Origin of the sequence: Bacillus sp. SRB_331 (genome assembly GCF_003264175.1) — a bacterium.
Lineage (GTDB): Bacteria > Bacillota > Bacilli > Bacillales > Bacillaceae_G > Bacillus_A > Bacillus_A mycoides.
This window is the reverse complement of record NZ_NADV01000007.1, coordinates 1-57,671: the sequence shown is the minus strand read 5'-3', so window position 1 is coordinate 57,671 and position 57,671 is coordinate 1. Positions and strand designations below refer to the sequence as shown.

General features: G+C 35.2%; 53 protein-coding genes and 4 tRNA genes (1 of these 57 running past the window's edge). 15 read left to right on the top strand and 42 right to left on the bottom strand.

Annotated elements, in window-relative coordinates; genetic code table 11:
* Positions 1-200, bottom strand: the beginning of a protein-coding gene (locus B5P42_RS03995; protein WP_113733698.1) for a BCCT family transporter. The gene continues 1,369 nt to the left of window position 1, outside the view; 200 of the gene's 1,569 nt are visible here — the first part of the coding sequence; its start codon is at positions 198-200; the stop codon falls past the left edge of the window.
* Positions 201-562: 362 nt separating this feature from the next.
* Positions 563-1,633, bottom strand: coding sequence for a nitric oxide synthase oxygenase (locus B5P42_RS03990; protein ID WP_113733697.1), 1,071 nt, complete (start codon positions 1,631-1,633; stop codon positions 563-565).
* 218 nt (positions 1,634-1,851) lie between these two features.
* Here B5P42_RS03990 and sodA point away from each other — a divergent pair, with 218 nt between their 5' ends.
* Positions 1,852-2,478: a superoxide dismutase [Mn] gene (gene sodA, locus B5P42_RS03980; protein ID WP_002068665.1), complete on the top strand. Its 627-nt coding sequence runs from the start codon at positions 1,852-1,854 to the stop codon at positions 2,476-2,478.
* Between the two features lie 88 nt (positions 2,479-2,566).
* On the opposite strand, the gene B5P42_RS03975 is transcribed toward sodA, so the two are convergent.
* Together B5P42_RS03975 and B5P42_RS03970 are read right to left on the bottom strand one after the other, a co-directional pair.
* A complete protein-coding gene (locus B5P42_RS03975) occupies positions 2,567-3,511 on the bottom strand; it encodes an NAD-dependent epimerase/dehydratase family protein (protein ID WP_181458778.1) in 945 nt (314 codons plus the stop codon).
* Between the two features lie 43 nt (positions 3,512-3,554).
* A complete protein-coding gene (locus B5P42_RS03970) occupies positions 3,555-4,145 on the bottom strand; it encodes an AmiS/UreI family transporter (RefSeq protein WP_113733695.1) in 591 nt (196 codons plus the stop codon).
* 523 nt (positions 4,146-4,668) lie between these two features.
* On the opposite strand from B5P42_RS03970, the gene B5P42_RS03965 reads away from it, so the two are divergent.
* From B5P42_RS03965 to pelG, 4 genes are read left to right on the top strand one after another with little or no spacing between them, the layout of a single operon-like run.
* Positions 4,669-5,682 carry a tetratricopeptide repeat protein gene (locus B5P42_RS03965; protein ID WP_113733694.1) on the top strand — a complete coding sequence of 338 codons (1,014 nt, stop codon included), beginning with the start codon at positions 4,669-4,671 and terminating at the stop codon, positions 5,680-5,682.
* Positions 5,666-7,498: a DUF2194 domain-containing protein gene (locus B5P42_RS03960; protein WP_113733693.1), complete on the top strand. Its 1,833-nt coding sequence runs from the start codon at positions 5,666-5,668 to the stop codon at positions 7,496-7,498. Before B5P42_RS03965 ends, B5P42_RS03960 begins: the two co-directional genes overlap by 17 nt.
* A 3-nt stretch (positions 7,499-7,501) precedes the next feature.
* Positions 7,502-8,923, top strand: a complete 1,422-nt coding sequence (pelF, locus tag B5P42_RS03955; RefSeq protein ID WP_113733692.1) for a GT4 family glycosyltransferase PelF — start codon at positions 7,502-7,504, stop codon at positions 8,921-8,923.
* A complete protein-coding gene (gene pelG, locus B5P42_RS03950) occupies positions 8,911-10,368 on the top strand; it encodes an exopolysaccharide Pel transporter PelG (RefSeq protein WP_113733691.1) in 1,458 nt (485 codons plus the stop codon). The genes pelF and pelG overlap by 13 nt, the downstream gene beginning before the upstream one ends.
* 49 nt (positions 10,369-10,417) lie before the next feature.
* Here the strand turns inward: pelG and galE are convergent, their stop codons facing one another.
* Positions 10,418-11,434 carry a UDP-glucose 4-epimerase GalE gene (gene galE / locus B5P42_RS03945; RefSeq protein ID WP_113733690.1) on the bottom strand — a complete coding sequence of 339 codons (1,017 nt, stop codon included), beginning with the start codon at positions 11,432-11,434 and terminating at the stop codon, positions 10,418-10,420.
* 183 nt (positions 11,435-11,617) lie between these two features.
* On the bottom strand, positions 11,618-12,265 hold the full coding sequence (gene trhA / locus B5P42_RS03940; RefSeq protein WP_002016441.1) for a PAQR family membrane homeostasis protein TrhA: 648 nt from the start codon (positions 12,263-12,265) through the stop codon (positions 11,618-11,620).
* 164 nt (positions 12,266-12,429) lie between these two features.
* Here trhA and B5P42_RS03935 point away from each other — a divergent pair, with 164 nt between their 5' ends.
* Positions 12,430-12,990, top strand: a complete 561-nt coding sequence (locus B5P42_RS03935; protein ID WP_113733689.1) for a DUF1836 domain-containing protein — start codon at positions 12,430-12,432, stop codon at positions 12,988-12,990.
* A 43-nt stretch (positions 12,991-13,033) separates the two neighbouring features.
* On the opposite strand, the gene B5P42_RS03930 is transcribed toward B5P42_RS03935, so the two are convergent.
* A complete protein-coding gene (locus tag B5P42_RS03930; protein WP_113733688.1) occupies positions 13,034-14,479 on the bottom strand; it encodes a DEAD/DEAH box helicase in 1,446 nt (481 codons plus the stop codon).
* 228 nt (positions 14,480-14,707) lie between these two features.
* Entirely contained in the window at positions 14,708-15,739 is a 1,032-nt protein-coding gene (locus tag B5P42_RS03925) for an acyltransferase (RefSeq protein ID WP_002130174.1), read from the bottom strand.
* A gap of 223 nt (positions 15,740-15,962) precedes the next feature.
* On the opposite strand from B5P42_RS03925, the gene guaC reads away from it, so the two are divergent.
* Positions 15,963-16,946 (top strand): GMP reductase, encoded by a 984-nt coding sequence (guaC, locus tag B5P42_RS03920; protein WP_002068771.1) that lies wholly within the window; start codon positions 15,963-15,965, stop codon positions 16,944-16,946.
* Positions 16,947-17,084: 138 nt separating this feature from the next.
* Positions 17,085-18,902 (top strand): oligoendopeptidase F, encoded by a 1,818-nt coding sequence (pepF, locus tag B5P42_RS03915; protein WP_113733687.1) that lies wholly within the window; start codon positions 17,085-17,087, stop codon positions 18,900-18,902.
* Between the two features lie 36 nt (positions 18,903-18,938).
* Here the strand turns inward: pepF and B5P42_RS03910 are convergent, their stop codons facing one another.
* From B5P42_RS03910 to B5P42_RS03795, 24 genes are all read right to left on the bottom strand, one after another.
* On the bottom strand, positions 18,939-19,817 hold the full coding sequence (locus tag B5P42_RS03910; RefSeq protein ID WP_002016446.1) for a radical SAM/SPASM domain-containing protein: 879 nt from the start codon (positions 19,815-19,817) through the stop codon (positions 18,939-18,941).
* A gap of 180 nt (positions 19,818-19,997) precedes the next feature.
* A complete protein-coding gene (gene rlmH / locus B5P42_RS03905; protein WP_002130178.1) occupies positions 19,998-20,477 on the bottom strand; it encodes a 23S rRNA (pseudouridine(1915)-N(3))-methyltransferase RlmH in 480 nt (159 codons plus the stop codon).
* A gap of 59 nt (positions 20,478-20,536) precedes the next feature.
* Positions 20,537-20,722, bottom strand: coding sequence for a CxxH/CxxC protein (locus tag B5P42_RS03900; protein ID WP_002035001.1), 186 nt, complete (start codon positions 20,720-20,722; stop codon positions 20,537-20,539).
* A gap of 53 nt (positions 20,723-20,775) precedes the next feature.
* Complete coding sequence (locus B5P42_RS03895) at positions 20,776-21,963, bottom strand: S1C family serine protease (protein WP_002035000.1); 1,188 nt, start codon at positions 21,961-21,963, stop codon at positions 20,776-20,778.
* A 63-nt stretch (positions 21,964-22,026) separates the two neighbouring features.
* Positions 22,027-22,821: an MBL fold metallo-hydrolase gene (locus B5P42_RS03890; protein ID WP_002167283.1), complete on the bottom strand. Its 795-nt coding sequence runs from the start codon at positions 22,819-22,821 to the stop codon at positions 22,027-22,029.
* The gene (locus B5P42_RS03885; RefSeq protein ID WP_002130182.1) at positions 22,805-23,641 is read right to left on the bottom strand and encodes a two-component system regulatory protein YycI; all 837 of its coding nucleotides are present in this window, start codon (positions 23,639-23,641) and stop codon (positions 22,805-22,807) included. The genes B5P42_RS03890 and B5P42_RS03885 overlap by 17 nt, the downstream gene beginning before the upstream one ends.
* On the bottom strand, positions 23,622-24,959 hold the full coding sequence (locus B5P42_RS03880; RefSeq protein WP_113733686.1) for a YycH family regulatory protein: 1,338 nt from the start codon (positions 24,957-24,959) through the stop codon (positions 23,622-23,624). The genes B5P42_RS03885 and B5P42_RS03880 overlap by 20 nt, the downstream gene beginning before the upstream one ends.
* A complete protein-coding gene (gene walK / locus B5P42_RS03875; protein ID WP_002130184.1) occupies positions 24,956-26,791 on the bottom strand; it encodes a cell wall metabolism sensor histidine kinase WalK in 1,836 nt (611 codons plus the stop codon). Before walK ends, B5P42_RS03880 begins: the two co-directional genes overlap by 4 nt.
* A gap of 3 nt (positions 26,792-26,794) precedes the next feature.
* Positions 26,795-27,502: a cell wall metabolism DNA-binding response regulator WalR gene (gene walR / locus B5P42_RS03870; RefSeq protein WP_000971867.1), complete on the bottom strand. Its 708-nt coding sequence runs from the start codon at positions 27,500-27,502 to the stop codon at positions 26,795-26,797.
* A gap of 282 nt (positions 27,503-27,784) precedes the next feature.
* Positions 27,785-27,857 (bottom strand) — tRNA-Phe (locus tag B5P42_RS03865).
* Between the two features lie 41 nt (positions 27,858-27,898).
* Positions 27,899-27,974: transfer RNA gene (locus B5P42_RS03860), tRNA-Asp, on the bottom strand.
* A gap of 21 nt (positions 27,975-27,995) precedes the next feature.
* Positions 27,996-28,067 (bottom strand) — tRNA-Glu (locus tag B5P42_RS03855).
* A gap of 13 nt (positions 28,068-28,080) precedes the next feature.
* Positions 28,081-28,156: transfer RNA gene (locus B5P42_RS03850), tRNA-Lys, on the bottom strand.
* Positions 28,157-28,310: 154 nt separating this feature from the next.
* Positions 28,311-29,600 (bottom strand): adenylosuccinate synthase, encoded by a 1,290-nt coding sequence (locus B5P42_RS03845; protein WP_060750783.1) that lies wholly within the window; start codon positions 29,598-29,600, stop codon positions 28,311-28,313.
* A gap of 215 nt (positions 29,601-29,815) precedes the next feature.
* Positions 29,816-31,177 (bottom strand): replicative DNA helicase, encoded by a 1,362-nt coding sequence (gene dnaB / locus B5P42_RS03840; RefSeq protein ID WP_002016457.1) that lies wholly within the window; start codon positions 31,175-31,177, stop codon positions 29,816-29,818.
* Between the two features lie 27 nt (positions 31,178-31,204).
* Positions 31,205-31,651 carry a 50S ribosomal protein L9 gene (gene rplI, locus B5P42_RS03835; protein ID WP_002130186.1) on the bottom strand — a complete coding sequence of 149 codons (447 nt, stop codon included), beginning with the start codon at positions 31,649-31,651 and terminating at the stop codon, positions 31,205-31,207.
* Positions 31,648-33,621, bottom strand: coding sequence for a DHH family phosphoesterase (locus B5P42_RS03830; RefSeq protein ID WP_113733685.1), 1,974 nt, complete (start codon positions 33,619-33,621; stop codon positions 31,648-31,650). The genes rplI and B5P42_RS03830 overlap by 4 nt, the downstream gene beginning before the upstream one ends.
* Before the next feature lie 78 nt (positions 33,622-33,699).
* Complete coding sequence (locus B5P42_RS03825) at positions 33,700-34,635, bottom strand: YybS family protein (protein ID WP_113733684.1); 936 nt, start codon at positions 34,633-34,635, stop codon at positions 33,700-33,702.
* Positions 34,636-34,714: 79 nt separating this feature from the next.
* Complete coding sequence (gene rpsR, locus B5P42_RS03820; protein ID WP_000918874.1) at positions 34,715-34,948, bottom strand: 30S ribosomal protein S18; 234 nt, start codon at positions 34,946-34,948, stop codon at positions 34,715-34,717.
* Positions 34,949-34,992: 44 nt separating this feature from the next.
* Positions 34,993-35,514, bottom strand: a complete 522-nt coding sequence (gene ssb / locus B5P42_RS03815; protein WP_000981963.1) for a single-stranded DNA-binding protein — start codon at positions 35,512-35,514, stop codon at positions 34,993-34,995.
* A 26-nt stretch (positions 35,515-35,540) separates the two neighbouring features.
* Positions 35,541-35,831, bottom strand: a complete 291-nt coding sequence (rpsF, locus tag B5P42_RS03810; protein WP_001233782.1) for a 30S ribosomal protein S6 — start codon at positions 35,829-35,831, stop codon at positions 35,541-35,543.
* 191 nt (positions 35,832-36,022) lie between these two features.
* Positions 36,023-37,123, bottom strand: a complete 1,101-nt coding sequence (ychF, locus tag B5P42_RS03805; RefSeq protein WP_002159666.1) for a redox-regulated ATPase YchF — start codon at positions 37,121-37,123, stop codon at positions 36,023-36,025.
* Positions 37,124-37,238: 115 nt separating this feature from the next.
* The gene (locus B5P42_RS03800; RefSeq protein WP_000436054.1) at positions 37,239-37,436 is read right to left on the bottom strand and encodes a DUF951 domain-containing protein; all 198 of its coding nucleotides are present in this window, start codon (positions 37,434-37,436) and stop codon (positions 37,239-37,241) included.
* 20 nt (positions 37,437-37,456) lie between these two features.
* A complete protein-coding gene (locus B5P42_RS03795; protein WP_002089952.1) occupies positions 37,457-38,314 on the bottom strand; it encodes a mechanosensitive ion channel family protein in 858 nt (285 codons plus the stop codon).
* Between the two features lie 260 nt (positions 38,315-38,574).
* On the opposite strand from B5P42_RS03795, the gene yyaC reads away from it, so the two are divergent.
* Positions 38,575-39,171, top strand: a complete 597-nt coding sequence (gene yyaC, locus B5P42_RS03790) for a spore protease YyaC (protein WP_113733683.1) — start codon at positions 38,575-38,577, stop codon at positions 39,169-39,171.
* Positions 39,172-39,191: 20 nt separating this feature from the next.
* Here yyaC and spo0J read toward each other — a convergent pair whose 3' ends face one another.
* From spo0J to rpmH, 10 genes are all read right to left on the bottom strand, one after another.
* Entirely contained in the window at positions 39,192-40,043 is an 852-nt protein-coding gene (spo0J, locus tag B5P42_RS03785; protein ID WP_171902578.1) for a stage 0 sporulation protein Spo0J, read from the bottom strand.
* The gene (gene soj, locus B5P42_RS03780; protein ID WP_002016469.1) at positions 40,036-40,797 is read right to left on the bottom strand and encodes a sporulation initiation inhibitor protein Soj; all 762 of its coding nucleotides are present in this window, start codon (positions 40,795-40,797) and stop codon (positions 40,036-40,038) included. Before soj ends, spo0J begins: the two co-directional genes overlap by 8 nt.
* 186 nt (positions 40,798-40,983) lie before the next feature.
* On the bottom strand, positions 40,984-41,856 hold the full coding sequence (gene noc, locus B5P42_RS03775; RefSeq protein WP_002016471.1) for a nucleoid occlusion protein: 873 nt from the start codon (positions 41,854-41,856) through the stop codon (positions 40,984-40,986).
* 105 nt (positions 41,857-41,961) lie between these two features.
* Positions 41,962-42,681, bottom strand: coding sequence for a 16S rRNA (guanine(527)-N(7))-methyltransferase RsmG (gene rsmG, locus B5P42_RS03770; protein WP_002016472.1), 720 nt, complete (start codon positions 42,679-42,681; stop codon positions 41,962-41,964).
* A 22-nt stretch (positions 42,682-42,703) separates the two neighbouring features.
* Positions 42,704-44,593, bottom strand: coding sequence for a tRNA uridine-5-carboxymethylaminomethyl(34) synthesis enzyme MnmG (mnmG, locus tag B5P42_RS03765; RefSeq protein ID WP_002089958.1), 1,890 nt, complete (start codon positions 44,591-44,593; stop codon positions 42,704-42,706).
* Between the two features lie 58 nt (positions 44,594-44,651).
* A complete protein-coding gene (gene mnmE / locus B5P42_RS03760) occupies positions 44,652-46,028 on the bottom strand; it encodes a tRNA uridine-5-carboxymethylaminomethyl(34) synthesis GTPase MnmE (RefSeq protein ID WP_113708782.1) in 1,377 nt (458 codons plus the stop codon).
* A gap of 227 nt (positions 46,029-46,255) precedes the next feature.
* Positions 46,256-46,873, bottom strand: a complete 618-nt coding sequence (gene jag, locus B5P42_RS03755) for an RNA-binding cell elongation regulator Jag/EloR (RefSeq protein WP_002166368.1) — start codon at positions 46,871-46,873, stop codon at positions 46,256-46,258.
* Positions 46,870-47,637, bottom strand: a complete 768-nt coding sequence (spoIIIJ, locus tag B5P42_RS03750; RefSeq protein WP_002089960.1) for a YidC family membrane integrase SpoIIIJ — start codon at positions 47,635-47,637, stop codon at positions 46,870-46,872. Before spoIIIJ ends, jag begins: the two co-directional genes overlap by 4 nt.
* 52 nt (positions 47,638-47,689) lie before the next feature.
* Positions 47,690-48,037, bottom strand: coding sequence for a ribonuclease P protein component (rnpA, locus tag B5P42_RS03745; protein ID WP_002089963.1), 348 nt, complete (start codon positions 48,035-48,037; stop codon positions 47,690-47,692).
* Between the two features lie 76 nt (positions 48,038-48,113).
* The gene (gene rpmH, locus B5P42_RS03740) at positions 48,114-48,248 is read right to left on the bottom strand and encodes a 50S ribosomal protein L34 (protein WP_000831901.1); all 135 of its coding nucleotides are present in this window, start codon (positions 48,246-48,248) and stop codon (positions 48,114-48,116) included.
* Between the two features lie 563 nt (positions 48,249-48,811).
* Here rpmH and dnaA point away from each other — a divergent pair.
* The 6 genes from dnaA (at position 48,812) to gyrA (ending at position 57,482) form a co-directional block, all read left to right on the top strand.
* Positions 48,812-50,152, top strand: coding sequence for a chromosomal replication initiator protein DnaA (dnaA, locus tag B5P42_RS03735; RefSeq protein ID WP_002016481.1), 1,341 nt, complete (start codon positions 48,812-48,814; stop codon positions 50,150-50,152).
* A 182-nt stretch (positions 50,153-50,334) separates the two neighbouring features.
* Positions 50,335-51,480, top strand: coding sequence for a DNA polymerase III subunit beta (dnaN, locus tag B5P42_RS03730; protein WP_113733682.1), 1,146 nt, complete (start codon positions 50,335-50,337; stop codon positions 51,478-51,480).
* A 128-nt stretch (positions 51,481-51,608) separates the two neighbouring features.
* Positions 51,609-51,821, top strand: a complete 213-nt coding sequence (gene yaaA / locus B5P42_RS03725) for a S4 domain-containing protein YaaA (protein ID WP_002016484.1) — start codon at positions 51,609-51,611, stop codon at positions 51,819-51,821.
* A 12-nt stretch (positions 51,822-51,833) separates the two neighbouring features.
* Entirely contained in the window at positions 51,834-52,961 is a 1,128-nt protein-coding gene (gene recF, locus B5P42_RS03720; RefSeq protein WP_002034987.1) for a DNA replication/repair protein RecF, read from the top strand.
* 38 nt (positions 52,962-52,999) lie between these two features.
* The gene (gyrB, locus tag B5P42_RS03715; RefSeq protein ID WP_033708486.1) at positions 53,000-54,922 is read left to right on the top strand and encodes a DNA topoisomerase (ATP-hydrolyzing) subunit B; all 1,923 of its coding nucleotides are present in this window, start codon (positions 53,000-53,002) and stop codon (positions 54,920-54,922) included.
* An 88-nt stretch (positions 54,923-55,010) separates the two neighbouring features.
* Positions 55,011-57,482 carry a DNA gyrase subunit A gene (gyrA, locus tag B5P42_RS03710; RefSeq protein WP_002034984.1) on the top strand — a complete coding sequence of 824 codons (2,472 nt, stop codon included), beginning with the start codon at positions 55,011-55,013 and terminating at the stop codon, positions 57,480-57,482.
* The last annotated feature ends 189 nt before the right edge of the window (positions 57,483-57,671 follow it).

The window sequence follows — 57,671 nt, the reverse complement described above, 5'->3', positions numbered from 1 at the left end:
ATACACATTGCAACAACAAATGTACCAATTAATAAAACCTGCCAAAAGGCACCAAAATATTTAATTGAAGCTGCAAAACTGCTATTAATGGCTCCCTCTACGTAACTTTTATTTAAAATAACTGCAATTACAAATAATAAAAGTGAGCCACCACTAATAAGAAATACAGGCCAATCCGTTTTTCGACTCTTCATCCTCATTTACACTTCCTCCTTCCTCAGCAATCTAAAAAAACAACTTTATTATGTTTTCTTGTTTACACCCAAAACACAATGATTATATAAGAATAATAATTCATCAATTTCCTACACACTTATGTTGTCCCTAAAAATATGCTAAATCCCTTATTTAAAAGAAAATTTCTATTCCTATTACATAAAAAAGCAAAACAAAAGACCTTATATTTCTATAAGGTCTTCGAAACAGAAATTTGATTATAACATAAGGAACTCCTTGGTTCAAAAAGCCCTTTCCAAAAATAGCCGATAGTAAAAGCTTCCATTTGCTACGTAACAGTAATTAAAAAAAATTATATTTTGCAGAAAAAAAACTATACTAGCTATTATTTATGGAAGAAATTCGGCTTCAAAATTTCATTTGGATACGGTTTATGATAAATATGAGTGGTAGCTGGCGACAACGGTGGAATGAGCCACACCCAATTACCTGTTACAACCCGTCCACATGCCGCTTCCTGCTTCTCAAATTGTTGAAATTGTTGTGCAGCTGTATGGTGATCCACAATACTAACTCCTTGTTTTTTAAAAGAATGTAAAACAGCCACGTTTAATTCAATTAGCGCCTTGTCTTTCCATAACGTACCGTTTCTCGATGTATCGAGCTTCATCATCTCCGCAACAGCCGGAAGTAAATTATAGCGATCATGATCCGCTAAGTTACGAGCCCCAATCTCTGTTCCCATATACCATCCATTGAACGGGGCTGCCGTATAAGAAATACCGCCAATTTCTAAGCACATATCTGAAATCATTGGAACCCCATACCATTTTGCTCCAAGTGACGAAATCGGGTATTCTGGGTGTTCAATTGGCACTTCTTTTACTTCTTCTCTCGGAATTTCTTTATATATAGGTGCCTTCCCGTTTATAGAAAACACAAGTGGCAATACATCGAAATTCGTACCTTCTCCTTGCCAGCCAAGTTCCTGACAAAAATCTGTAAACGCAGTGGAATGAGAGTCACCAATCACTCCCATTTCTGTTTTATATCCTGCATACCGAATCAATTGGTGATTATAAATTCGTATATTATTTTCTTCACCTTGATATTGCTTAAAAATTGTAATTGTCGGTTTAACTTTCCCATCGTTCGTTGCATATTTAATATGATGAATTAATGCATTGTATACACCTTCCTCATCATTTACTTCACGTGCATCTAATATGTGCATCTTACTCCAAAATAGTCTTCCGATACATCGATTACTATTGCGCCATGCCATTCGTGATCCATGAACAAGTTCTTCAAATGTATGCTCATACGTCCCCGCCTTCTCTATCTCAACTTGAATTTCTTTTATTCTCTCTTCTATGAATTGTTCTTTATTAAGCTCTTTATAGCAAACCGTAATAAAATGACTCGCTTCCTCTATTAATTGTTTCGTTTTACTCATAAACGATCTCCTTCTATTTCAACAAAACGTTACTACTTTACAGTATAAGCAAAAAGAATAAGAGTCACAAATGAAAGTCGAAGTGTTACTTTTATTGTAATATTTTTCAGAAAATTAAAGAGATTACTATTGACTTGTATAAAAAATAGGTGTATTTTTGACTCAGGTAAATTATTTTTACCTAGACCAACTTTTTTAATAAGAAAGGAGGGAATGTTATGTCTTCATTTCAATTGCCAAAGCTTTCATATGACTATGATGAACTAGAGCCATATATCGATAGCAACACGCTTTCTATTCATCATGGAAAGCACCATGCGACATACGTAAATAACTTGAATGCCGCTTTAGAAAACTATACGGAATTACATAATAAATCTTTAGAAGAGTTACTATGTAATTTAGAAACTTTACCAAAAGAAATTGTTACAGCTGTCAGAAATAACGGTGGTGGACATTATTGTCATAGTCTTTTTTGGGAATTAATGAGCCCGCGAGGTGGCGGTGAGCCTAATGGAGACGTTGCAAAAGTAATTGATTATTATTTCAATACCTTTGACAACTTAAAAGATCAACTTTCCAAAGCAGCTATTAGTCGTTTTGGAAGTGGCTATGGATGGCTTGTTCTGGACGGTGAGGAACTTTCCGTTATGAGTACACCCAATCAAGATACACCTTTGCAAGAAGGTAAAATTCCATTACTCGTCATCGATGTATGGGAACACGCCTATTATTTAAAGTATCAAAATCGGCGTCCAGAATTTGTTACCAACTGGTGGCATACGGTGAACTGGGACCGGGTAAATGAAAAGTATTTACAAGCAATTCAATCACAAACACATTAGTCGTGCGTATAAGGTAAATTTGGTAATGTAAAATTAGTATTGTCGAAATCCTCCAGAATCCCCCGGATTGCCACCGGGGGATTTATGATTATTTCATTGTATTTATGTAATAACGTAAAACTTTTTCCGTCTCTAATTTCAACTCTCGGAACGGGAATCCTAATTCACGAGCCTTTCCATTATGTAACGTACAATTAATCACTCCATTATAAGGAGCTATATTATCTCCTACTTCTTGAATGAGCGCTTTTATCCCGGTATTCTCTTCTATGAAACGAATAACTTCTCTGGTAGAAACCACCCCGTTACTACAAGCATTAATTGGCCCTTCTATGTTTTCCATCCCGCACCAAGCTAAAAACTGTCCTGCTTCCTTTTCATGTATAAATGACAACTCTCCATCTACATGATCCACAACGATAGACTCTTGTTTCACAACATGTTCAACGTAAAATTGTAATCTTTTCGTATAATCGTTTTCTCCAATAACGACGGGAAATCTTACCGCAACGACTGGGAATGTTGCATGTTGAAATAAAACTGCTTCAGCTAATCGCTTGCCTTCACTATAATTGAAATCATTCCTCCCTCCATACGTAATTGTATACTCGTACGGATTGAATTTTTCTTCTAATAGGCCTAACCCAGGATCATAGACAGCCATTGAAGATGTCATAATGTATTTCTTCGTTTTTCCTTTTAGTACTTCACATATTATCTTCGCTGCATTCGAGCTATAGCATAAATTATCGTATACGATATCATAACTTTTACCTTCAAAACGCTCTTCTAGTAGCCTCTCATCTTCTCTATCTACAATCAGTCTTTTTACTGCACTTCCAAATGAATCTTCAGTAACTCCCCTCGTCGCAATCGTTACATCGTGTCCAGCTTGCAACAGTACTTCTACTAAATGTTTACCAAAAAATCTTGTTCCCCCTAGCACCAATACTTTTTTCACCTTCATCATCCCCGTTTTTACAAATTGTAAAATACTACCTCTATTATTATAAACGCTAAAATAAAAAAACATGGAATCAGTTTAACGATTCCATGTTTTTTCTACACACGATACATTAACGTACTCGATATTTAAAAATACAATAGCAGCAATATAAAATAGAAATTACTGATACATAAACCCATAGTTCATATATGAATCCCTCGCCCCATACTCCCATAAAATAAAAGAGTGAAGGCAACGTCAATGTTACCCATGATTGTACAAAGGCAATTCTGCCAAGATATTGATTGATATTCTTTTTTTGTGCATTTAATACAAAGAATAAATACCAAAGTAATGCCCACATAAACCATGTTAACGCATTAACAACATCGTGGAATTGAACAAATGAAACAATCATATAGAATAAAGCAATAATTGCTACCCAAATACAGAACCAGCCTAGTCCACTACTATCCATTCCTTTAATAAAAGTAACGCCTACATATAAATAAGTTAAACCAAATAAAAAAGTAGCCGCATATGAATATACCGTCCAATTACTTTGATCAGAAATCATAATCAAATAGAACGGAATGACAATTTGTAATGCCCCCACAAATAAATTAAAGACACCTGCACTTTTCATCTCTACTTTGCCTAATATGACAAGGCTATTTAAAAATAAAGCTGCACCTGAAAGTAATAATCCTACGTAACCCATATATATTCGTGTGAAAATCTTTCCCTTTCACACTTTTAACCTCCCCACAATATAAAGTGATACTTTATCCCGCATTAACGAGCAGTAAAACTCCCACCTCAAAATTCAGCTAGAGCAAAGAAGTTAAGTGGGAAATCAACTGCCCGTAAAGTCCGATTAGTGAAGGCTAATAATCAGTGGGGATGAACAACCCCCACCCACTGATTAAAGTTTCACTTTATTATTTTTCTTCCTATTTAAAACTACATACATAATTTTTAATCTGAATAAGTTAGACTTCCTACCTTAAAAAATAACAAATTTAAAACGCTTTCAATAATAAATAACCCTATCAAAACATGAAATAGGATTCCTTGATTATAAACGTACTCTAACAATGATACAAGTGTTGGAATACTTTTCAATACTACGTTTTGAATTTCTATAAAAAATTAGTAGAATGATACATTTTCCCTATCTCATTCTATTAATTATTTGCATAGAATATCGTACACTCATATTAATTTAGAAAGGTTTGATATTTATGCCTCTTCATTATCCAAATCATTTTGTTTTTCACTCCACAGGTGTATTAACAAGAGAGCCTGCAACTGTTTCAGCAGTAGTAAACATTGTAAATTTAGATGCATATTACACACACCATGTAACTATAGAGGTTTGGGATTGGTCTAACTATTCTAATCCTGTAAAATTACCTGTACTACTTGGTGAAAATACGGAAGTAGCATTCCCATATATTTTACAAGGCAACCACTTAGCAGTTTTTTATGCTGATTTAGATGACTCTATTGATTTGTATGAAATCCGTATTTCTTATCCTGGCCACTCCAATATTGTTGCCTTTCACGTTGATAATTACGAAGATATTTTAGAATCAGCAAAACAAGATATGGACTTAATTTCATTTTCTTCTGGATTAGAACTAGATAAGCCTGAATTACATAAACAACTCATTGTACAGTTAAGCTCCTCCTCTATTGCTAATGAAGGAGGCTTATTGAAAGAAGCCATTCACCATAAAGATCCTGAAACTGTTCATTACGCAGCAACTACTATTAATTTACTAAATGAACGGTACGAAAAACAGATCGAATACTTAAATAAGCAATTTCTACAAAATCCACAAAATGAAATTGCAAAAGAATTGGTTTCTAACTATTTAAGATATATAAACAGTGGTCTTCTTTCTAATCAGCAAAAAGAAAAAATAATCGCTAAATTTATGAATTTTATTACACAAAGTGTAGAACTATTCCCTAACGAACCTCTTTACCCTTTCCATCTTGGAAATCTGTTTCTACACACAAAACAATATGCAAAGTCTGAAGAACAATTTTTAAATCTTATTCATTTCTATCCTGAATCATATTACGGTTACGCTGGTTTACTTGAAATATATTATGAGCAACAGTTATGGGACGAGCTCTATAACTTAATTAATAATCTAACAGATGCAAAAAGAGTTCATATACTACCGCGTAAATATCAATTATTTGTAAGGCAGTTTGGAGGCGCACACATTGAAAAAGGGAATTAATATATATATCGGGATTATTAGTATCATTTTATTTCTCTTAATTTTATCCAGCCTTATGTATCGAACAGAAAATTTTTATCAAAAGTTTTCTGTTCCTAAAACTAAAGAAACAGATACTGTTAAAACACTCAAAGCAAAAGATGTAGCTCAAAATGGACAAAAAATGCAATTATACGTTTTAAAAACGGATAATACATTAGGGCAACAAGTCGAATTTAATACGAAGAAGGCAATGGATTACGCACACCTACACTATAAAGATATTACAGCTAATGAAATTAAGGGACTTACTCCCTCTCCCTATACAGGGATTATTATTACAGGTGAAATAATGGAGCAACTTCCACAAGCTGATATTCAAAATTTTGTACAAATGGGCGGAAGAATTATTATCGCAAACCGACTTGATTCAGATCCTTCCTGGAACACATTATTTGGTATTACCCAAAAAGAAGGTTTCAAAGATGCGAAAGGATTAACCTTTGAAGAAGTTTTATTCCCTGGTTATCCAGATCTCTCAAGTTCTTCTCCATTGTTTACTCATAGCTCAATGAATATTACGCTAGATGAGAATACAACTAATACTTGGATTACAGCGGAAGATACTCCCATCCTTTGGACCAATGACTACGGTGAAGGAAAAGTCTTATATTGGAATACAACAGCATTGAACGATAAATTAGGTAGAGGTATGTTCGTTCAATCACTGGGTACTATTTTCCCGGCTTTCGCTTCAGCACAACTTGGAGCGGAGATTATGTATATCGATGACTTCCCATCTCCGATTCCAAGTGGAGAACTAAAAAACTTAACGAAAGAAAAAATTTCTGTTGAAGAATTTTATAAAAAACATTGGTGGAAAAATATGAAGGATATCTCTGAAGATCTTGATATTAAATATACGGGTGTTGCCATTGGGACGTACCAAAATAAAGTAACGCCACCCTTTGAAGATTTCACAGGTAAAAATAGAAATACCTATTTATTATTTGGGAGAGAATTACTAAGTCACGGCGGGGAAATAGGCATTCATGGCTATAACCATCAACCTTTATTATTACCACCAGATCCAGTAGATAAAGCACTTGAATATGTTCCATGGAATTCAAAAGAGGATATGGAGAGCTCCTTAGATGCTCTGCAAAAACTCGTGTATAACTTCTTTCCAAACGAAAAATTAAAAACCTATGTACCACCATCCAATATTATAAATACAGCTGGATTAAGTGCATTAAACGACGCGGTTCCAACTATGGAAACAGTTGCTTCTCTATATGTGGGAAGTAAAAGTAACGGTAGTTTAATTCAAGAATTTGGACCAGATGAACATAATAAAAACATTTATCACTTCCCGCGCATTACGAGCGGCTATGCTATCACAGATGAAGAGCAATTTATCTTAACTGATGTTACCGCAAATTTAGGGGTTATCTCACATTTCGTCCATCCAGATGATATCCTTGATGAAAAACGCTCAGGTAATTTAACATGGGAAGAATTATTTAAAGCTTATAAAAAGACAATTAAAGAAATACGAGAAAGATATCCTTATATAAAAAGTATGACCCAAAGTGAAGCAACTGCTTCTATGAAAATTTATCAAACTGGTGACCTAGATGTTTCTTATGAAGATGATGCTGTTCACATTGCATATAAAGGGTTACCAAACCATACTTCAACAATTATACGTGTAGAAGAAGGTAAGAAGATACAACCTGGCTCATTCTCTTACGGTACAGTTAAAAAGCTTGATTCCCAAATTTATAGCGTTACGTTAACGAAAGCCAGCGCTACGATTCCAATTAAAGGAGCATAACAGATGAGAATAGGTTTGGTCGTTGAAGGCAGCTATCCATTTGTAAGTGGAGGGGTAGCAAGCTGGGTTCAAATGATTATCCCGCAGTTTAAAGAACATGAATTTACGATTTTCGCGATAGTCCCTCAAGTAAAAACAGAGGATGAATATCAATATGAAATTCCAAGCAATGTAAAAGACATCATTCTGATTCCTTTGCAATCAGAAAATGAAGCAAAACATATAAAAACTAATTTAACTAAACAAGAAGTACAGACACTTCAAAAATGGTTTACATTTCAAGCTAACGATACAACAGCATTACAAATATTAGGAAATAAACAAAAGCTAGGAACACCCCATTCCTTCTTCGAAAGCCGTGAATTTTATGCAATTGTTAAAGAAAGCTATTTATATGAAGAAAGTAGTGGATCCTTCTTAAATTACTTTTGGATGTGGAGATCTATGTTCACACCAATCATTCAAATTTTACAAATTGATTTTCCTGAATTAGATCTTATTCATTCTGTATCGACAGGGTATGGTGGATTGCTTGGTGCTGCAATTAGTGCCAAGTCCGATATACCATTTATTCTAACTGAACACGGTATTTATTCTCGGGAGCGTGAAGAAGAAATACTACAATCTACTTGGATACCAATTGAATATAAAAAAAGATGGGTTTCTTTCTTTCATCACTTGTCTCATCAAGCATATGAACAAGCCGCTGATGTAATTACGTTGTTCGGCCGAAATAGCGCATATCAAAAAGAATTAGGTGCTCCGGCCCATAAACTAAAAATCGTTCCAAATGGCGTTACTTTATCTGACTATAAAGGGTTACGTAAACCAAAATACAATTCGGATAAACTCATCATTTCCGCTATTATACGAGTTGTGCCAATTAAAGATGTAAAAACAATGATTTATGCAGCTAAATTATTATTAGAAAAAGATATTCCATTTATATTTTACTTACTAGGTCCTGATACAGAAGAAGCAGAATATGCTCAGGAATGTCGTGATTTAATTCAACAATTAGGATTAGAAGAGCATGTAATAATGACCGGCAAAGTAAATATTAAAGATTACTTAAAACAAACAGATATTCTCGTATTAACAAGTATATCTGAAGGACAACCATTAGCTATGTTAGAAGGAATGGCAGCAGGATTACCATGGGTTGTTACAGATGTCGGCTCTTGTAAGGAATTAATTTACGGACAAGATGAAGATCCTTACGGACAATGTGGATTTGTTGTACCACCTGTATCTCCTGAACAAGTTGCCATTTATTTAGAGTGGTATTATCGTCACCCTGAATCCATTCAACAATTTGGGGATAACGGGCGCAATCGTATTGAAGCGCACTATCAATTATCAGGTGTCGTTGATAGTTATCGTAAGCTTTACTTAGAAAGAGGTAAAAAAACATGGCAGGGATAGGATTTCGTTTACAAAAATTATTCCAAGAAGACTACTATTCTTCCAGAATAAAAGCGTACGGATTTTCATTATTTGTTACAGCTGGTCCTTGGTTAGTCGTTATTTTAGCAGTAACAGCTATTCGATACATTTTAAGTTTGTTCCATTCTATTTCAATTGAGGAACAGCGCCTTTTCACAATTTCAATTTCATACTGCTTCATTTTTTCTCAAATCATATATGGTGCCTTGCAGCTCATCGTAACTAGATATGTGGCCGACCTTTTATACGAGCAAAAAGCTGATAAAGTATTTTCTTCCTTTTTAGGAATGACGAAAATCACACTTTTTTTAGCTATTATCTTATGGATTTTGTTTGCAATTTTTACACCATTAGCCTTGTATTATAAAATTGTGATGCTATTTTTATTTTTAGCTTTAAACATCATTTGGATTCAATCCATTTATTTAACAGCAGCTAAAGATTATCAGTCCATCGCTCTTGCATTTTTAATTGGTTCTATTTTCTCCTTATCTGGAATTGCACTTATCGCTTACTGGCATCCAACACTTGGAATAGAACACGGATTGGCCCTATTACTTTTAATTTCTTTTACAATCGGGACTTTCATTACATTAGTGTGGTTAAGTATAGTTATTGTACGAATGTTTCCAAATAGTGATGCTACTGAACAATTTACCTTTCTTTCTTATTTAGATAAATATCCAGAACTATTTTGGTCAAGCTTACTTTACAATATTGGCATTTGGGTATATAACTTTGTTATTTGGTTCGGAGAAGGGCGAGGAAATATTGAAAACACGTTTATTTATCATCAAATTTATGATACATCTGTTTTCTGGGCTTATTTAAGCATTATCCCAACCTATATTTTCTTCGTAGTATCCATTGAAACAAGGTTTTATGAACGGTATAAGAAGTTCTTCGGTTCAGTTAAAAATGGGGCGACATTAAATACAATTTTACAATTAAAAGAATCAATGAACTTTGTCCTAAAGCAAGAAATGGAACGAATACTTCGTAATCAAGGTATTTTTTCTTTACTTATTATTTTTATAATATGGATGTTTAGTTCACAATCTGGGAACGTAACACTTGAATACTCTATTTTGCAGCTGACTATAATTGGTGCTTATGCAAACGGGATGGTCCTTGTTATCACGTTACTACTCTTATATTTTGAAGATCGTAAAGGGGCATTTCGAACATCAGCCCTGTTCTTTTTTGCAAACCTGTTATTAAGTCTTCTTCTACTTCCATTTGGATTTAATGGTTACGGTATTAGTTTTGCACTCGGATCTTCTATTACATTCTTATATGCTATTTCTAGACTCTTTACTTACATTAAAGATATTGATTACTATACGTTTTGTCAGTCAAATACTCCTATAAAACGGCGAACTTTCTTTACTAAATTTGCTAATAAACTTAATGGAAATAAATAAATAAAAACGACCTTTTGCTCCCGCAAAAGGTCATTTTTTTATCTGTTTATTAAACTTCTAGATAGCCATTTTTGTTATTTGATTGCCATCTCCAAGAGTCTGCACACATCTCTTCTAATCCGCGTTTTGCTTCCCATCCTAATTCACGCTTCGCTTTCGATGCATCTGCAAAACATACTGCCACATCACCAGGACGACGTTCCGTAATTTTATAAGGAACTTCCTTGCCTGAAACTTTTTCAAATGCTTCAACCATTTCTAATACACTATAACCAGTACCTGTACCGAGATTGTATGCATCTATCCCAGTAGTGCCAAGTACCTTTTCAAGTGCCTTTACATGGCCATTTGCTAAGTCTACAACATGAATATAATCACGGACACCCGTGCCATCTTTTGTTGGATAGTCATTTCCAAATACACTTAATTCCTTTAACTTCCCTACTGCTACTTGTGTTACATATGGCATTAAGTTATTTGGAATTCCGTTTGGATCTTCTCCAATACGTCCACTTTCATGCGCACCAAATGGGTTGAAATAACGAAGTAATGCAATACTCCATTCTGCATCCGCGAATGCTACGTCACGCATAATTTGTTCAATCATTAATTTAGTTTGACCATATGGATTCGTTGCACTTAATGGAAACTCCTCCGTAATTGGTGATGTTTCTGGAATACCATACACTGTTGCAGACGAACTGAAGATCATCTTCTTCACATCATGCTTCTGCATCACTTCACATAGCACTAATGTGCTTGTAATGTTGTTATGATAATACGTTAACGGAATTTCTACTGATTCCCCTACAGCCTTAAAGCCTGCAAAGTGAATAACAGCTTCAATTGTATTTTCTTCAAAAATCGTATCAAGTGCTTCTCGATTTAAAATATCTTCTTTATAAAATTTAAACTGTTTTCCTGTTATCTCTGTCACTCGATTTATAGACTCTACTGAGCTATTCGAAAGATTATCTACTACTATAATTTCGTAACCGTTTTTTAGTAATTCTACGCATGTATGACTACCAATATATCCTGCTCCACCTGTTACAAGTATTGCCATAATTATAGTCCTCCATATTTCATTCATTATAAACTTCTCAAAGTATATCACATATTTCTTATCATATGTTTATTATGCGAACACAGAAACTTACATTTTATCCCATGATTTTTTGTACAATACACGATTCAAATCAGGTAATAAAAAAACGCCACATAACAGACATCGCGTGGCGTTTTTTGATCAAATTACGTAACAATATACACTTAGAAAATGTGCAAGACTACCTAACAATACAAAAACATGAAAAATTTCATGGTGTCCCATATATTTAAACTCCAACCATTTTGGCTTCGCACCGTAAATAAACCCACCAATTGTATAAAAAATGCCTCCAAGTACTAAGAAAATAATACCTCCTGTACTTAGATTCTCAGCTAGCGGTGCAAAGAATAGAACAATTAACCAACCCATCAGAAGATAAATTGCTGTCGATAACCATCTTGGACAATTAAACCAAAACATTTTAAAAGCAATACCACAAATTGCCGTTGCATAAACTAAACAAAATAATAGTAAACCATTTGCCGAATTTAATGTAATTAAGCAAAAGGGTGCATATGTACCTGCAATTAATATGAAAATCATAGAATGATCTAGCTTCCTAAAGAAATAAATAACACGTTCACTGGCTACGACACTATGATACACAGCTGATGCCATATAAAGGACCATCATCCCGATACCGAATAAAATAACAGCTGTAATTGCAGCAACAGATGGCATCTTAACAGAAACTTTCACAAGCATAGCTAATAATGCAATAAATGATAATACAGCTCCTCCTAAGTGAGTAAATGCATTAACCGGTTCTCTTACATAAACATTCATATAAACACCCCTCATATAATTACATGTAGTTTTCATAACTACATGTAATTATATACATATTATCCGTGCGGGTCAACATTTACAATTCATTTGTTTCGTAATACCATATTTAAAGATATACTAAACATTAAGTTCCACTAAGTTATAAAAGTGAGGGGTTCTACGTGGAAAATATAAATAAATTACTTGAATCATTACATTTAGAAAAAAGTATTAAACTTGAGGATATCCCAAATGTCGACTTATATGTAGACCAAGTTGTCCAACTATTTGAGAATACTTATGCGGATACAACGAGAACTGATGATGAAAAAGTATTAACAAAAACAATGATTAACAATTACGCAAAAGGGAAATTATTCATCCCTATCAAAAATAAAAAGTATTCAAAAGAACATATGATTTTAATCAGTTTAATTTATCAATTAAAAGGAGCTCTTTCCATTAATGATATAAAAAGCTCCTTAGAAAATATAAATGCACCGTTAATAAACGATGATACATTCGAATTAAATACTCTATATAAAGATTACCTTTCTCTTACTGACACCAATGTGGAAAGCTTTCAGCAAGACGTGAATAACCGTGTTAAGGAAGTAAACGAGGTTTCTTCCTTAGAAGATCCAAAGCTAGAAAAGTTTTTATTACTAACATCCTTCGTGACTATGAGTAATATGTATAGACGTTTAGCAGAGAAACTAGTTGATGACCTCAAAGAAACTTAAACAAAAAAACTATCCACCTGTTAGAGGTGGATAGTTTTTTTGTTTACTTAATTGCTTCATGAACCTTTAATTGTTTCCCTTTAATCGTTGTGTTTTTCATAATTTTTAAAACAAGTGGTCCTTTTCCATTTAATATTTCAACGTAAGAAACATTGTCTTGTATTGTAATAATTCCTATATCTTCTGCTGTAACACCTTTAATTTTAGCAATTGTACCGACGAAATCTACCGCCCTAATTTTCTTTTTCTTCCCGCCATTAAAGTACAATTTCATAATTCCTTTGTTTAGGTCTGCATTTTTATCTTTCTTTATAATTGGTTTAGCATGTATCTTTTCCTCAAATACTGCTTTCCCTTTCATAACTTCTTCTTTTGAAGGTGCAAGTGCCTTTGGAATTTCAAAGCCAATGTACTCCTCAATCTCTTCTAAAAATCTATTTTCATACGGCGTCATGAATGTAATAGCTTTCCCGTTATTACCAGCTCGTCCCGTTCTTCCCGTACGATGTACATAACTTTCTTTTTCTAATGGAATATCATAGTTAATAACATGTGTAATATTATCAATATCAATTCCTCTAGCTGCTACGTCTGTCGCTACTAAATAACGGAACTTTCCTTTTCTAAAATCGTCCATAACTTCAAAACGATCTTCTTGTACCATACCACCATGTATCTTGTCACAAGGATAGTTAACGCGATCTAACTGTTTAAATACGTGATCTACATTTTCTTGTGTACGGCAAAAAATAATACAGCTATCTGGATTCTCAATCGTTGTTACATCTTTAAGAAGTGAAAGCTTCTCCTCTTCTCTCGTCTCAAAAAGTGTATGTTCAATTTTATCTGTTGTAATCCCAGCGGCCTTAATTTCAATATGCGTTGGCGAATCCATATACGTACGAGATAACTTTTCAACATCTTTTGGAAGTGTTGCTGAAAATAGCATTGTCATTCGTTTTTTAGGTAATTCGTCAATAATTGCCTCTACTTGATCGATAAAACCCATATTCAGCATTTCATCTGCTTCATCAATAACTAAATACTTCAAACACTCTAAAGAAAGGGTACCTTTTTCAATATGATCTAACACACGGCCAGGAGTCCCAACTACAATATGTGTTTTTTGCTTTAACTCTAATTTTTGACGTGCAAATGGAGATTTACCATAAACTGCAGCGGCCTTAATTCTTTTGAAACGACCTATATTCGTAATATCTTCTTTTACTTGCACCGCAAGCTCTCTCGTCGGTGTTAAAACTAAAGCTTGTGGCTTATTCTCTTCCCACTCCACCATTTCACAAAGTGGTATGCCAAATGAAGCGGTTTTTCCACTTCCAGTCTGTGATTTCACGACAAGGTCTTTCTTTTGCAAGGCAACTGGAATAACCTCTCCTTGCACTTCCGTTGGATGTTCATATCCTAAACCAGTAAGTGCTCTTACAATTTCTTTACTTAATGCATAATCGGTAAAACTTCTTTTACTCATGTAATAACCTCATTTTATTCTGTATTTAATAATTATATTTTTTATTCCCCTACATTTAATTATACTAAGAGGATATATCAAACTAATATTTTTAATTCGCTAAAACATCAACTTAACCTAAGTATAACTCTTTTTATATTGTTTTTTAAAACAACATAATAAAGGACAGTCTTAATAATAAGCCTGTCCATCTACATAACGAAAAATATTTTTTTTCAGATTTTCCCTTTACGGAACTAGCCTTTTTACAACCGGTATTCTTTGCAATACTAAAGTTATTAACATACTAAGGACAAGTGTAATAATTACATTTATAGGTATTGCCAATATTGCATGTACATGTGCATTCACCTTTGGAATGACTATGTATAGATAATTATTTAATAAGAAAAAGTGAAGAATATAAATCCCAAGACTTGCCTGGTTTATGCCACGTAATAAAAATGGCAATTGCCTTTCTGAATTTTGGAAAGCATATTTAAAAAAGACAAATAACCCAATTGCCATAAGTACAACACCTGGCGCAAAATATTCATACCAATATTGATCCAGCTGTCCATTTGCTTTCAATGTATAATGGTATGTCATAAAGAATGTACCAATACATCCTACAACTCCCCCAATATAAGAAATATTCCGCCATTTTTTCGCAATATCATAATTTGATAAGTAATAACCAAGTAGAAAATATCCTACATAATTTGTAACATAAAATAATTCAATATTAAAGTTGATAGGATAATAATAGTTTACTAGTTTAACTATTACAGATGCATATAGCCATAAAATTAAAAAATATTCTATCTCTCTCTTCTTAGCATTTTTCACAAATACTTTCAGTAAAGGTGCGATTAAATATATTCCTACAATCATATATAAGAACCATAGATGTAACCCGATACTATTTGTTAAAAAGTACTTTATCCCTTGCTTTAAAGAAGCCGGAAAATATCCTACGCAAGCCCCATAGATGTAAAATATAGCACTCCAACCTATAAAAGGTATAATCACTTTACTTGCACGTTTCTTTAAAAATTCCCCAATAGAAGTATCTTTTGTTCCCTTTAATAATAGGGCTCCACTAATCATTACAAAAATTGGTACACTAGCACGCGAAAGTGAGTCGTAAAAATTACCAGCCAGCCAACGCGACACGTTATTTGAATCTAACGTAGAAACATAACCAGCAGCAACGTGAATTGTAACGACCGCAATTGTCGCTAATACACGTAGCCAATCCATATACACTAATCGTCCCATAAAATCTCCCCTAAATTAATATATTTCTCTATTATTCTACAGTAATCGATTACACATTAAAATACATTGTAGCCATATAAATCCAAAAATATTAAATAAGCTTTATTTTTTAAAATTAAACATTAAAACCTTTGACTTATTACTAAAAATACTGTAAATTATCATTTGGACGAACATTTTTAAGTAAACTATGCAAAATATTCGTATTTTAGGGGTGTAAATGATGGAAAACGTATTTGACTATGAAGACATTCAATTAATTCCTGCAAAATGTATTGTAAATAGCCGATCTGAATGTGATACAACTGTCACTTTAGGAAAACATAAATTTAAATTACCTGTCGTACCTGCAAATATGCAAACGATTATTGATGAAAGAATCGCAACTTATTTAGCTGAAAATAATTACTTCTATATCATGCATCGTTTCCAACCAGAGAAACGAATTTCATTCATTAGAGATATGCAATCACGTGGATTAATTGCTTCAATCAGCGTTGGTGTTAAAGAAGACGAGTACGAATTCGTACAACAATTAGCTGCTGAGCAACTTTCACCTGAATACATTACAATCGATATCGCACATGGTCACTCTAACGCTGTGATCAACATGATTCAACATATTAAAAAACATTTACCAGAAAGCTTCGTTATCGCTGGAAACGTTGGAACTCCAGAAGCGGTAAGAGAATTAGAAAACGCTGGTGCTGATGCAACAAAAGTTGGCATTGGACCTGGTAAAGTTTGTATTACTAAAATTAAAACAGGCTTTGGAACTGGCGGTTGGCAGCTAGCTGCACTTCGCTGGTGTGCAAAAGCCGCAAGTAAGCCAATTATCGCTGACGGTGGTATTCGTACACATGGCGACGTAGCTAAATCAATTCGGTTTGGAGCAACTATGGTTATGGTCGGTTCTCTATTCGCTGGTCATGAAGAGTCTCCAGGGGAAACAATCGAAAAAGATGGCAAACTTTATAAAGAGTACTTCGGCTCAGCTTCTGAATTCCAAAAAGGTGAGAAGAAAAACGTTGAAGGTAAGAAAATGTTCGTTGAGCATAAAGGTTCTTTAGAAGACACTTTAATCGAAATGGAACAAGATCTTCAATCCTCTATTTCTTACGCTGGTGGAACAAAATTAGACGCAATTCGTACTGTAGATTATGTAGTCGTGAAAAACTCTATTTTCAACGGCGATAAAGTATATTAATTCTTAAATTTAACTCGAAGGACAAGCATTTTTTATGCTTGTCCTTCTTTTTCATGTATAAAAATGTAAAATATTTTTATTTTACTGAATTTTCTAGTATCATGTTTTTAGATACTTATAATAAGGGGGATATAACAAATGAAAAATGTAATTGAGAAACGCCTTATTCGCGCGGAAGTCCCTGCTGAATTAACATGGGATCTTTCTAATTTATACGAATCTGATAAAGAGTGGGAAACTGCATTACGTGTATTAACAGACGATATAAAAAAACTTGATGCATTTAAAGGACAATTACACACTGGTCCCGCTACCTTATTAAATTGCCTGCTTTTAGAAGAAGAGCTTTTAATGAAGTTAACAAAACTCGGCACATATGCAAATTTAAAAGAATCCGCTGATCGTACAGATTCAGTTATTCAAGCGAACTCTTCCAAAATTTCCGCTCTAGGAACGAATGTACATACCGCACTATCCTTTATTCATAACGAAATTCTCTCATTTGAGGAGGGAACAATTGAAAAATATTTAACTGAGGAAATAAAACTTGAACCTTTCCGTAAATCATTACTAGAGATACTCAAAAAGAGGCAGCACACTCTCTCTCCTGAAACAGAAGAAGCTCTTGCTGCACTCGGCGAAGTTCATAGTTCACCCTACAAAATTTACGGCATGACTAAATTAGCCGATATGGATTTCCCTTCTATACAAGATGAACAGGGAAATGATTTGCCTGTATCGTTTGCATTATTCGAAAGCAAATATGAATTTTCTCCAAGCGCATATATACGTAAAAAAGCATATTCATCATTTGTTTCCACATTGAAACGATATAAAAATACAGTTGCAACAACATATGCTACTGAAGTAAAAAAACAAGTGGCGCTTTCTCGTTTGCGCAAGTACGAGTCCGTTACCCATATGCTTTTAGAACCTCAAAAAGTTCCACTTGAAATGTATAACAACCAACTAGATATTATTTATAACGAATTAGCGCCTCATATGCGCCGTTTTGCAGATTTAAAAAAGAATGTATTAGGGCTTGATCAAATGCTTTTCTGTGACTTACATGCACCGTTAGATCCTGAATTTAATCCAACAATCACTTACGAAGAAGCTGGCAAACTCATTCAAGATTCTTTAAAAGTATTAGGAAATGAATATAGTTCCATTATCGAAAAGGGCTTCAAAGAAAGATGGGTAGACCTTGCAGATAACGTAGGAAAATCAACAGGTGCCTTCTGCTCTAGCCCATACGGTTCTCACCCTTATATTTTAATTACATGGCAGGGTACGATGCGCGGGTGTTTCACATTAGCTCATGAATTTGGACATGCTGGTCATTTTTATTTAGCAAATAAAAATCAGCGTATTATGAATGTGCGTCCATCTATGTACTTCGTTGAAGCTCCATCAACGATGAATGAATTACTATTAGCCCAGCATTTACTTGCGACTACTGAAGATAAGAGAATGCGCAGATGGGTTATTCTGCAACTACTCGGCACATATTACCACAACTTCGTTACCCATCTACTTGAGGGAGAATATCAAAGAAGAGTATACGCTCTAGCAGAAGAAGGGCAAGCACTCACAGCTACAACTTTAACTGAAATAAAAACGAAGGTCCTTTCGATATTCTGGGGAGATTCCGTAGAAATTGATGAAGGCGCCGGTTTAACATGGATGCGTCAACCTCACTATTATATGGGCTTATATTCTTACACATATTCTGCGGGACTAACTGCTTCTACCGCTGTAGCTCAAATGATTAAAGAAGAGGGACAACCTGCTGTTGATCGCTGGCTTGATGTACTCCGTGCAGGCGGTACAATGAAACCACTTGAATTAATGAAACACGCTGGAGTAGACATGTCAAAACCAGATGCAATCCGTAAAGCCGTTTCTTACGTCGGTTCCTTAATTGATGAATTAGAACGTTCTTATCAAGAATAAAAATAAGCCCTCGCTTTATGAGGGCTTATTCTATATTTACTTTCCAAATCTTTTGCGGTATCCGCACTTTCTACATAGTTCTTCTACTGCAACCCTTTTTGAAAATCCATCTACAATATTGTTCGCTCTTTCGCCTTCAATAATATTAGAGAATGAATCATTATTAATATTTCCAAGATTAATAATTCCCTCACCATCTAGACAACAAGGAATAACCGTTCCGTTCGCTAAGATTCCAGCCTGATTTCGAAGACCATGACAGAATCCTTTTCCATCATCCTCTTCTTCATGCAATGCCGGCCACTGGAATTCATAGTCTTGATTAATAAAGACACGTTCCGCAATTTTTATACCTTTTCCCGGTGTAAGCTTCTCTTCAATTTGATAAGATAGATCAAACTCATTTTCAATTATAGATAATAAATCCCTATTTTTTTGGATTTCAGCATTTGTTTTATTATCCTGAGTTAAATTCCATAATCTTAGTGAAACGATTAAGTCCGATTGACTTGTTGCCTCTCTAATGAAAGAAAGTATACTCCTTACATAGCCCTCTTTATCTTGCGAACCTGGGTGTCCATCAAAACTGTGCAGTGAAAAATTCATTTGTCTTAGAGCTGGCTTATTTAACAGTCTATGCCTTCTCTTATTAATTAACGTTCCGTTCGTTGTAATATTAACTTTAAACCCTTTTTCATGGCTTAAATCTAATAGTTGATCTATTTTCGGATGGAGCAACGGCTCACCCTTCACGTGCAAATAAATGTAGTCTGTGTGAGGTTTAATTTGGTCTAATCTTTTAGCAAAATCCTCTACAGAAATGAATTGCTTCTGCCTTTCCGTCGGCGGACAAAAGCTGCACGCAAGATTACATACACTCGTAATCTCCAAGTAAAACTTCTTAAACTTCTTCACCTTTAATTCCTCACTTCTATGACTACTTATACTTTTTCCCTCTTCATATTACAGCATATTTTTTTAGAAATAGAAACATACTTATTTTAGGAAATCTACATACCATCTATTAATGTTTAAAAGACCATCGGTGATTTTTGTCCAATGGTCTTTTTTACTCTTTATATACAAATGAAAAATTTATTTATGATACGGTTCACCACGATTAATCCGAAACGCTCTATACACCTGCTCAAGCAATACTAATCGCATTAATTGATGTGGTAATGTCATCTTCGAAAAAGAAAGAGATTCGTTTGAACGCTTCATTACTTCAGAACTAAGCCCCAGTGATCCACCAATTACAAATGTGATCTTGCTCTTTCCATATGTAGCAAGGCGATCTATACTTACCGCAAATTCTTCTGATGATTTTTGTTTTCCTTCTATAGCTAACGCAATGACATGCGTATCATCAGAAATTTTATCCAGTATACGAATACCTTCTTTTTCTTTTACAATTAACATTTCTGCTGCACTTAAATTTTCTGGTGCCTTTTCATCTGGCAATTCAATTACTTCTACTTTTGCGTAAGAAGATAATCGTTTTAAGTATTCTGCTATACCTTGTTTTAAGTATTTTTCTTTTAATTTTCCGATTGAAATAATCGAGATATTCACATTTATTCCCCACCTTACAAACACGTTATCCACAGGACTTATCCACATATCCACAAATGTTACCCACATATTGTGTGAGAATCTGTGTTCGATACAACATATGTCGCCTCATTTTGACAAAATTCACATGTTTTTTTCTCTTCTTTAGAGTTATCCACATTGTTAATAACCGGTGCAACTTCACACTCATCCACAATGATATCTAATGCTAATTCAACATGTTCTAAACAACAAGGTAAATTCATATTCTTCACCTCACTTTTCTACAATAGAAAACAGGAGGTAGACCCTCCTGTTTTTAATACTTTTGAATGCCTAATTTCACCGTTGTTGTCGCTCGTTTTGTACCACGATAAAACGTAAGAGTCATTTTATCATTAATTTTTTTATTATATAAGGCCGTGCGGAACCCAATAATATCGTGCACCGCTTTTCCATCTACCGCCACAATAACATCATGTTCTCTAAGACCCGCATCCGTACCTGGCGAAGGACTTTTCACATCTAAAATGCAGACTCCTTCTGTTACGTTACCTGGTAAGTGTAATGTTTTTGACCAATAGTAACTCGGAATCTCATTTAATGATCTTAGTTCAATCCCAACGTAAGGTCTTCTTACTTTACCGTACTTTTCTAGTTCATTCATAATAGGAACAGCTCTCGTAACTGGAATAGCTAGTCCAATTCCTTCTACTTCTTTTGCTGCAATTTTCATTGAGTTAATACCTATTAATTGTCCCGCTACATTTACAAGCGCTCCACCACTATTACCTGGATTAATTGCCGCATCTGTTTGCAATACTTCTACTTGCCAATCGTAATGTCCATCTTGATCTAAATCTACAGGAACAATACGCTCATTAGCCGAAATAATACCTTGTGTGACAGTTCCGGAAAATTGTAACCCCAGTGGATTTCCAATCGCAATAACTGGTTCTCCTCTACGAACGGTATTAGAGTCGCCAATTTCAATCACTTTCTTCACATGCTTCGCATCTATTTCTAGTACAGCTAAGTCCGTGACTACATCGGTTCCTAATACTTTACCTGGAATTTTCTTACCGTCACTTAAGCTCACTTCAATACGATTCGCCCCAGCAACAACGTGGTTATTCGTTACAATATACGCATGTCCATCTGTTCTCTTATAAATCACACCAGAGCCTGTACCAGCTTCCGAATCAGCCTCTGAAAAATTGTCTCGTTGAATATTAATAACACCAACAACAGCCTCTGAAGCACGATCAACAGCGTCTACAAAGCTAATCTGTTTAACAGGAACATTTCCACTTTGAGCTTCAGCCATATTTTTTTCACTTGCTTCAGCTTGCGGAAGCTTACCTGCATGATTTGAAAATAAAGGAGCTCCAAATGCAAATAATGAAGCCCCTACAATTGTCCCCGCTATACTAGAAATGACAATACCTTTATGTTTCTTTTTCCCTGCACGTTTAATACGATATTTTTCTTCATCAATAAAGGACATATTTGTTCACCTATCTTCCTGAAAACAACTATATTCACCTTTATTGTTTACTAAAATGAAGAATTATACGTATTGAATTTTCGTAGGCACTTTTTGATCTGTATCATGTATTTCAAAGGATTTTCCAACCCCAAAACCTTTTTCTTCTAATACTTGTGATACAGACATACGCGCTAATTCTTTCATGTTATTATCTAAGCTTAAATGTGCTAAATAAATGTGTTTTGTCTCATCTGTAATAACATCAGCCATCGCTAATGCAGCGTCCTCATTACAAACGTGGCCAACGTCGCTTAAAATACGTCGCTTAATGCTCCATGGATAGCGTCCCATACGAAGCATTTCCACATCATGATTGCTTTCAAACACAAAAGCATTTGCTCCCTTAATAACACCTTTCATACGGTCACTTACGTAGCCCGTATCTGTAATAAGAGCTAACTTTCTATTATTGTTATGAAAAGCGTAAAACATCGGTTCCGCCGCATCATGAGAAACACCAAATGATTCAACTTCAATATCCCCAAATGTTTTCACGTCTCCTACTGAGAAAATGAATTTTTGATCAGTTGGGATATTACCTATTAAATGTTCCATTGCATTCCATGTTTTCTCGTTCGCATAAACAGGTAAATCATATTTACGCGCCAATACACCTAATCCTTTAATGTGATCACTATGCTCATGTGTTACAAGAATACCTGATATGTCATTTATATTCAGTTCAGCTTGTTTAAATAAAGCCTCTGTCGCTTTACCACTTAAACCTGCATCGACAAGCAGTTTTTTTTCATCTGTTCCTACATATAGCATATTCCCTGTACTTCCACTTGCAAGTACACTAAAATGCATGCTCATTCTTTCTCACTCCATTATGTTCTTCCGGCACTTGAGTTTCCCCTAATTCCATAACTTGTCCTTCAATTGCATTCACAAAAAAATCCTTTTTTTGTTCTGTCTTTAAGTTCCATGTTGGAGCAAGCACTTGTATATTAGAAGAAGACTCCGCAAGAGTCGCATATCCAATCTGCGCCTCTTTCACGTGCGTATTTTCTGCAATTTTATTTTTCAAATATATATTTTCTAAAGCTGTTTGAGCAGTAATAATTTCTTGTTCTTTCGTCTTTTCGCTTTCGCCCATTTCCTTCAAATCCGTTAACATTGTTTGTGTATATGAAATAAGCTCATTTTTTTCATTTAAATCTACAACAATCATCGCACGATTATTGTAGAAGATTGGTTTATCTTTATACTTTTGAAAGAAGTAAATTTTTGAGTCCTTTATTGCTCCAAACTCATATTTTTGTCCATCCAGCACATAATTTTTCAAAAACTCATTATACTTATCTTTTGACAATGATTTTGTATTTAAAAAAGGCTCTTTTAATTTACCCTCTATTTGATATTCGTCTTGCACATGCGCTGTTTGATTTTTTAAAGATTCCACATCTTCTTCTTTGAAACCCTTATTTTTCGCCATTATAAATGACTCTTTTTTCGGTTCTTTAGGAAAATTTCCCATAGTAATTTTTTCAGCTTTTAATTGTTGATCAATTTTCGTTTCCGTCACAAGTTCTAATTGATTACTATCTTGCTTTTGAATGAACTGAAAGATAAGAAAGAGGTCTAAAACAAAAAAGGTCACAATAAATATGGTCTTAATTCGATCCCAATCCATTTAGTCCCCCCTCACTCCACTCATATATTTGTTGCTTACCATCTTCTTCACATTTTACATACCATATCGGCTGTAAGACAGCGATTCTCACATCACTGATGGACGGTTCCAATGACATTTTATAACCAATACCAACATCCTGAATTGATTTTTTATCAATTTCTGGATTATTCTCTAGTGATGTCATCACTGTACGACCTGATGCGAGAGAAGTTGTTTGTTGTTTACTAGGCAAAGTAATACTGAACTCAAAAAAGGGTCTTTCATACTGCATAATTTCACCTGAACCCCATACTTGTTTTAATTCCGCTATTCCATTTGCATTAAATACAGGCAAACCATCCTCATATAAACGGAATGAAGTTTTCCTCCCATTAATATAATCAAAACGATAGGACTTCAAGGATCCACTATGCCCACTTACAAAGTCAAAACTTTTTTGTAAAATTACCGCATTATCCGTAGATTTATCACCATGTACAGCGGAATTTTTATATTTCAACATTGCATCCGACTTATCAATTTCCATAGAACGGATGCCATCTGTAAATGTTTCCTTTGTTTTCTCAGAAATAGGACTTAAATAACGTGGATCACTAAATAAAGCATTTTTAAATGGATCCACTTCTAGTTTAGCTGTAATATACTCTGCCTTACTTAATTCCGTAATCCCCTCTGGTAAAAAAAGTTTTTTTGTATCATTTATTTGATACTCAAAATATGGTCTTGCTACTGTTATAAGTTGATTTTGAGCATTTATAATATCCTTTATATAAGCACCACTCAATGTTGCTTGATATATTTTATGAGGAGTATCATAGGAAACAAAGCTAACTTTAATTTCTTGGTCCTTACTTCTAGAAGGATCAATTATAATACGATTAAAACTCCTGTTACTTTCTATGTTTTTATCTTTAATATTAAACATATTTTTAATCGTATCTAACGGGATATTTGTAGGAAAAACAAATTCAATTTTTTCTTCTCCGTGTACATAAGACAGAAAATCACCTTTAGGGACTGTCCCCGTTATTTCCTCGAAAGTATGTAATTCTCCGTTTTCAAGAATTTTATAGATCGAATCCACATTTTCCTTCTTTTCGCTTACATAATGATTTTTCTCTTTATGAATAACGACAGAGGATGGGCGAACAACCTCCGAAATCTTTATCGTATTTATCTCTTCGTTACCTTGAACGAACTTTGTATTTTGCATAGAAGTAGAATCAGGAACATATGTCCACAAGTTAAAAGTAAGAAATAGACTAATGACAACCAAATTAATTAGAACTATCGTTTTAAAGTTTTCCATACTCATTCCCAATCGTCCTCTTCATCTGTCGCCATTGGCAATGTGAAATAAATAGTTGTCCCTTTTCCTTCCTCACTTTTCGCCCAAACCGAGCCGCCATGTGCCTCAATCATTTCTTTCGCAATGGCTAACCCAAGACCTGTACCACCCATTTGTCTCGAACGCGCTTTATCTACACGATAAAAACGTTCAAATATTTTATCTACATTTTCTTTCGGAATTCCCATTCCTTGATCACTCACACTAATCTCTAATAACTCCCCGCGGTCACGTAGGCGATATGTTACTGTACCACCTTCTGGCGAATATTTTAGTGCATTGGAAATAATGTTATATAAAACTTGTGTAATTTTGTCTGTATCCATATCAATAAATCGAGATTTTTTAGAGAAAGATCGTTTGAAGCTTACATTTTGCTCTTTAGACATTTCAAAACGATCGATAACGTTATTAAAGAAATCAGTAAAGTCGACCCATTCCTTCATTAAGCGATGTTCTGTACTATCTAGTTTAGATAGTTGTAACAATGCATTTACAAGCCTGATCATTCTTTCCGTTTCTTCTTGTGTAACTGTTAAAAATTGCGGTGCAATATTGGGATCTTGCCATGCTCCATCAGTAAGTGCTTCTAAGTAACTGCGCATCGTTGTTAACGGCGTTCTTAACTCATGAGATACGTTCGCAACAAACTCACGGCGCTCTTGTTCTATCCGCTCCTGCTCTGTTACATCATATAATACAGCAATTAAACCATTTGCCTTCCCTGTTTCTTTTTGAATAACAGAGAAACTAGCACGTAAAATATATGGTTCATTTCTCGTACTAAAATCTAATAAAACTGAATCAGGCTCTTCATATAAATGATCCAGTGTAAATTCTTCTTGTATTCCTAGCACTTCTAACACTGATTGATCTAGCGCCGTTTCACGCGAAACATTTAACATCTTTTCCGCAGGATCATTTAATAAAATGATATCCCCTTTTCGATCAGTAGCAATTACTCCATCTGTCATATGTGATAAAACGGATGATAATTTTCGTCTTTCACTTTCTGTGGAGGAACGAGCTTGTTGTAATTTTTTAGATAAATTGTTAAAAGATAATGCTAATTGTCCAATCTCATCGTGACTATGCACCTTTACTTTTCGCGAATAATTTCCTTTCGCCATTTCAATTGCTTGTCTTCGCATATCTGAAATTGGTCTCGTAATTGTTTGAGCCAATAAAATTCCAAGTACAGCTGTTACTAATAAAGCAATTACTGTCCCCGTTGCGAAAATTTGGTTGATGTCCTTCATTTGTTTATACACATCTTCCATAGATGCAACGATATGAATGACACCAAGTACCTCTCCGCCTGGCTCTTTTAGAATAGGGGTAATCATAACTTGAACTCGATGACCTGTATTTCCATCTTTCTCAATCTTTGACTCTGGTTTCTTTTGTACCATTACCCGTTGTACAGCTGTATCTGCTGACGTTCTTCCTACCTTATTTTGCTTAGACCCGTCTGAAATTGCCATTAATTTTTTAGTAGCATCAATTACACTTACTTCTTGAATATCTTTCTTACGATCTGATGCGAATTTTTGAATCGAATCATTAATAGCTTTATCTACTGATTCTGTTTTAGGACGTTCTTTTACAAACTCTTGCTTCAGGTTATAAGAAAGTAGATTTGTTTGCTGCGTTAAGGAATCTTGAAAGCCTTTTACAAGGCTTTTTTCTAATTCCCTGACGAAATATACACCAATTACTTGCATTGCTATTAATATTAACAGCATATATATGAGCACAAATTTTAAATGAATAGATTGAAAAAAACCAACTTTCTTCATATACTATTCCTGTTCTGGGTCACGCAAGTAATACCCTACCCCACGTCTAGTTACAATTAAAGTAGGATGACTTGGATTATCTTCAATTTTTTCGCGTAAACGACGTACTGTTACGTCTACTGTACGTACATCTCCAAAATAATCATAACCCCAAACTGTTTGTAATAAATGTTCACGAGTCATAACTTGACCTAAATGCTTCGCTAAATAATGTAGTAATTCAAATTCACGATGTGTAAGCTCAATGCTTTCTTCACGCTTTGTTACACTATAAGCGTTCGAATTGATAACGATTGGTCCAATAACCATTTCGGTATTTTCTTCTTTCTCTGCAGCACCACCCTGCTGATGGCGACGTAAATTCGCTTTCACACGAGCAAGTAACTCCCTCGTACTAAATGGCTTCGTTACATAATCATCTGCCCCAAGCTCAAGCCCTAATACTTTATCAATTTCAGAGTCTTTTGCTGTAAGCATAATAATTGGCATTTCTGAGCTTTTACGTATTTCACGACATACCTCTAAACCGTCTTTTCCCGGTAACATAATATCTAATAAAACCATATCTGGCTGTTCTTCATTTGCTTTTTCAATCGCCTCATCACCATCATGCGCCATTACAATTTCAAAACCTTCTTTTTCTAGGTTGAACTTCAAAATATCCGCAATTGGCTTTTCATCATCAACTACTAAAATTTTCTTTCCCATCATCGTCTATTTCCTCCTTATAAAAATATGATCAATAACCCTCAAACATATTGGTGTTTCTATAGTATGTTCCTATATGACAACAATCTTAGTCTAAGTATTTCTCCTCTATTCTCATAGACTCATGTATCATCCACTTTTACACAGAATCCTATACGATCTATAGAAAAACCTCTAGCTTCAACTGCTAGAGGCTCCTCATTCTATTGTAAAATAACTACCCACATTTGTAAAACTGGACAAAATAAAAAGGATATTAAGTGGGCCCACTTAATATCCTGAGAGTGGCTCGGGACGGAATCGAACCGCCGACACGAGGATTTTCAGTCCTCTGCTCTACCGACTGAGCTACCGAGCCAAAACTATATATAAAACCACTAATGGTGGTATAAACAAAAGTGGCGGTCCCGACCGGGGTCGAACCGGCGATCTCCTGCGTGACAGGCAGGCATGTTAACCACTACACCACGGGACCAAAAATGAACATAAAAAAACATGACCCGTACGGGATTCGAACCCGTGTTACCGCCGTGAAAGGGCGGTGTCTTAACCACTTGACCAACGGGCCACGAAAAATAAAATGGTGAGCCATGAAGGATTCGAACCTTCGACCCTCTGATTAAAAGTCAGATGCTCTACCAACTGAGCTAATGGCTCATACTCACCAACGTCATATTTTCGTGACGACAAGACATATCATAACATGCTATCTTTCATTTTTGCAATACCCTTTTTTATTTTTTTATAAAAAATAAGAAAAAACTCATAAAAATATGAGTTTTTTCTTAAAAAAATCAATTTTTTATATCAATTAAGCTTCGTATACATTACGAACGATATTTGTTTGATTACGATCTGGTCCAACCGAGAACATAGATAATTGGATTCCTGTTAATTCAGAAACACGCTCTACGTATTTTCTTGCATTTTCAGGAAGCTCATCCAATGATTTCACAGCAGTAACATCTTCTGTCCAACCTGGAAGCTCTTCATATACAGGCTCACATTTCGCTAAAATGTTTAAGTTAGCTGGAACTTCATCGATAACTTCGCCATCGCATTTGTAAGCAACACAAATTTTAACAGTTGGAATACCTGTTAATACATCGATAGAGTTTAATGATAAATCTGTTAAACCACTAACACGACGTGCATGTCTTACAACAACGCTATCGAACCAACCTACACGGCGTGGACGACCCGTTGTTGTTCCGTATTCACGACCAACTTCACGAATTTGGTGACCGATTTCATCATTAAGTTCAGTAGGGAATGGACCATCACCAACACGGCTTGTATATGCTTTACATACACCTACAACGCGAGTAACTTTCGCAGGACCAACTCCAGTTCCAACTGTTACACCACCAGCAATTGGGTTAGAAGATGTAACGAACGGGTACGTACCGTGGTCGATATCAAGCATAACACCTTGTGCACCTTCAAATAATACACGATTATTGTTATCTAGTGCATCATTTAATACGACAGATGTATCGCATACGTAATGTGCGATTTGTTGTCCGTATTCGAAGTACTCTTCAAAGATTTCTTCTACGCTGAAACCTTCTGTATCGTACATTTTTTCAAACAAACGATTTTTCTCCACTAAATTACGCTCAAGCTTCTCTTTAAATGCTTCACGGTCTAAAAGATCAGCCATACGGATACCAATACGAGCAGCTTTATCCATATATGCAGGACCGATACCTTTTTTCGTTGTACCAATCTTGTTATCACCTTTACTCGCTTCTTCTAACTCATCTTGTTTTAAGTGATAAGGTAAAATAACGTGCGCACGGTTACTTACACGTAAATTATCAGTACTTACACCACGATCGTGTAAGTATTTCAACTCTTCAAGTAATGCTTTCGGATCTACTACTAAGCCATTTCCGATTACACAAATTTTCTCTTTATAGAAAATACCAGATGGAATTAAGTGTAATTTATATTTAACTCCGCCGAAAACAATTGTATGTCCCGCGTTATTTCCACCTTGATATCTTGCAACTACTTCCGCATGCTCAGAAAGAAAATCAGTGATTTTACCTTTTCCTTCGTCGCCCCATTGTGTTCCTACAACTACTACTGAAGACATTATTAAAGCACCTCCGCAATTTTCAAACGATCTATTCAAACAATATAATTGTACCAAAACAGAAAGAGAAGTCAACCAAAAAGCGAACATTTTTTTATCAAAAAACGTTTTCGTTCGTAAGAATTACATATTCATCTTATGAAAGCCCTATCTTTCATATAAAAAAAAAGAAACACATCTTATTATAAGAAATGTGTTTCTTTTTTATACTGCCTTTATGCGTGCGGTGCATGTCCATCCTCAAAGCGGCGTTCTAAGTTGACGAATTTATTAAATTCCTTAACAAACGCAAGCTCTACTGAACCTACCGGACCATTACGTTGTTTTGCAATGATAATTTCAATTGTATTTTTATTTTCTGTTTCACGGTCATAGTAATCTTCACGATATAGGAAGGCTACAATGTCAGCATCCTGCTCGATACTTCCTGATTCACGAATGTCAGACATCATCGGACGTTTATCTTGACGAGATTCTACACCACGAGATAACTGCGACAAGGCAATAACAGGTACTTGCAATTCACGTGCAATCCCTTTTAATGTACGAGAAATCTCAGATACTTCCTGCTGACGGTTTTCTCCTGATTTCCCACTTCCTTGAATAAGCTGTAAATAGTCAATCAAAACCATCCCAAGACCTTGCTCTTGCTTTAATCTACGACATTTTGCTCGAATCTCATTTACTTTAATCCCTGGTGTATCATCAATATATATACCAGCATTAGAAAGGCTACCCATCGCCATTGTTAATTTCGCCCAATCATCAGAAGTTAATGAACCGGTACGAAGTCTTTGTGCATCAATATTTCCTTCTGCACAAAGCATACGCATAACAAGCTGATCAGAGCCCATCTCTAAACTAAAAATCGCTACATTTTCATCAGTTTTCGTCGCTACGTTTTGTGCGATATTTAGTGAAAATGCAGTTTTTCCTACCGATGGACGCGCCGCCACGATGATTAAATCATTTCGCTGAAAACCTGCGGTCATCTTATCTAATTCAGTAAATCCAGTTGGTATCCCGGTAACTTCACCCTTTTGATTATGCAAAAGTTCAATTTTATCATAAGCATCTACAAGAACATCTTTAATGTTTTGGAATGCTTTTGCATTTGTTTGGTGAGATACTTCTAATATTTTTTTCTCAGCCTCATTTAAGAGGCCATCCACATCATCTTCTCGCTCGTATCCATCCGATACAATATGAGTCGCCGTTCGAATTAAACGACGTAAAAGTGCCTTTTCAGCGATGATGCGTGCATAATATTCTACGTTAGCAGCTGTTGGAACAACTTCTGCTAACTCTGCTAGATAAGAAACCCCACCAACTTCTTCTAGTAATCCTTGATCAGCCATCGCTGATGTCATTATTACTAAGTCGATTGGTTCTCCTTTATCAGACAACCCAAGCATGACTTCAAAAATCTTTTGATGTTTCGTTCGATAAAATGAGTCAGGTACCAATAGTTCCGATGCTGACGTTAACGCATCCTGATCAATTAATATGGCACCTAAGACTGCCTGCTCAGCTTCTATATTATGCGGAGGGGTACGATCAGCCATTACATCACTCATGCGCAATCCTCCTTGCTTAATTTATTTTTATTGTTCACTAACATGAACTTTTACTGTTGCTGTTACTTGCGGATGCAATTTCACATTGACGTTTGTATAACCTAATGCACGGATTGCATCATCCATTTCAAATTTACGTTTATCAAGTTTAATCTTGTGTGACTTTTGCATTACATCTACAATTTGTTTACTCGTGATAGAACCAAATAAGCGGCCACCTTCTCCAGATTTCGCCTTTACTTCTACAGTTAATTTCTCTAATGTTTCTTTCAGCTCTTTTGCATTCTCAACTTCTGCTGCTGCATCTTTTTCCTCTTTGCGCTTTTGAGCATCTAAAGTTTTCATACTGCTGTTTGTCGCTTCGGCAGCTAACCCCTGTTTTAGTAAGAAATTATTTGCATAACCGTCTGGTACGTTTTTTATTTCTCCTTTTTTACCTTTACCTTTTACGTCTTTTAGAAAAATTACTTTCATGATTGTGTGCCTCCCTGTAAATAGTCATCAATAACAAATCGAAGCTTCTCCTCCGCTTCATCTACTGTAACATTTTTCATTTGTGTGGCTGCATTTGTTAAGTGCCCGCCACCTCCTAAATTCTCCATAATTAGCTGTACATTCAATTCACCTAAAGATCTACCACTAATTCCAATGAAATTTTCTCCACGTTTTGCAATAACAAACGATGCAATGATACCTGTCATTGTCAATAATGTGTCTGCTGATTGTGCAATAAGTACTTGGTCATAATATTCATCACCATCAACTTTAGCAATCGCAATTCCATTTTTATAAATGTACGCATTTTTAATGGCTTTTGCAACTCGTAAATACTGACCCATATCTTCTTTTAAAAGCTCTTGTACAAGTACAGTGTCTGCGCCATGCGAGCGTAAATAAGAAGCGGCATCAAATGTACGAGCGCCTGTACGGAATGTAAAACTTTTTGTATCAACAATAATACCAGCTAACAATGCCGTTGCTTCTAACATTGTCATCTTTAAATTTTTCGGTTGATACTCAAGTAATTCTGTAACAAGCTCTGCCGTTGAAGAAGCGTATGGCTCCATATAAACAAGTAATGGATCTTCAATGAAATCTTCCCCGCGGCGATGATGGTCAATGACTACTACATTTTCAATCTTGTGTAACAGTTTTTCCTCCATCACCATTGAAGGTTTATGCGTGTCAACAACAACAAGTAATGAATCATCATTTGCAAATTCCATCGCTTGCCCTGGTGTAATAAAATGTGACCATAACTCTTCATTTTGTTTCACTTTATCCATCAAACGTTTGATTCCTTTATCAGAATCATTTTCATCTAATACAATATATCCTTTGCGCTCATTTAATTGAGCTACCTTTAAAATACCAATCGCTGCACCAATCGCATCCATATCAGGAGCTCTATGCCCCATTATAATGACATTACTGCTTTCTAATACTAAATCCTTTAATGCATGCGAAATAACCCTAGCACGTACACGAGTACGCTTTTCAACCGGATTCGTCTTACCACCGTAAAACTTAACTTTACCCGTTGCTTGTTTAATAGCTACTTGGTCTCCTCCTCGTCCTAATGCAAGGTCTAAACCAGATTGGGCCATCCCTCCAAGCTCTGATAAAGGTAAATCACCTGAGCCAACACCAACACTTAATGTAAGTGGTATATTCCTTTTTGATGTTTCTTCACGCACTTGATCCAAAATACTAAATTTCCCTTTCTCCATTTGCGCTAAAATACTTTCATTTAGTACAACGAAGAATCTTTCTGAAGATGCACGTTTCAAATATGCACCATACTTAACAGCCCATTCATTTAGACGTGACGTCACAAGACTTGTTATATTCGTACGTAATTGGTCATCTAATCCTTGTGTAACTTCATCATAGTTATCTAAATAAATAACAGCTAAAACAGTGCGTTGATCTTCATACATCTTTTCAATTTCTGTTTGTTCCGTTACATCAAAGAAATAAATTAGTTTTTCTTCTTTCCTTACAAAAACACGAAACTTTCGATTATTTAAAGAAACTATATCGTCAGAAGTTTCCCCCTTAATAAAAAGGAGTAATGTTTCTGATACATCGTAAAGGTGCCAACCAGCTAATGCATGCTGCCCCAAACATGATGATAAATAAGGATTCGCCCAATCAATCCCATAATCCTTATTGTATAACAAAATACCAATTGGCATTTGGTTAAATGCTTCATTACTCACTTTCTTTACCCTTGTAATCATATCTGTCGTATGTTTTTCAAAATTCCTTTGAAAAGTAAGTTCGAATCGTATAACGAAAAAAAGTACAATACAAAAGATAAAAAAGGCTGATATCCCCATAATTAAATGAAAGTAACAGAGGAGTGAAATTAGCACGAATACAAAAAATGCCAATACGTAAACAGGATATAAAAACCACTGTTTCTTATAAAATTCAGGCATGTATACAACTCCTATAAAGTAAAACTAACTCACTTTCCAGTTAGTTAAACAAATTAAAATAGTGTAAGGAATATTATTTTATTCCCCTATTTTAGAACGCAATGAAATCCCTAAATCAATTATACCTAAGATTGTTACAAGAGGAAACATCATCGGAATAAACATGCAGACAATAAAACTAATAATAGGAACACCTTTAGTAAATCCTTTTCTATGTGCTAAAAAGGCGATAAATGTCAAACCTTGCAGTACGAGCAATAGTGCAAAGATTACATATAGGTTAGAAAATACCATATGTAAATATGATGTTGGTTCTACCTTTATAAAAGTTGCTAACAAAATAAATATGACGTAATACCAAATAATACTCTTTGGCAATTGTATGTCTTTAAATTTAGGCCAAAGTGTTACTTCATGCTTTAACTTTTTCAAAACACTACCTGATATCATAACCGTAATCCAAGAAAGACACACAGAAACCATTACAAGTATACTCGGGAGTATCGTTTGTAATATATCATTCATTTGTGCGAATAAATTTTTTTGTTTCTTACTAACCTGCATACCAGCAGCATTTGCTATCTTTTCACTTTGTACTACACTTTCACTAAACATATTTTGCATTTTCTGTATTAAATCTATGTTGAAAAATTTTATACTCACAACATAAATGAGCATAATACCGATTAAGTATGCAAGTGTCCCTGCTATCAAAATTTCCAACGGCTTTCTTTGTTTTTTATACATGTATCCTAAAACAATACCCGTACACCCAAACATAATTGTCTTTACTAGACCTATCGGTTGACCCACAATAACAGCAATGAAAAATGCTGCTGTAAAAACCACAAAGGCATTAGGTACGCCATATTTTATCGTTAACAATATAAATGGTAACGGCAATACAAATGTTACAACTGTACCCAAAATCGGAACATACATAGATATGAGCAATAACATTGCATATATAGCCAATAACGCTGCGCCTTCGGTAATAAACCTTGCTTGTTTCACATTTTAACCTCTCTTTCAAAAAGAAAAGCATAGCAAAATGCACAGTAGAGTCCGACTCTACTGTGCATTTCATACGCTATTATTCACCAACATATGGTAAAAGTGCCATTTGACGAGCACGTTTAATTGCAACTGTAAGTTTGCGTTGGTATTTCGCGCTTGTTCCTGTTACACGACGAGGTAAAATTTTACCTCGCTCAGAAACGAAACGTTTTAATAAATCAACATCTTTATAGTCAATGCGAGTGATGCCGTTAGATGTGAAGAAACACACCTTACGACGCTTCGCACGTCCACCTTTGCGTCCTGCCATGTCTATTCCCTCCATTCTTTGTTAAAAATAGCCGATTCACACCATTAAAATGGTAAATCGTCGTCCGAAATGTCAATCGGTTGACCAACATTCGAAAATGGATCGTCATTCTTCGTAAATCCAGAGTTACCTTGATTACCTTGGTTACCTGAATTACTAGATTGACCAAATGGGTTAGAGCTTTGGTTACCGAAACCAGCTCCTGATGGCTGCTGATTGAATGAACCACGTTGCTCCCCACCGCCATTACGCGGCTCTAAAAATTGTACGCTCTCCGCAAGAACTTCTGTTACATATACACGTTTACCATCTTGTCCATCGTAATTACGAGTTTGAAGACGTCCGTCTACGCCTGCTAAGCTACCTTTTTTTAAATAATTTGCCACGTTTTCTGCTTGTTTACGCCATATTACACAATTAATAAAGTCAGCTTCACGCTCACCTTGTTGATTCGCAAATGCGCGATTCACAGCTAACGTAAAAGTAGCTACTGCAACACCATTGGGCGTGTAACGTAAGTCAGGGTCCTTAGTTAAACGACCAACGAGGATAACACGATTCATCAATCGAACCACTCTCCCTTATATATCAATTATTTTTCTTCTTCTTTAACAACGATATGACGAAGGATATCTTCGTTGATCTTAGCTAAACGGTCGAATTCGTTAATCGCCTCTGAGTTAGAGTTCACGTTTAAGATCATGTAGAAACCTTCACGTAAGTCGTTGATTTCGTAAGCTAAACGACGCTTACCCCACTCTTTTGTGTTAATGATTTCTGCACCATTGTTTGTTAAAACACCTGCGAAACGTTCAACTAAAGCTTTTTGAGCTTCTTCTTCAACGCCAGGACGAATGATGTACATAATTTCGTACTTTCTCATTACACTTTCACCTCCTTTTGGTCTAAACGGCCCATAATGGGCAAGGAGCAATTAATTTATAGTAATTACTCACGAGTTTAGATTATATCATAGTAAGTTATATGAATCAACTCACCAATACGTAAAAAACTTGGCAAACACATAATATATTTGCCAAGTTCATATCTTTATTTTTCCTAGGAAATATTAAATTAAACGTTAAAGCGGAAGTGCATAACATCTCCGTCTTTTACGATATACTCTTTTCCTTCTAAACGTACTTTACCAGCTTCTTTTGCAGCTGTCATAGAGCCATTTGTCATTAAATCAGTATAAGAAACTGTTTCCGCACGAATAAATCCACGTTCAAAGTCCGTATGAATAACACCAGCACATTGTGGTGCTTTCATACCTTGTTTAAACGTCCATGCACGTACTTCTTGCACACCAGCTGTGAAGTAAGTAGCAAGTCCTAATAAATCATATGCAGCACGAATTAATTGATCTAAACCAGATTCTTCAATACCTAGTTCTTCAAGGAATACTTTCTTCTCTTCCTCATCTAACTCAGCAATTTCTGATTCTATTTTTGCACATACAACAATTACTTGTGAATTTTCATTTGTTGCAAATTCTTTTACCATTTGTACATATTTATTGTCGGAAGGATCCATAATATCATCTTCACTTACGTTTGCTACATATAGCATTTCTTTCGTTGTAAGTAAATGCAGGCCTTTAACAATCTTCATTTGCTCTTCTGTAAATTCAACAGTACGAGCTGGTTTTCCCTCTTCAAAAGCTTCTTTTAAACGAACTAAAATTTCATGCTCATATACAGCTTCTTTATCTTTTTGTCTTGCTAACTTCGCAACTCGTTCGATACGCTTATCAACAGATTCCAAATCCGCTAAGATTAGTTCTAAGTTAATTGTTTCAATGTCATCAATTGGATCTACTTTTCCTGAAACGTGCGTAATATTTTCATCTTCAAAACAACGAACAACTTGGCAAATTGCATCTACTTGACGAATGTGAGATAAGAATTTATTTCCTAACCCTTCACCTTTACTCGCACCTTTTACGATACCTGCAATATCAGTAAATTCAAATACAGTCGGAACAGTTTTTTTCGGTTCTACTAATTCCGTTAATTTATTTAAACGCTCATCTGGTACTTCTACAATCCCTACGTTTGGATCGATTGTACAGAATGGATAGTTCGCAGATTCTGCTCCTGCTTGTGTAATTGCATTAAATAAAGTGGACTTACCTACGTTAGGTAATCCAACAATCCCAGCCGTTAATCCCATATTTTTCACTCCTATGTCTCAATCTTTCATCATTATAGATAGTAACGAAAAAAATGACAAGTTTCCACCAAATGAAAAAAAGCAACGGCTGTCTACTGCAGCTGTTGCTTTTTCACTATTCTTCGTGCTTCACAAGTATTTTTTTCACCTTGCGATCAAACTCTCTTCGAGGAATCATTACCGAATGGTCACACCCCTCGCACTTAACGCGGATATCCATTCCCATACGAATAATCTTCCAGCGATTTTCACCACATGGATGGGCTTTCTTCATTTCCACAACATCGTACAAGTTATATTGCTTTTGCTCCATTCTCTAAATCCCTCCCACTATTAAATTGCTTTTTCACTAACTAATTCTTCGCGACTATATAAAACCATACGTGGGTATGGAATTTCAATCCCATGTAAATCAAGACGATTTTTAATCTCTTTGCGAAGAGCCCTCGCAATAACTGCATGCTGCATCGGCTCAACTTCAGCAATAACACGTAATACAACTTCAGACGCTGCCAATGTTTGAACACCTAGCAATTGAGGTGTTGTTACCATTTTCTCATATTTTTCTGGTAATTCTACTAATAAATCTTCAATAACTTGCTCCGCTCGTACTATATCACTTTCATAAGAAATAGATACATCAACAAATGCTACACTATTACTAACGGAAAAGTTCGTTACTTGTACAATACTACCATTTGGTATTATATGAATTTCACCTGTCCAGCTTTTCATCTTCGTTGTACGTAGTCCAATTTCCAGAACAGTTCCTTCAAATTGACCTATTCTTACATAATCACCTACTGAAAATTGATCCTCTAACAAAATAAATAATCCTGTAATAACATCTTTAACTAAGCTTTGTGCACCAAAACCGACTGCTAAACCAATTACCCCAGCACCGGCTAATAAACCTGACGCATTAATATCAAACACACCTAAAATCGCAATTAACATAATGAACATAACAACGTATGCCACAATATTTTCAAGCAACTTCGCTACCGTAACTGTACGACGTTCTGAAATTTGAATCGGCGAACGGCTTCCCATACGAAACGCATTTCGTACAATTGCCCTTGCAACTCGCACAACGATTGCACCAAGTATTAAAATAACGATTATTTTTAGTGACTTCACACCTATATTCGTCCAATCAATGGACTCAAACCATTTCAACGCTAAATCCATGTCCCTCTACCTCTCTAGCTAAAATTTCTTTTTAGTTATCCTTATTATTGTATCAGAACTCTCTCTGATTTCTGAAAAAAATTTATGACTTTAATTCCATTTGTTAACTTCCATTCAGGTATAAAATGAAACGAATATATATATACTAGTACTATTATTCCCGTTTTCATTCACAGTTTGTAAAAAGTATGCACTTATAATTTTCCATTTCACACACCATATAACATATTGTGAAAATTTATTAAAAGGATGGGTGCTTCATGAATATTAGAAGTTTTCGCTTACCTTTTTTTGAAAAAGAAACTCAAAATGTTATGCATCATGACTTAGAAGCCTCTGAGACAATCAGTAATTTCTTACTTTCCCATATTCCCATTAAGACTAATATGCCACTCATTCTCGTTTGTATCGGAACAGACCGTTCCACCGGTGATGCACTTGGTCCATTAATTGGTACTAAACTAGAACAAATTGAAATCAAAAACCTTCAAGTATTCGGCACACTAGACGAACCAATACATGCACTAAATCTAGAAGAGAAAATTCAGAATATACAGAAAGAAAATCCTACTTCATTTATTATTGCTGTTGATGCATGTTTAGGAAAATCTCAAAGTATCGGTTCTATAACTACCGGAAAGGGCCCCAGTAAACCTGGAGCTGCGATGAATAAGAAATTACCTGAAATTGGTGACTTGCATATTCATGGCATCGTAAATTTAAATGGTTTCATGGAGTTTTTCGTACTTCAAAATACAAGACTAAGTTTAGTCATGAAGATGGCCGATGTAATTGTACAAAGTATAAAAGAAACCGATCAAAAATTATCTGCATTAAAAAAAGCAAACCATCTATAAACAATAAGATGGTTTGCTTTTTAATTTCCCTTTGATAATAATTCTAAAATTCGATTTAGATCTTCTTTATTAAAAAATTCGATTTCGATTTTACCTTTTTCTTTTTTCGTTTCTTTAATTTTTACATCCGTACCAAACTTTTCTCTTAAAAACGTTTCACGCTCTACAAAAAATATATTTCTTTCTTTTTTCACTTGTTGTGTTTCACGTGAAACACGTTGATTAATTTCCTGGACAATTTGTTCCAATTGGCGAACGTTCAGTCCTTCTTTTTCAATTCGCTTCAATAAAGATTTCAACTGTTCTTCATCTTTTATTGTAAGTAAAGTTCTTCCATGAGCCATTGAAAGTTGACCGTTTGCAATCATATCTTGAACGAATGAAGGGAGGCTTAACAAACGAGTATAATTTGCGATATAAGGCCTGCTTTTACCAAGACGTTTTGCTAATTGTTCTTGTGTTACATTTAGCTCGTTCATTAACATCTGATATGCCATTGCCTCTTCCATAGGATTTAAATCTTCTCGTTGTAAGTTTTCAAGCAAAGCAAATTCCATCATTTGTTGCTCATTTAATTGCCTTACGACAGCAGGCACTTTCTCAAGTCCGGCCTCTTTAGCAGCACGATATCTTCTTTCACCTGCAACTATTTCATATCCTTTAATACTCTTTCGAGCAATTAAAGGTTGCAATATACCGTGCTCTTTAATAGAAGCCGCTAATTCCTGAATCGCTTCTTTATTGAAATGTTTACGTGGTTGATATGGATTCGGCCTTAATTCAGTTACTATAATCTCCTGAATCGTTTCTTCTTCTTTCACATCTAAATCTGGAAAAAACACGTTGATTCCTCTTCCTAATCCCTTAGCCACCTGCAATCACTTCCTCTGCTAAATCTAAATATACTTCTGCTCCTCTTGATTTAGCGTCATACTGCATAATTGGTTTTCCATGACTTGGTGCCTCACTTAAGCGAACATTACGAGGAATAATCGAACGATATACTTTATCCCTAAAGTATTTTTTCACTTCATCTATAACTTGAATTCCTAAATTTGTACGAGCATCCAACATCGTTAACAATACACCTTGAATTGCTAAATTTTTATTTAAATGCTTTTGCACAAGTCGAACTGTATTTAATAGCTGACTTAACCCTTCCAGCGCGTAATATTCACACTGTACAGGAATAATAACAGAATCTGCTGCTGTTAATGCATTAATCGTTAATAACCCTAAGGATGGGGGGCAGTCAATAATAATATACTCATATTCATCACGAATTGGCTGTAACGCTCTTTGCAAGCGTACTTCCCGGGAAATGGTTGGTACCAATTCAATTTCAGCACCAGCCAATTGAATTGTAGCGGGTAGAACATCTAAGTTTTCAGTTGCGGTTTTCCGTATGGCACCTTGAACATCTGCATCTTCTACAAGAACATTATAAATACATTGATCTAATTCAGACTTTTCAATCCCTACACCAGTCGTTGCATTTCCTTGAGCATCAATATCTACGAGAAGGACTTTTTTTCCTACTTGTGCCAATCCAGCCCCTAAATTAACGGATGTTGTTGTTTTTCCAACACCGCCTTTTTGATTAGCAATAGCAATGATTTTTCCCATGATGTCACCTACTTTCAACCTTTCTTTCTTATTCTAGAAACAATTACGTTTATTGTAACATGAAATAAAAGTTTTTCTTTTACGTCCTTATTAAACTTCAAAATTTATTTCTAAACTCCTTCTTGCTTTAACAAGAAAATATAGTAAAAGAGACCTCTCCAATAGGATAAGGTCTCTAGCACGTAATTATTTTTTCTTCGGAATTTTAATCGTAATTTGATAGTATTCATCAAACTCTTCTTCCGCAGAATTAACATTCAAACCACTGTTAGCAACCATTTGTAATGATTGTCTAATCGTGTTCATAGCAATTCTCGCATCTCGACTTACTGCTTTTTGCTTCGCTTTGCGCTTTGGTTTTACTTCTTCTAGTAACTTTGCAATTCGTTCTTCTGTTTGCTTTACATTCAATTGCTTCTCCACAATCTCTTGTAAAACCTTCAGTTGTAATTCCTCATTTTTCAAAGGAATAAGGGCGCGAGCATGCCGTTCTGTAATACTTTTTTCTAATAATGCACTTTTGATTTCTTCAGGCAATTTTAATAATCGCAATTTATTTGCGACTGTCGATTGTCCTTTTCCAAGTCGTTGTGCCAATGCTTCTTGTGTTAAATTATGTAACTCAATCAGCTTTTGATATGCCACAGCTTCCTCAATTGCTGTTAATTCCTCACGTTGCAAATTTTCAATTAACGCTACAGAAGCTGTCTCAGTATCATTTAAATTCTTTATTATTGCAGGAACTTTTTCCCACCCTAACTTTGTTGCTGCGCGGAAACGCCTTTCCCCGGCAATAATCTCGTACTTATCATCCTCATACTGTCTCACAACAATCGGCTGGATAAGCCCATGTGTACGAATCGTTAATGCTAGCTCCTCAATACGTGCATCGTCAAAAACTGTTCGTGGTTGATAACGGTTAGGGGTAATGTTTACTATCGGAATTTCCTGTATTTCTTCATATACCTTTTTAGCTATTTCTTCATGGCTTTCGTCTTGTAATTCGAATTCGCTCTCTTTATCTCCAAAGCCAAATAAACGAGAAAACGTATTTTTCATACATATTCCACCACCTTTTAGGCCTATTGACTGTTCTACATAAAATGTTTCCTATGAAACATTTACGTTTTCATTTATATAATTTAATCTTACGTCTAATAAGATTTATTTTTCAATAGGTAATTTATTGGGCGTTCCCGGTTTGCGTGGATATTTCTTTGGTGTCTTGCGCTTTTTCTCGATTAATAAAATATTACGCTCGCTTTCTTCAAACGGTAATTGGAACGTAGACATTTCTTTCAATTCTCCACCAAGTACCTCTAAAGCATATTTGCCATTTTCGATTTCTTCGTTCGCCGCTGCACCTTTCATTGCAATGAATGTTCCCCCTACTTTTACAAGTGGTAAACATAGCTCACTTAATACAGAAAGACGTGCAACTGCACGTGCCATTACAATATCGTATGCTTCACGTACACCTTCTTTTTTCCCAAATGTTTCAGCACGATCATGACAAAATGCAACATCACTTAATTCTAACTTTTGCGCTAAGTGATTTAAGAAATTAATACGTTTTTGTAATGAATCTACAATTGTTACTTTTAAGTGTGGGAAACAGATTTTTAAAGGGATACTTGGGAATCCAGCTCCTGCTCCAACATCACAAATAGAAAATGGTTTCGAAAAATCATAATAAAAAGCCGCTGTAACAGAATCAAAAAAGTGTTTTAAGTATACTTCTTCTTTCTCCGTAATAGCCGTTAAGTTCATTTTTTCATTCCACTCTACTAATGTTTCAAAATAGATTCCGAACTGCTCTAACTGTCTAGAAGAGAGGGAAATACCCTTCTCTTCTAGCATAGATTGAAATTGTTCTATGTTCATCTAGCAATATCTCCTTACTATGTTATTGGTTCGATACTCGTGCAATTTTTCCTTGTTCAATGTAAATAAGCAAAATGGAAACATCAGCTGGATTTACGCCAGAAATACGTGAAGCTTGCCCCATTGAAAGCGGACGAACATCTTTCAATTTCTGTCTCGCTTCTGAGGCAAGGCTAGAAATCGCATCATAATCAATATCCACAGGAATTTTTTTGTTTTCCATTTTCTTCATACGTTCTACTTGCTGTAAAGATTTTTCAATGTATCCTTCGTACTTGGTCTGAATTTCAACTTGTTCCGTAATTTCATCACTTAATGCTACTTCACTTGGTACTAAAAGATGAATATGCTCATATGTCACCTCTGGACGACGTAATAAGTCACTTGCACGTATTCCATCTTTCAATTCACTTCCGCCAATACTACGAATTAATTCTTGAACTTCAGGACGCGGTTTAATAAAAATACTCTCTAACCGTTCCTTCTCCTGTTCAATTTGTAACTTTTTATTTGTAAATCGCTCATAGCGATCTTCTTTAATTAAGCCAATTTCACGACCAACTTCAGTTAAACGAAGGTCAGCATTATCATGGCGTAATAATAGGCGATATTCTGCACGAGACGTTAATAAACGATATGGTTCATTTGTACCTTTGGTTACAAGGTCATCAATTAAGACACCAATATAAGCATCAGCACGACCTAAAATAACTTCTTTTTTACCTAAAGAACGACACGCTGCATTAATTCCAGCCATAAGCCCTTGTCCTGCTGCTTCTTCGTAACCAGAAGTTCCGTTAATTTGTCCTGCTGTATATAAATTTTTAATTTTTTTCGTTTCAAGTGTTGGCCATAATTGAGTTGGTACGATCGCATCATATTCAATTGCATAACCCGTACGCATCATTTCAACATTTTCCAGGCCAGGAATTGTTCTAAGCATTGCACGCTGTACATCTTCTGGTAAGCTCGTCGATAAGCCTTGTACATATACTTCTTGTGTATTACGTCCTTCTGGCTCTAAGAAAATTTGATGACGTGGTTTATCATTAAATCTTACTACCTTGTCTTCAATTGAAGGGCAATATCTAGGCCCTGTTCCTTTAATCATACCAGAATACATAGCTGAGCGATGTAAGTTTTCATCTATTAAACGATGTGTTTCTGTACTTGTATACGTTAACCAACATGGAATTTGATCCATAATAAATTTTGTCGTTTCAAAAGAGAAAGCACGCGGCTTATCATCACCTGGTTGAATTTCTGTTTTACTATAATCAATCGTATTACTGTTTACACGCGGAGGTGTACCTGTTTTAAATCTAACAAGATCAAAACCAAGTTCCTCTAAGTGTTCAGATAATGTGATAGATGGTTGCTGATTATTTGGACCACTTGAATATTTTAAATCTCCCATAATAATCTCACCACGTAAAAATGTTCCCGTTGTAATTACAACTGTTTTCGCTGTGTATTCAGCACCAGCTTGCGTAATTACCCCTTTACATACACCATCTTCAACAATTAAACGCTCTACCAGACCTTGAAACAACGTTAAGTTTGGTGTTTCTTCAATTGTTTTCTTTAATTCATGCTGGTAAGAGAATTTATCAGCTTGTGCACGAAGCGCGCGTACAGCTGGTCCTTTACCCGTATTTAACATACGCATTTGAATATGTGTTTTATCAATATTGCGTCCCATTTCTCCGCCTAATGCATCAATTTCACGAACAACAATCCCTTTTGCTGGTCCACCAACAGAAGGGTTACATGGCATGAACGCTACCATATCTAAGTTAATTGTTAACATTAATGTTTTTGAGCCCATTCGTGCTGCCGCAAGACCAGCTTCACATCCTGCATGACCTGCACCGATTACTATGACATCATATAAACCGGCATTGTATCCCATTGTTTATTCCTCCTAATAACCTCTATCTTACTAAATCATCTCTGATTAAAGTTTTACTTTATTTTCCTAAACAAAATTGAGAGAACAATTGGTCAATTAAGCTTTCATGGACAGTATCACCAGTAATTTCACCAAGTATTTCCCACGCTCTTGTTAAATCAATTTGAACCATATCAATCGGAACACCATTTTCTATCGCTTCAATTGCATCGTTAATTGTTCTTCCTGCTTGTGTTAATAACCCGATATGTCTCGCATTAGACACATATGTCATATCCGCAGAATCAATTGTTCCTTCAAAGAATAAATCAGCTATTGCCTTTTCAAGCTCATCTATTCCTTGCTCCTCAATTAAAGATGTTGTAATAACACGATTTCCTACCGCTAAATCTGTAACACGTTCCATATCAATTTCTTGCGGTAAATCTGTCTTATTTACAATAACAATGAAATCTTTTCCTTGTACGGCACGGAATAGATCCTCATCTTCATTTGTTAAAGCCTCGCTATAATTCACTACAATTAACACTAAGTCTGCTTGGCTCATCATTTCCTTCGAACGCTCTACACCAATTCGTTCAACAATATCTTCCGTTTCACGAATTCCGGCTGTATCTATAAGTTTAAGTGGTACACCACGCACATTAACGTACTCTTCAATAACATCACGAGTTGTTCCTGCAATATCAGTTACAATTGCCTTTTTCTCCTGAACAAGACTATTTAATAGCGATGATTTCCCAACGTTAGGTCTACCGATAATCGCGGTAGAAATGCCTTCACGTAAAATCTTTCCTTGCTTCGATGTTTCTAATATCTTTGCAATTTCAGCACGGACATGTGTAGCTTTCTCAATTAAAATATTATGCGTCATCTCTTCTACATCATCATATTCTGGGTAATCTATATTCACTTCAATATGAGCTAATGTTTCTAATATTTCTTGACGCAGATGGCCGATTAATTTAGATAATCGTCCTTCCATTTGGTTAATCGCTACATTCATAGCACGATCTGTTTTCGCACGGATTAAGTCCATAACAGCTTCTGCTTGTGACAAATCAATACGTCCATTTAAAAAAGCACGTTTTGTAAATTCACCAGGCTCTGCCAGTCGTACTCCTTGCGCTAAAATAAGCTGTAATACTTTATTTACCGAAACAAGTCCACCATGACAGTTAATTTCTACTATATTTTCACGCGTAAAAGTCCTTGGTGCACGCATAATGGACACCATAACTTCTTCAATAACTTGATTTGTATCTAAATCGACAATATGACCATAATGAATTGTATGAGAAGAAACCTGTGTTAAATCCTTCCCTTTAAAAATACGATTGACTTTCTCAATCGCATCATCCCCACTTACTCGAACAATGGCAATTGCACCTTCCCCAAGTGCTGTGGAAATTGCGGCAATTGTATCAAATTCCATGTCCTTTCACCTCACTTGCTTATTTATCTCTATTTCAACATGAATTTTTTCCGTCACTAAATTATTAGGATACCATAACGAACCTATCTACAAAAGAATAATAACTCATTTTATTATGTCCTTATGTAAAAAACACTAAACTTATTCACAGTGGATAAGTTTAGTGTTTTTTAGTTATCCACATTTATTTTCTCCTCAAAAAAACCGGCACTCAATTGAGTAACCGGTCACTTGGAAGATATTACAACATACCGATGTGGTTCTTTTCCTTCAGAAGTTGTAATGATATTTTGATGATTAGATAATGCTTGGTGAATAATTTTTCGTTCGAAAGAAGGCATTGGTTCTAGAACAACTCTTTTTTTCGTACTCACTACTTGTTTTGCTAATCGATAGGAAAGAGATTCTAACGTATTTTTTCTTTTACTACGATAGTTTTCAGCATCCAGTGTAATACCAATATATTGCTTTGTATTACGGTTCGCAACAAGCTTTGTTAAATACTGTAAAGAATTCAATGTATTCCCTCTTTTACCAATTAGAACACCGATATTTTCACCAGAAATTGTAAATTCAACTTCGCGTCCTTTTACAATTTTTCTAATCTCAACTTCCACACCCATATTTTGAATAACATTTTTTAAATATTCTTCACATTCTTGGATTGGATCTTTTTTCAATACAACTTCTACAACAGCGGGGCGATTCCCAAATAAACCTAGGAACCCCCTCTTACCCTCATCGATAATATTTATATCTACTCGATCTTTCGAAGCATTTAATTGTCTTAAAGCATCTTGTACTGCCAGCTCGACTGTTTGTCCTTTAGCAGTAATCATACTCACTTGCTTGATCCTCCTGCCTTACTAGCCTTAATTTCAGGCCCTTTGATCATATACATTTGAGCGATACCAAAGATATTACCAACTACCCAGTACAATGATAGTGCTGCTGGGAAGTTAATTGCAAAGACTAAAATCATAATTGGCATAAGCCAAATCATCATTGCCATTTGCGGATTTTGTCCAGCCGTTCCTGCCATTGCAAGCTTTTGCTGAATAAACGTCGTAATAGCTGCAACAATTGGAAGGATATAGAACGGATCCGCCTGTCCTAAATCGAACCATAAAAATGTATGTTCACTAATTGCTGTTGTTCTCATAATCGCATGATAAAACGCGAATAAAATAGGCATCTGAACAAATATTGGTAAACATCCTGCTAATGGGTTTACACCATTCTTTTGATATAACTGCATCATTTCTTGTTGTAGTTTTTGCTGTGTTGCTTGATCTTTAGAACTATATTTCTCTTTTAATTTCACCATTTCTGGTTGTAACGCCTGCATTGCTTTCGTACTCTTCGTTTGTTTAATCATTAATGGTAATAATGCAAAACGAATGATAAGAGTTGTAACAACGATTGCTAAACCGTAATTACTACCAAATAATTCTGCAAAATACGTGATTAACTGAGAAAGCGGGTATACGAAATATTCATTCCAAATCCCAGTGCTTTTCGGTGTAATCGGTTGATTTGTTTCACTACAGCCGGTAGCAATTGCCATTAGCATAATAACCATGGCTAATAAACCTATTTTCTTTTTCAAAGCCTGCTCCTCCTTGTTTCGGTATGTATATAGTGTAATTCATTTCCTTACGCTACTTTTTTATTCTTTTCATACCAGAGCGTTTAAAGACATGAATTAAGCTTTTCTTTAACTCTTCATATGTCATCTCTGCACAAGGCTTCCTTGCTATTATAACAAAATCTTTTCCAGAATCTATCTCATCTTTTAATTCTATAATCGATTGGCGAATCATACGCTTAATTCGATTACGCACTACTGCATTGCCTATTTTCTTACTAACAGAAAGACCAATGCGAAAATGCGGCTGTTTTTCTTTATCTAATTTGTATACAACAAACTGGCGATTGGCATTCGATTGTCCTTTTTGGAAAACAGCCTGAAATTCATCATTCTTTTTTATACGATTTTTTTTCTTCATATCATTTGACACTCCTGTATTTCATCAGCGGAAACTCATTATTATTAGAAAAAAAGACCACTGAACGATCAGTGGTCTACGCAGATAATACTTTTCTTCCTTTACGACGACGAGCTGCTAGCACTTTACGTCCGTTTGCTGTGCTCATACGGCTGCGGAAACCATGTACTTTGCTGCGCTTACGTTTATTTGGTTGGTAAGTTCTTTTCATTATATGACACCTCCCTGAGGAATATCTGTTAAAGACAGTCTAATAAATTATAGTAAATCAAATAGGAAAATGTCAATGGTTCTCGAAATTTTCATCAAATATTCATTTTTAACCTATTCACAAACTTTTTCACAGTACCTATATTTCCTTGTGGATAAATATATTTTCTCTTTTTTGTATCCACAAACTCTTTTTTTACTTTTACACAGTATATCGTGTTGTGGACAAGTTTATTCCACAAGGTATTGATTTTGTGGATAACTTTCTTAAATTCATTGCTATAGCTGCTTTTTTTTGATATTATAGTTGTGTTTTCACTTTGAATAAGTTTTCCACACCTTTATTTTATCCACAATTTGTGTATAACATGTGGATAGTTTAAATCACATGTGAGTAAATAGTTGTCCACATGTGTTATTTTGTCGAAAACTCTATCTCGGATACTAACGACGTTTTTATATTTTAAAATACGTTTCGTATAAATATGCATTAGAAGTATTTACAGGTTGTACAATTGTTGCGCAACCTTATTCTTTTACCATCTTTGTAAAGGAGGGACACCTTTGGAAAATATCTCTGATTTATGGAATAGTGCCTTAAAAGAATTAGAAAAAAAGGTAAGCAAGCCAAGTTATGAAACCTGGTTAAAATCAACAACTGCTCATAACTTAAAAAAAGATGTATTAACTATTACAGCTCCAAATGAATTCGCTCGTGACTGGCTAGAATCTCATTATTCGGAACTAATCTCCGAAACACTTTATGATTTAACAGGGGCAAAACTAGCTATTCGTTTTATCATTCCCCAAAGTCAGGCAGAAGAGGATATAGATCTCCCTTCTGTTAAGCAAAAACACGCACATGATGAGTCTAATCACTTACCACAGAGTATGTTAAACCCAAAATATACATTTGATACATTTGTTATTGGCTCTGGTAATCGTTTTGCACATGCTGCTTCTTTAGCTGTAGCTGAAGCACCAGCTAAAGCCTATAATCCGCTCTTTATTTACGGGGGCGTTGGACTTGGAAAAACACATTTAATGCACGCAATTGGGCATTATGTAATTGAACACAACCCAAATGCAAAAGTTGTATATTTATCATCTGAAAAATTTACAAATGAATTTATTAATTCAATTCGTGATAATAAAGCTGTCGATTTTCGTAATAAATATCGTAATGTAGATGTCTTATTGATAGATGATATTCAATTTCTTGCTGGAAAAGAACAAACACAGGAAGAGTTTTTCCATACATTTAATGCGTTACATGAAGAAAGTAAACAAATTGTGATTTCAAGCGATAGACCACCAAAAGAAATCCCAACTTTAGAAGATCGCCTTCGTTCTCGCTTTGAATGGGGGTTAATTACGGACATTACGCCACCAGATTTAGAAACTAGAATCGCAATTTTACGTAAAAAAGCAAAAGCAGAAGGTCTTGATATACCAAATGAAGTTATGCTTTATATCGCAAATCAAATCGATTCAAATATTCGTGAACTAGAGGGTGCACTTATTCGAGTTGTAGCTTATTCATCTTTAATTAATAAAGATATGAATGCTGATTTAGCGGCTGAAGCGCTTAAAAATATTATTCCAAACTCTATACCTAGAATTATTTCTATTTCTGATATTCAAAAGGCTGTTGGGGGCGTCTATCAAGTAAAATTAGAAGATTTCAAAGCAAAAAAACGGACAAAATCCGTTGCATTCCCTCGCCAAATTGCGATGTATTTATCACGTGAACTTACAGACTCATCTTTGCCAAAAATAGGTGAAGAATTTGGTGGCCGCGATCATACAACAGTAATCCATGCTCACGAAAAAATTTCGAAGCTATTAAAAACGGATACTCAATTACAAAAACACGTTGAAGAAGTTAAGGATATTTTAAAATAGTAGTAGCTGAATAGTGTGAATAACTTAGCTTATTTTACGCACAGTCTATCCACATGTAGATAGACTGTTTTTACATCTTTAAACAGGGTTATCCACATATCCACAAGCCCTAGTACTATTACTACTACTTTTATATCTTTATTAAATAAATAAAATCTTATACTTACCGGAGGTTTTTCGTTATGCGTTTTACAATACAAAAAGACTATCTTGTAAGAAGTGTACAAGATGTAATGAAGGCAGTTTCTTCTCGTACAACAATTCCAATTCTTACAGGGATTAAAGTTGTAGCAACTGAAGAAGGAGTTACTTTAACAGGTAGTGATGCAGACATCTCTATCGAATCATTTATCCCAGTCGAAGATGCTGGAAAAGAAATTGTGGAAATTGAACAAACAGGAAGTATTATTTTACAAGCAAAATATTTTAGTGAGATCGTAAAAAAATTACCTAAAGAAACTGTCGAAATTTCTGTAGAAAATCATTTTATGACAAAAATAAGATCTGGAAAATCAGAGTTCAACTTAAATGGTTTAGATGCTGCTGAATATCCGTTATTACCACAAATCGAAGAACATCATGTATTTAAGATTCCAACAGATTTACTAAAGCACATGATTCGTCAAACAGTATTTGCAGTTTCAAGTTCTGAAACAAGACCGATCTTGACAGGTGTAAACTGGAAGGTATATAACAGCGAGCTAACTTGTATTGCAACAGATAGTCACAGACTAGCACTTCGTAAAGCAAAAATCGAAGGGTATAATATTGCCGATGAATTTCAAGCGAATGTCGTTATTCCTGGTAAGAGCTTAAGTGAATTAAGTAAAATTCTAGATGAATCTGAAGAAATGGTAGATATCGTTATTACGGAGTATCAAGTATTATTCCGTACAAAACATTTATTATTCTTCTCAAGATTATTAGAAGGAAATTATCCAGATACAACGCGTTTAATTCCAGCTGAAAGTAAAACTGATATATTTGTAAATACAAAAGAATTTTTACAAGCGATTGATCGTGCGTCGCTGTTAGCAAGAGATGGTCGTAACAACGTTGTTAAATTATCGACATTAGAACAACAGATGTTAGAGATTTCTTCGAATGCACCAGAAATCGGAAAAGTAGTAGAAGAGGTTCAATGTGAAAATGTAGATGGAGAAGAATTAAAAATATCTTTTAGTGCAAAATATATGATGGACGCATTAAAGGCTTTAGACAGTACAGAAATTAAAGTTAGTTTTACTGGAGCGATGAGACCGTTTTTAATTCGCACAGTAAATGATAATTCCATTATCCAATTAATTTTACCAGTCCGTACTTACTAAGTAAGGATTAAGGGTTGCTAGTGTAAAGGTACTAGTGACCCTTATTTGATTTGTGGGGTATTACTTTCCTAATGCTAGTTTATTTAGTACAATGAAAGAATGAACACTTTCAGAAAGTGAGCGATTTTATGAAACTTATTAAGATTTCAACAGAATACATTACACTAGGACAATTTTTAAAGTTAGCTGATGTAATTGATACAGGTGGCGCTGTGAAATGGTTCTTACAAGAATATGAAGTATACGTGAATCAAGAACTTGAAAATAGAAGAGGCCGAAAGTTATATGCAAATGATATTGTTGAAATTCCGGGAAGCGGAACTTTCCAAGTTCAGGCATAAAGGGGGATCCCTTTGTTTATTACAGAAATACAATTAAAAAACTATCGCAATTATGAGCATTTAGAGCTTTCCTTTGAGGATAAAGTCAATGTAATTATTGGTGAAAATGCGCAAGGGAAAACGAATCTGATGGAAGCTATTTATGTATTGGCGATGGCGAAATCTCATAGAACTTCGAACGATCGTGAACTCATTCGTTGGGATGAGGATTATGGTAATATAAAAGGTAGATTACAAAGGCGAAATAGTTCAATATCCTTAGAATTAAATATTTCAAAAAAAGGTAAAAAGGCAAAGTTAAATCAGTTAGAACAACAAAAATTGAGCCAGTATATTGGTGAAATGAATGTTGTTATGTTTGCCCCAGAAGATTTAAATCTTGTAAAAGGAAGCCCTCAAGTACGAAGACGCTTTTTGGATATGGAACTTGGACAAATAGCTCCGGTCTATTTGTATGAATTAAGTCAATATCAAAAGGTACTCACGCAACGAAATCATTTACTTAAGAAGATGCAAGGGAATAGTAAAAATGAGGAAACGATGTTGGATGTATTTACACTTCAACTTATTGAGCATGGTGCAAAAATTTTGCGAAAACGTTTTGAGTTTTTGCATTTACTACAAGAATGGGCTGCTCCAATTCATCGCGGAATTAGCAGGGGATTAGAGGAGTTAGAAATCGTTTATAAACCAAGTGTAGATGTATCAGAATCAATGGATTTGTCGAAAATAAAAGAAGTATACTATGAAAGTTTTCAATCTGTGAAACAACGTGAAATTTTTCGGGGTACAACTTTACTTGGTCCTCATCGTGATGATTTACAATTCTTCGTTAATAGTAAAAATGTTCAAGTCTTTGGTTCACAAGGACAACAACGAACAACCGCACTATCCCTAAAATTGGCTGAAATTGAATTGATATACTCAGAGGTTAAGGAATATCCAATTCTTTTACTAGATGATGTGTTATCAGAATTAGATGATTATCGTCAATCGCATCTGCTAAATACAATTCAAGGAAAAGTACAAACCTTTGTGACAACGACGAGTGTCGAGGGAATTGAACATGAAACATTGAAAGAAGCGAAAACAATTCATGTAACGAACGGCACGGTAGATTGTGAAATAGACAGAAAATAATTTCTGTTTAAATGGAAAAGTAGGTGATCTTTGTGTCAATGGAACAAAAGCAAATACAGGAAAATGCATATGATGAAAGTCAGATTCAGGTGTTAGAAGGACTGGAGGCAGTTCGAAAGCGTCCTGGTATGTATATCGGTTCTACAAGTGGAAAAGGTCTTCATCACCTCGTGTGGGAAATTGTTGATAACAGTATTGATGAAGCTTTAGCAGGATATTGTGATGAAATTAATGTCAGTATTGAAGAAGATAATAGTATTGTTGTAACAGATGATGGTCGTGGTATCCCTGTTGGTATACAAGAAAAAATGGGACGTCCTGCTGTAGAAGTTATTATGACGGTACTCCATGCCGGTGGTAAATTTGGCGGTGGTGGTTATAAAGTTTCTGGTGGTTTGCATGGTGTAGGTGCATCTGTTGTAAATGCTTTATCAACAGAATTAGAGGTATTTGTACATCGAGATGGAAAAATACACTATCAAAAATATGAACGTGGGGTCCCGGCTGCGGATTTAAAAGTAATAGGTGAAACTGATCGTACAGGAACGATCACACGCTTTAAGCCAGATTCAGAAATTTTTACAGAGACGACAGAATACGAATTTGATACATTAGCGACTCGTATGCGTGAGTTGGCGTTTTTAAATCGTAATATTAAATTAACAATTGAAGATAAGCGTGAACATAAGCAAAAGAAAGAATTCCATTATGAAGGTGGAATTAAATCATATGTTGAACATTTAAATCGTTCAAAACAACCGATTCATGAAGAACCTGTATATGTTGACGGTTCAAAAGATGGGATTCAGGTTGAGGTTGCTCTTCAATATAACGAAGGCTATACAAATCATATTTATTCATTTACAAATAATATTCATACGTATGAAGGCGGTACACATGAGGTAGGTTTTAAGACTGCGCTAACACGTGTAATTAACGATTATGGTCGTAAAAATAATATTTTAAAAGATGCGGATAGTAATTTAACTGGTGAAGATGTTCGTGAAGGCTTAACAGCAATCGTGTCAATTAAGCATCCAAATCCACAATTTGAAGGACAAACAAAGACGAAACTTGGAAATAGTGAAGCGAGAACGATTACAGAGTCTGTATTCTCAGAGGCGTTTGAAAAGTTCTTACTAGAAAATCCCAATGTTGCACGTAAAATTATAGATAAAGGGACTATGGCAGCACGTGCACGTGTAGCGGCTAAAAAGGCTCGTGAACTAACGCGCCGAAAGAGTGCTCTAGAAGTTTCAAGTTTACCAGGGAAGCTAGCTGATTGTTCTTCTAAAGATCCAGCAATTAGCGAAATTTATATCGTGGAGGGTGACTCTGCGGGCGGATCTGCAAAACAAGGACGCGATCGTCATTTTCAAGCGATTTTACCACTGAAGGGTAAAATTATTAACGTTGAAAAGGCACGTTTAGATAAGATTTTATCAAATGATGAAGTTCGTACAATTATTACAGCAATTGGTACAAATATTGGTGGGGATTTTGCTATTGAAAAAGCTCGCTATCATAAAGTTATTATTATGACAGATGCCGATGTTGATGGTGCACATATTCGTACCCTATTATTAACGTTCTTCTATCGTTATATGCGTCAAATCATTGAGTGCGGATATATATATATCGCACAGCCACCGTTGTTTAAAGTACAACAAGGTAAAAAAATTCAATATGCTTATAACAATAAAGAACTTGAAAAAATACTAGCTGAATTACCAGCTCAACCTAAGCCTGGGATTCAGCGTTATAAAGGTTTAGGGGAAATGAATCCAACTCAGCTGTGGGAGACGACAATGGACCCAGAAGTACGTTCGTTACTTCAAGTTTCCCTTCAAGATGCAATTGAAGCGGATGAAACATTTGAAATTTTGATGGGTGATAAAGTAGAGCCGCGTCGTAACTTTATCCAAGAAAATGCAAAATACGTGAAAAACCTTGATATTTAAGTGAGTAATGACAGGAATCTAAGTATTCCTGTCTTCTACATATAAATCAATGTATGTGTAACGGAAATGTAAGAGGAGGTGCTCGTTGATGTCAGACAATCAACAACAAGCACGAATTCGAGAAATTAATATTAGTCATGAAATGCGTACCTCATTTTTAGATTACGCAATGAGTGTTATCGTGTCTCGTGCATTACCAGATGTTCGTGATGGATTAAAACCAGTTCATCGTAGGGTTTTATATGCGATGAATGATTTAGGAATTACAGCTGATAAAGCATATAAGAAGTCGGCGCGTATTGTCGGCGAAGTAATTGGTAAGTATCACCCGCACGGTGATTCAGCTGTTTATGAAACAATGGTACGTATGGCACAAGATTTTAGTCAACGTTACATGCTTGTTGATGGACATGGTAATTTCGGTTCTGTTGATGGAGATTCAGCGGCAGCAATGCGTTATACAGAAGCAAGAATGTCTAAGATTTCTATGGAATTAATACGCGATATTACAAAGAATACAATTGATTATCAAGATAACTACGATGGTTCTGAAAGAGAGCCAGTTGTATTACCAGCGCGTTTCCCTAACTTATTAGTCAATGGTACGACGGGTATTGCGGTTGGTATGGCAACAAACATTCCACCGCATCAACTTGGAGAAGTAATTGATGGTGTGTTGGCATTAAGTCATAACCCTGATATCACTATCGCGGAATTAATGGAATATATTCCTGGACCAGACTTCCCGACTTCAGGTTTAATCTTAGGGCGAAGTGGAATTCGAAGAGCTTACGAAACAGGTCGCGGTTCTATTATACTTCGTGCTAAAGTTGAAATTGAAGAGAGAGCAAATGGTAAACAAACTATTATCGTAACAGAACTACCTTATCAAGTTAATAAGGCGCGATTAATTGAAAAGATCGCAGAACTAGTTCGTGATAAGAAAATTGAAGGTATTACAGATTTACGTGATGAATCAGATCGAAATGGTATGCGTATTGTTATGGAAGTACGTCGTGATGCCAATGCCAATGTACTATTAAATAATCTATATAAACATACAGCACTCCAAACAAGTTTCGGTATTAATATGTTGTCTCTTGTAAATGGAGAGCCACAAGTCTTAAATTTAAAACAAAATCTATATTATTATTTAGAGCATCAAAAGGTAGTGATTCGTAGACGTACTGCTTATGAATTAGAGAAAGCAGAAGCGCGTGCTCATATTTTAGAAGGCTTACGAATTGCTTTAGATCATCTTGATGAAGTTATTACTTTAATCCGTAGTTCAAAAACAGCTGATATTGCAAAACAAGGTTTAATGGAACGTTTCGGCTTAAGTGAGAAACAAGCGCAAGCGATTTTAGATATGCGTTTGCAACGTTTAACCGGATTAGAACGCGAAAAAATCGAACAAGAATATCAAGATTTAATGAAGATAATTGCAGAGTTAAAAGCAATTTTAGCAGACGAAGAAAAAGTTCTTGAAATTATTCGCGAGGAATTAGCTGAAGTAAAAGAGCGTTTTAATGATAAGAGAAGAACAGAAATTACAATTGGCGGTATGGAAGCTATAGAGGATGAAGATTTAATCCCAGAACAAAATATCGCAATTACACTTACTCATAATGGTTATATTAAGAGGTTACCGGCTTCTACGTACAAAACACAGAACCGTGGGGGACGTGGTGTACAAGGAATGGGTACGAATGATGATGACTTTGTCGAACATTTATTAACAACGTCTACTCATGATCATATTTTATTCTTCACAAACAAGGGTAAAGTATACCGTACAAAAGGATATGAAATTCCAGAGTATAGTCGTACAGCAAAAGGTATACCGATTATTAATCTATTAGGGGTAGATAAGGGTGAGTGGATCAACGCTATTATTCCAATTCGTGAATTTGGTGACGACCAGTTCTTATTCTTTACAACGAAACAAGGTATCTCTAAGAGAACACCACTTTCGTCATTTGCCAATATACGTACAAATGGTTTAATTGCAATTTCTCTTCGTGAAGAGGATGAATTAATCTCTGTACGCTTAACATCTGGTGATAAGGATATTATCGTTGGGACAAGTAACGGTATGTTAATTCGTTTCAATGAGCAAGATGTGCGTTCAATGGGACGTAATGCGGCTGGTGTAAAAGCAATTACATTAGGTGATGAAGATCAAGTTGTAGGTATGGAAATTGTCGAAGAGGATGTAAATGTTCTAATTGTAACCAAAAATGGTTATGGAAAGCGTACACCGATTGATGAATACCGCCTGCAAAGTCGTGGTGGTAAAGGTCTGAAGACTTGTAATATTACAGATAAAAACGGTAAGTTAGTAGCGGTTAAGTCTGTAACAGGTGAAGAAGACATTATGTTAATTACAGCAGCAGGCGTTATTATTCGTATGCCGGTTGATCAAATTTCTCAAATGGGACGTAATACACAAGGTGTTCGTCTAATTCGATTAGAAGATGAGCAAGAGGTAGCGACAGTAGCAAAAGCGCAAAAAGATGAAGAAGAAGAATCTAATGAAGAGGATTCGTCTGAAGAGTAAGAGTGGGGATTTCTCCCCCTCTTATTTTTTTATAATAATACTTGCATAGCAATAGGAAAGTGTATATAATAGGAAAAGTCAGCAAATGAGAGATACAAGTTATCGAAAAAAACTTGTTGACGAAAATAATATACTATGATATATTATGAAAGTCGCTGAAACGCGATGTTGAACTTTGAAAACTAAACG

Coding starts and splice junctions, on each gene's coding strand:
- rpmH (WP_000831901.1), bottom strand. CDS start 48,248: ATGAAAAGAACTTACCAACCAAATAAACGTAAGCGCAGCAAAGTACAT.
- dnaB (WP_002016457.1), bottom strand. CDS start 31,177: ATGAGTGATGTAATGGCTGATCGTACCCCTCCGCATAATATAGAAGCT.
- rpsF (WP_001233782.1), bottom strand. CDS start 35,831: ATGAGAAAGTACGAAATTATGTACATCATTCGTCCTGGCGTTGAAGAA.
- sodA (WP_002068665.1), top strand. CDS start 1,852: ATGTCTTCATTTCAATTGCCAAAGCTTTCATATGACTATGATGAACTA.
- gyrA (WP_002034984.1), top strand. CDS start 55,011: ATGTCAGACAATCAACAACAAGCACGAATTCGAGAAATTAATATTAGT.
- gyrB (WP_033708486.1), top strand. CDS start 53,000: ATGGAACAAAAGCAAATACAGGAAAATGCATATGATGAAAGTCAGATT.
- B5P42_RS03990 (WP_113733697.1), bottom strand. CDS start 1,633: ATGAGTAAAACGAAACAATTAATAGAGGAAGCGAGTCATTTTATTACG.
- B5P42_RS03830 (WP_113733685.1), bottom strand. CDS start 33,621: ATGCCTGAATTTTATAAGAAACAGTGGTTTTTATATCCTGTTTACGTA.
- rsmG (WP_002016472.1), bottom strand. CDS start 42,681: ATGAACATAGAACAATTTCAATCTATGCTAGAAGAGAAGGGTATTTCC.
- B5P42_RS03845 (WP_060750783.1), bottom strand. CDS start 29,600: ATGTCTTCAGTAGTAGTTGTAGGAACACAATGGGGCGACGAAGGAAAA.
- B5P42_RS03895 (WP_002035000.1), bottom strand. CDS start 21,963: ATGTCCTTTATTGATGAAGAAAAATATCGTATTAAACGTGCAGGGAAA.
- B5P42_RS03965 (WP_113733694.1), top strand. CDS start 4,669: ATGCCTCTTCATTATCCAAATCATTTTGTTTTTCACTCCACAGGTGTA.
- yyaC (WP_113733683.1), top strand. CDS start 38,575: ATGAATATTAGAAGTTTTCGCTTACCTTTTTTTGAAAAAGAAACTCAA.
- rplI (WP_002130186.1), bottom strand. CDS start 31,651: ATGAAAGTAATTTTTCTAAAAGACGTAAAAGGTAAAGGTAAAAAAGGA.
- dnaN (WP_113733682.1), top strand. CDS start 50,335: ATGCGTTTTACAATACAAAAAGACTATCTTGTAAGAAGTGTACAAGAT.
- walR (WP_000971867.1), bottom strand. CDS start 27,502: ATGATGGGAAAGAAAATTTTAGTAGTTGATGATGAAAAGCCAATTGCG.
- B5P42_RS03930 (WP_113733688.1), bottom strand. CDS start 14,479: ATGAGTAAAAGAAGTTTTACCGATTATGCATTAAGTAAAGAAATTGTA.
- ychF (WP_002159666.1), bottom strand. CDS start 37,123: ATGGGATTAACGGCTGGGATTGTTGGATTACCTAACGTAGGTAAGTCC.
- B5P42_RS03795 (WP_002089952.1), bottom strand. CDS start 38,314: ATGGATTTAGCGTTGAAATGGTTTGAGTCCATTGATTGGACGAATATA.
- noc (WP_002016471.1), bottom strand. CDS start 41,856: ATGAAAAATACGTTTTCTCGTTTATTTGGCTTTGGAGATAAAGAGAGC.
- B5P42_RS03880 (WP_113733686.1), bottom strand. CDS start 24,959: ATGAGTATGGAAAACTTTAAAACGATAGTTCTAATTAATTTGGTTGTC.
- guaC (WP_002068771.1), top strand. CDS start 15,963: ATGGAAAACGTATTTGACTATGAAGACATTCAATTAATTCCTGCAAAA.
- B5P42_RS03900 (WP_002035001.1), bottom strand. CDS start 20,722: ATGAATTTACCTTGTTGTTTAGAACATGTTGAATTAGCATTAGATATC.
- B5P42_RS03890 (WP_002167283.1), bottom strand. CDS start 22,821: ATGAGCATGCATTTTAGTGTACTTGCAAGTGGAAGTACAGGGAATATG.
- B5P42_RS03970 (WP_113733695.1), bottom strand. CDS start 4,145: ATGGGTTACGTAGGATTATTACTTTCAGGTGCAGCTTTATTTTTAAAT.
- mnmG (WP_002089958.1), bottom strand. CDS start 44,593: ATGGGATACAATGCCGGTTTATATGATGTCATAGTAATCGGTGCAGGT.
- B5P42_RS03885 (WP_002130182.1), bottom strand. CDS start 23,641: ATGGATTGGGATCGAATTAAGACCATATTTATTGTGACCTTTTTTGTT.
- yaaA (WP_002016484.1), top strand. CDS start 51,609: ATGAAACTTATTAAGATTTCAACAGAATACATTACACTAGGACAATTT.
- mnmE (WP_113708782.1), bottom strand. CDS start 46,028: ATGGAATTTGATACAATTGCCGCAATTTCCACAGCACTTGGGGAAGGT.
- soj (WP_002016469.1), bottom strand. CDS start 40,797: ATGGGAAAAATCATTGCTATTGCTAATCAAAAAGGCGGTGTTGGAAAA.
- rnpA (WP_002089963.1), bottom strand. CDS start 48,037: ATGAAGAAAAAAAATCGTATAAAAAAGAATGATGAATTTCAGGCTGTT.
- pelG (WP_113733691.1), top strand. CDS start 8,911: ATGGCAGGGATAGGATTTCGTTTACAAAAATTATTCCAAGAAGACTAC.
- B5P42_RS03925 (WP_002130174.1), bottom strand. CDS start 15,739: ATGGGACGATTAGTGTATATGGATTGGCTACGTGTATTAGCGACAATT.
- rpsR (WP_000918874.1), bottom strand. CDS start 34,948: ATGGCAGGACGCAAAGGTGGACGTGCGAAGCGTCGTAAGGTGTGTTTC.
- B5P42_RS03800 (WP_000436054.1), bottom strand. CDS start 37,436: ATGGAGCAAAAGCAATATAACTTGTACGATGTTGTGGAAATGAAGAAA.
- pelF (WP_113733692.1), top strand. CDS start 7,502: ATGAGAATAGGTTTGGTCGTTGAAGGCAGCTATCCATTTGTAAGTGGA.
- pepF (WP_113733687.1), top strand. CDS start 17,085: ATGAAAAATGTAATTGAGAAACGCCTTATTCGCGCGGAAGTCCCTGCT.
- B5P42_RS03975 (WP_181458778.1), bottom strand. CDS start 3,511: ATGTTTTTTTATTTTAGCGTTTATAATAATAGAGGTAGTATTTTACAA.
- trhA (WP_002016441.1), bottom strand. CDS start 12,265: ATGAATGTTTATGTAAGAGAACCGGTTAATGCATTTACTCACTTAGGA.
- galE (WP_113733690.1), bottom strand. CDS start 11,434: ATGGCAATACTTGTAACAGGTGGAGCAGGATATATTGGTAGTCATACA.
- walK (WP_002130184.1), bottom strand. CDS start 26,791: ATGAAGAAAGTTGGTTTTTTTCAATCTATTCATTTAAAATTTGTGCTC.